Genomic DNA, 57,544 nt, shown 5'->3' with positions numbered 1-57,544 from the left:
GGAGTTCATGCTGCTAGCTAACCGGAAGGTGGCCGAGTTCGTGTTCAAGCTCAAGAATCGGAAGCCGCGCTTCACTATGGTGTACCGCGTGCACGATGCCCCCGATGAAGAGCGCCTGCAAAACTTTGCTCTCTTCGCTCAGAAGTTTGGCCACCAGCTTGACCTCACCAATCCCAAGAAGCTGAGCAACGAGCTGAACGACTTGAGCAGTGAAGTAGTGGGCCGGCCCGAGCAAAACGTCATCCAGACGCTAGCTATTCGGACCATGGCCAAGGCAACGTACACTACCGATCCGCGCGGCCACTTCGGCTTGGCTTTCGACCACTACTCCCACTTCACTTCCCCCATCCGTCGCTACCCCGATATGATGGCCCACCGCCTCTTGGAGCACTACCTAGAGGGTGGCAAGAACGTGGAGGTAGAGCCCATTGAGGAAGAGTGCAAGCACTCCTCGGAGCGGGAGAAGCTGGCCGCCAATGCCGAGCGGGCCAGTATCAAGTACAAGCAAGTGGAGTTCCTGCAGGACCGTATTGGCGACACCTTCACAGGCGTTGTTTCGGGCCTGACGGAGTGGGGACTCTACGTTGAAATCGAGGAGAACAAGTGCGAGGGCATGGTCCGCGTGGCCGACATTCCCGGCGACTTCTTCGAGCTAGACAAGGACAATTACCGCCTCGTGGGGCAGCGTACCAAGCGCATCATCCAGTTTGGTGATGAGATGCAGGTAGTAGTGAAAGCCGCCAACCTGCTCGACCGCACCATCGATTTCGAGTTGGTAGATGACCGCCCGGATTTCGTGAAGAACCGCGAACGGGAGGAGCGCAACGCGGGCCGCGAAAGCCGCCGCGGCTACCGCCCCGAGCGGAGCGGTGGTAAGCGCCGCCGGTAGTCTCTTCTATGGTTTACTGGGTAGCCCCAGCGTCTCACTTGGCGCTGGGGCTTTTCTTTTTGGCCGGCTTGGCAAGGGCAGCGCGGCCCTGCGTTCGGGAGTTGAGGTAAGCTGTACCGTATGTGGTAGGTGGAAGTTGAGCATTCTCGTCCCTCCGTTTATTTCCTCCGTACCTTTCCCATCCGAACTTTTAGCCCATTCCGTGGACCTTTCCCAACTCACTGACCGCATCAATTCTGCTTTGGCTACGCTACAGTATGGCCAGCAGCCAGTAGCTCTCTACGAGCCCATCCGCTACATCATGGCGCTGGGCGGAAAGCGCATCCGGCCGCTACTTACCCTACTCGGGGCACACATCTTTACTGATGACTTAGAGCCGGCGCTTAAGCCTGCCCTAGCGACGGAGGTATTTCACAACTTTACCCTGCTCCACGACGACCTGATGGATCAGGCACCGCTGCGTCGCGGCAAGGCTACCGTGCACGAGAAGTGGAATCCTAACGTGGCCATCCTAAGCGGCGACGTGATGCTAGTGCGGGCCTACGAGCTATTTCTGGGTGTGCAGGCGGAGTTGCTGGCGTATGTGCTAGGGCGCTTTTCTCAAACGGCCGCCGAGGTGTGCGAGGGGCAGCAATGGGACATGAATTTCGAGACCGAGACGGACGTCAGCATTCAGCAATACCTCGATATGATCAGGCTGAAGACGGCCGTACTTCTAGGATTTGCCCTGGAGCTAGGCGCGCTGCTTGGCGGTGCTTCTCGGGCCGATGCCGACCACCTGCGCCAGTTTGGAGTAGGGATTGGAGTGGCCTTTCAGCTGCGCGATGACCTCCTAGATGTGTACGGCGACGCGGCCACCTTTGGCAAGCGCGTGGGTGGCGACATTGTGAGTGACAAGAAAACCTACTTGCTGCTCATGGCGCAGGCGCAGGCCACCAACACCCAGCGCGCTGTACTGGGCCAGCACATTGGTCAGCCGGTGATTGATCCGGAAGCGAAGGTGCAGGCCATACGAGCCATCTATAATGAACTCGAAATACGCCCTCAAACCGAAGCGCTAATCAACGAATACTTCCTGGATGCCCTGCAGCACTTGGAGCGCGTGGCGGCCCCTGAATCGCGCAAAAAGCCCCTGCATCAGCTCGCACTCCAACTCCTAGAGCGGGAGCAATAAGCAACTGCCCAACGCCCCTTCTTCTAGCGTACGTCCTCCTCCTTCTTCGTCATTTCCCTACTTATGCTCAACCTTAGTCCTACTTTGGTGTTAGTGGCACTCACTTGCGGTATTTCTATGTACGCTTGGTCCAGCCAGGAGCTCATGGACAGCTGGATCTTAAATCCTAACCAGATCCGGCGCCGCAACGAGTGGTATCGGTTCATCACCTCCGGTTTTCTGCATGCTGACTTCGGCCACTTGTTATTCAACATGCTGGCGTTTTACTCCTTCAGCCAGATTGTCGAGACCATCTTCGTAAGCGTTTTCGGCCCTACCAATGGTCTGCTGTACTTCCTGCTGCTGTACCTAGGCGGCATCGTTGTATCAGATATTCCTACCTACCTGCGCCACCGCACCGACCCTGACTACCGGAGCCTGGGTGCTTCCGGTGGTGTAGCCTCGGTTGTATTTGCGGCTATCCTGTTCAACCCCACCAGCAAGATTGGTGTGTTCCCATTGCCTCCCCAGCTTGGCATTCCAGGCTTCATTTTTGGCTTCCTGTACTTGGCCTATTCTTACTACATGGGCCGCCGCCGAGGCGATAATATTAATCACGACGCTCACTTTTACGGGGCTTTGTATGGCATCGTCGTCACCCTCATCCTAATCCCCAAGGCGGGAGTCATATTCTGGGACGAAATCAGTGGTTTTTTAAATTAATTAGTTTATAATCAAGTATTTGTCTTTGTAAATAGTGACTATTCAATATCTATTTTCTGGTAGCTGCCGTAGAGAGTGCTGAAATACAACCAATCACACTCTCTCCTGCATCATGAATAAGCTCACTCCGCACCTCAGCCGCATGGCAACGATGGCGCCCATCTTGGCGCTCATGCTCATCACTTCTTCTTGTGCCCGTTTCAATGCCGATGGTAGCTTAGCTACTTGGGGCTATGTGGTACTGGCACTCGATGTACTGGCCCTGTTTGACGTATTCCGTCAGCCTTGGTCGATTGGTAAGAAAGTCCTGTGGGCTGCCATTATATTCTTCTTCCCTTTGGGTGGCTTGATCCTCTACTACCTGTTTGCTGGTCGCGGCAAAGCGTAAGGTCATCCAGTACCTCCTACAAGCAAACGAGCCCGTTGCAGCATCTGCAACGGGCTCGTTTGCTTATAACGCAAGCGTATTCAACTAGGGGTTTGCTAGAGTGCTTACAGGCCCCGCTTCCGTTTTTCCAACCGAGCTACCTGATTTAGAATAGCGCCGGTATTGGTGATTTCTGTGGCTTGCCAATGGTCGCCCCGGTCCAGCATTTTTACTTCTAGTACCATTGTAGTGTCGTATGTAGGCTGGCTGAATTCCAGGCCAACCAAAGCAGCTTCGCCTTCCTGTCGGGTATACTTCACTCCCTTAAACTGGCTCTTGGGGCTCACAACGGTACCAATGAGACCCATGAGAGAAATTCCCATAGGGCGTCTTACGTTCGCCTCCGCGGCGGCGGTCACCGAGCCAGTTTCAATGTAGCGTTCTACTTCTGTATACGCCGCCTGAGTAAGCTGAGGCTTGAGCATTCGCAGTACACCTTCCAACCCGATACTGACCGGGGCCAATGACGCCAGGGTGCTGCCTTGGTCAGCTACTTGATCTAATAGATGGCTCGTTACGCTATTCACATCAACGTAGCGCTCGAACTCTTTCATGTCGTGTAACTGTGTTGCCTTAGCAGCCTGCAATAGCGAGTATTCCGGAGTTGTGCGGAGGCTACGGTAATACAAAAAGCCACCTAAGGCCAGCGCAGCTAACACCAGGAATAAAACCATCTTTTTCATAGGGTGGTAGGGGGAGAGTAGTGGGATTTGAAAGAAGGAGAAATAGGGGCAGTCTGCCAAATGTGAACTTTGCTCTGTGCCTTATGCCCATACTCTGACGTACACATTCGCATATCAATCTTCCGGCTCTATGAGTACCAATTCCTTTCCTGCCGTGGAAGTTCACGGCCATCGTGGCTGCCGAGGCTTACACCCTGAAAACACGCTCCAAGCCTTTCGCCATGCCCTGGCTCTCGGGGTTGATGTGCTGGAAATGGATGTTGTTCTGTCGGCCGATGGGCAGGTAGTCGTCTCGCATGAACCCTGGTTTTCGCCTACTATCTGCCTAGCTCCCGACGGTAAACCGTTGCCTTCGGTCGCCGTCGCTACTCCTCTTAATCTATACACGCTACCCTACAGTACCATCCAAACCTACGACTGCGGGCTCACCCAACATCCCGGATTTCCAGAGCAAAAGTCCTCGCCCGCTTACAAACCGTTGCTGCAAGAAGTCTTGCAGGATGCCGAGTTGCGGACCCAGGAACTAGGGCGTCCGGCGGTTAAGTTCAGTATCGAACTTAAGTCCACTTCGGATGGCGACGGGGTTTTCCATCCCGCTCCAGAAGCCTTTGTATTGGCCGTTGTACAGGAGTTGGAGCGGGCCCAAGTACTCGCCCGAACTACACTATTGTGCTTCGATAAACGGGTGCTTCAGGCGGCTCGTATCTTCTATCCGGCCCTACCTCTTTGCCTGTTGGTGGAGGACGAAATACCCTTCGAAGAACACCTTCGAGAGCTTGGGTTTGTACCCGCTGTGTACGGTCCCAGCCATCATCTCGTGACGCCAGAACTGGTACAGCAACTACTCAGTTTTACCATTCAACTCGTGCCTTGGACAGTCAATGAGCTTCCCGATATGGAGCGTGTCTTAGCGTCTCGTCCTGCTGGCATCACCACAGATTACCCTGACCGATTGCTCGCGCTGCTAGGTCGTCATTCGTGATTGCCATGTACTGCCCTAGTACACACTGACAGTACAGTGTATTATTCCTTGTTCAAGCCCCAGTATGCACTCAAATGAGTATATTCTGGGGCTTTCGCGTTACGGTATTCAGTACTTATACAGGGTGTGTAACACTGATTTGTATCACGTAAAGTGTATCTATATTATGTAACATATGTGTATAAGTGTAACGGTGTAGCTGTGTTACGTTTTTTGTGTTACAGTGTAAGTGTTTACACTAAGTACGTGTGTTTTGATACATATTTTACATATTTACACTGTGTTCACGTTACGGTCTGTCTTATGTCACATCAGGGCGAAATCCTTCAGGAAGCCATCAAAAACAGCGGTATTTCCATTACACGTATCGTGGACGATTTAGGTATTACACGTCCTACTATCTACCGTAAATTCAAGGAGGAAACCTTGGATTACGGTTTTGTAAAGAAGGTGGGTGATCTTATTGGACACGACTTCTCACAAGACTTTACAACATCGGAACAGACTGCGTTGCCTTTTGTAACGCATTCTGTATCGCCTACGTCCGGCTCTGCGGTACCCTCCAAAACACTATCGTTACAACAGCCCGAACCTGACTGTACGAAACAGCTTTTAGCTCTTCAAACGAAGTACATCAGCCTTCTGGAAGCTTACAATGAACTGTTGTTAAAAGTGTATGGGCCCAGGTAACAAAAACGTTCCACGTGAAACATTTTTGTTGTATTAGGGTAGCAAAAGAGATATACACAAGCCAGCCGCCGCGCTGCAAGTCGTATGAGTAACTAGGTTAAGTAAGACACGAAAAAGCCTGCTTCAACCCCTAGAACTGGGAGCTAAAGCAGGCGCCTTTGTGAGAATCAATAAGGACTAGAAGGGGAGTGCTCAGTAGCCTATTTGGCAACGCTCATGCCGTAGTAAATGCAGCTCCTGGTCAACCGCCAAAATGGTGCGGGCATTGTCAAATTCTTGCCGGTACTGCGCATTGAATTCACGGCGCTTGATAGCCTCTAAAAAGCGCCGGGTGTCCTCCTGTGATTCGAGCAACAAGCCGGGTACTTGAGTAGGCTTACCAGCGTCATCCTTGGCGACCATGGTGAAGTAGGAAGTGTTAGTGTGCTTCACGGTTCCGGTACGAACGTCCTCGGCAATAACCTTGATGCCGACTAGTAGAGAAGTTCGACCAACGTAGTTCACAGAAGCAAGTAATGATACCAACTCGCCGACCTCAACGGGTTGGAGGAAGTTGACCCCATCCACACTCACAGTCACGCAATAGGTGCCGGCGTGTTTGGAGGCGGCGGCGTACGCAACCTTATCCATTAGGGAGAGTAGGATGCCGCCGTGAATCTTGCCGCCGAAATTCGCATAGGATGGAATCATGAGTTCGGTGAGCGTGACTCGAGAGTACGAAACCGGGCGGTAGTCGGGTAGGAGAGAAGTCATCAAAGAATAAGTGAAGAACCTAGATTGGTTGGTGGTAGTGGACAGTTCAACTGTTGCACGAAAGGGTGCCAGCTAAAAGAACCTCAACAGATGTAAATTTCAAACGAGCACGACCCAACAAGAAAAGTGAAAGCCGCTACCCAAGGCAGAACCTTGGACGGCGGCTTACAAAGGGTGTGAAGGGAAGGACTGATATAACTACCTTGAGGAGAAAGGGGGGTGTTAGAGAAAGACCACTTCCTTGATAACCTCTTCACCGACCTCAGCATTGATGATTTCTAAAACGCGAGTCTTAGCCATTACAAGCTCGTGCTTGAGTGGGGCGGAGGAGAGACGAACAAAAAGCTTGCTGTTGCTCACGTAGACTTCCTGGGTTTTTAAAGCAACTGCCTTTCCCATGACCTTCTCCCAGCTAGCTACTACCACTACTTCATTTAGCTTTCCCTGAAGCCGGTAGGCCCGTAGCAGCGACTTAATTCCGTCCTTCAGCGGAACGATGTCTGACTGACGGGAATTTTCAGACAAGGGAAGTTTCTTAAATGCCATTGCAGTAAAATAACGCGCGCGAAGTTCGCGCAGATGCCAAAGCAGCGGCACCCCTACAAAGATACTTAACTAGGGTCCTACAGCGGCTTCACAACCCCCGATTCCACTCGGAACCGGGCGATGTCATCAGATAGGGCAGAGAGAATTTGGTCGGTACGCTCCAAGTGCGTGTCGGTCAAGAATATTTGCCCGAATGTGCGGTTTGCCACGAGTTGCATGAGGCGAGTAATGCGCTTCTCATCCAAGCGGTCAAAAATGTCATCAAGCAAAAGCAGGGGTTTTTGCTGCTGACGAGTTGCAACGATTTCAAACTGTGCCAACTTAAGCGCAATGGCAAAAGACTTCTGCTGCCCTTGGGACCCGTAGCCTTTTACAGGCATGGTATCCATCAGAAACGTGACATCGTCGCGGTGGGGGCCCACAGTAGTTCGTTGAAGACTCAGGTCCTTTCGCTCCTGTAGCCGCAGTAGCTTTAAGAAGTCTGTCCCTGGAAGGTCGCTCTTATATGTGAGGGTCACCTGCTCCCGCCCATCAGCAAGTAGTTCATAGTGGCGCTGAAAGATGGGCTCAAACTCGTGCAGGAATTCTTGCCGGCGTGCCACAAGCTGCTCTCCAAGTGGAGCCAGTTGCTCGTCAAGCACAAGCAAATACTCACGGTCATAGCCACCTTGTCTATCCGTGGCAAGCTTGAGCAGGGAGTTACGTTGCTTAAGTAAATAGGAGTACTTGATGAGTAGTTCCAAATACTCATGGTCGAGCTGGGAGATAAGACTATCGAAGTACTTACGGCGCTCTTCACTGCCCTGCCGAATCAAGTCCGTGTCGTAGGGAGAGATGAGAACCACCGGATAGCGCCCGATATGGTCAGAGATGCGGTCGTAGGGCTGCTTGTCGTGTAGCACAGATTTCTTCTGACCAGCACGCAGGCTGCACTGAATTAGCTCGCCTTTGTCATCCTTTGTTGACTGAAAGCGCCCCTTTACCACAAAGAACTCTTCGCCCTGCTTAATGCTGTTTGCATCAGTAGACGTGAAAGCACTCTTAGTTAGCGAGAGGTAGTGAATAGCATCTAGTAAATTGGTTTTACCGCTGCCATTATCACCTACGAAACAGTTGATATGAGGAGAGAAGCGCAGATTGGCTTCATCGTAATTTTTAAAGAAAAGTAGGTGCAGCGTTTCGAGAGTCATGCGAGGTTCGGAATTGCAATCCTTTTACGTACTTTCGCATCCCAAACGCGAACAACCGAAAGCAAGATGGCGGAGACGAAAGTAAAGGCTGCCCCAAAGGCTTCCAATTCGGCGAAAAAATCGTCGGCCCCGAAAGCTGCAACCAAAAAGGCTGCGACCGATACGGTAAAGCAACCAGATCCGGTATTGCCCCCTTCGAACGAAGAGGCTCTAGCCGCAACCGGCGCTCCACGAGCGACGACACCCGAAACCCCTGAGTTTCCGAAGGAGACGTACTTGCAGTGGTATGAGCAAATGCAGCTCATGCGCAAGTTTGAGGAGAAGGCTGGTCAGCTCTACGGTCAACAGAAGATTAAAGGTTTCTGTCACCTCTACATTGGTCAGGAGGCATGCGTTGCCGGAGCCGTTTCGGCCCTGACCAAAGACGATAAGTGGATTACCGCTTATCGGGACCATGCTCACCCGCTAGCGCTGGGCACCTCACCAAACGCCATCATGGCTGAGCTGTTTGCGAAAGCAACCGGCTGCTCCAAGGGCAAAGGTGGCTCCATGCACATCTTCGATAAGAACGTAAACTTTATCGGTGGTCATGGTATCGTAGGTGGGCAGGTTCCCTTGGGAGCTGGAATTGCCTTTGCTGAGAAGTACAACAAAACGGGCAACCTGTGCATTTGCTACATGGGCGATGGTGCGGTTCGTCAGGGTGCGTTGCACGAAGCCTTCAACATGGCTATGCTGTGGAAGCTGCCTGTCATCTTCGTGGTAGAAAACAACGGCTACGCTATGGGTACTTCGGTACAGCGTACTTCGAACGTAACCGAACTCTACACCTTAGGTGAGAGCTACGACATGCCTTCGGAGCCCGTGAATGCGATGAACGTAGAAGACGTGCATAACGCGGTAGCTCGGGCTGCTGAGCGTGCTCGTGCTGGCGAAGGCCCAACGTTCCTAGAGTTCAAGACCTACCGCTATAAGGGCCACTCCATGAGCGACCCGGCGAAGTACCGTACCAAGGAAGAAGTAGAAGATTACCGCTCGCGCGACTCCATCGAATCCGTACGCCACACCATCCTCACGCACAACATGGCTACTGAGGAGGAGCTAACGGCCATTGATGACAAGATTAAAGTACAGGTACAAGAGTCGGTAGACTTCGCCGAAAATTCGCCTTACCCAACGGCCGACGAGCTATATAAAGACGTGTACGTACAGCAGGATTATCCTTATATCCGCGACTAGTACGGCGCGCAAGTTAAGTAGGCCTCACGCCGCCTTTTTGAGTTATCCTCATGTCCAAAATTCCCTTCACGGGCAAAAGTCCCCAGGCCCGCCAGCAGCAACAGGTGACGTCCGATCCGCTCCAACCAGTGGAGGCGTACAACCCGGAGCACCCGCTATTGGAAGACCCCGACGCACTGGCTACCCGGCTAGCAAACTCGGAAGATTTCCTGCGCCGTAACAAGAGTGTACTGTTAGGGCTACTAGCCGTGGTAGTGCTGGCTGTGGCTGGTGGCTTTGGCTACTACATATGGCGCTCTTCACAAGATGGCAAAGCGCAGGCGGCTATGTTCCAGGCAGTGGATTATTGGGAAGCCGATTCTTTGCAGCAGGCAATGAAAGGCGACGGACGGAACCTGGGCTTGGAGCGCATAGCTAGCGAGTACAGTGGAACCGACGCTGGAAACCTAGCCAACTTCTACGCGGGTGCCGCTGCTCTCAAGCAGGGTAACTTTAAGGCAGCAGTCGATTTCTTGGAAGACTTTAGCTCCGATGACTTGCTGGTGCAAGCTCGGGCTTACGCTCTGCTAGGAGACGCCCATCTGGAGCAAAACCAGAACAAGGAAGCTGCTGACTTTTACAACAAGGCAGCTAACCACAATGCCAACGAGTACTTCTCGCCTATCTATTTGCTGAAGGAGGCTACTGCCCGGGAACAAGCAAATGACTACGCGGGAGCTATCAGCGCCTACGACAAGATCCTGACGGAATATCCAGCTGCTGCTGAGGCCGCGGAAGCTCGTCAATATAAGGCACGGGCTGAGGGTTTGGCTGGCAAGTAGGTCAGCATCTACAAGCTTAGCCCAACAGTTTAAAACAAGAAGAGGCAGCCACTGGCTGCCTCTTCTTGTTTTGAGAACTACTATACGAAGGAGGCGTTCGGCCTATCTTTGTCGGCAGTACCCCAAGTGATTTTCTGCACCTAGTAAATTCTGCCTTACATGGCTACTTCGCTCAAGAACCTCAGTGACTATACGTCCGACCATTTTATTGATATCTCCGAGAAGCGCTTCGGATTGGTTGTAGCGGAGTGGAACCGCGACATTACGGATACCCTGGCCCAAGGCGCACTAGAAACGCTACTCAAGCATGGGGCCAAAGCAGAGAATGTATTTCGGAACACTGTACCCGGTAGCTTTGAGCTAACGTTGGGGGCGCAATTGCTAGCACAGCATGAGGAGATAGACGCTGTAATCTGTCTAGGCGTAGTTATCAAAGGCGACACTAAGCACGATGACTACATCTGTCATGCGGTAGCCAACGGGATAACCAACGTTGCCCTGAAATTTAACAAACCCGTCATATTCGGGGTGGTAACTACCAACAACCTCGAGCAAGCCTGGGATCGGGCAGGTGGCAAGCATGGTAATAAGGGCGTTGAAGCAGCAGTAGCTGCTATTCACATGCTCGGATTCTAACAGTAGGAGACTACGTCATTCCAAATATGGAAGCGCTTTCTGGCAGGATATTGAACCTGAACGGTTGAGCGTTAGTGGCTAATAGTTGATTCGGAGACAAAAGCGTAGCTTTGTGCCCGGAAACACCCTGTTGTAGTGGGAGTGCCACACCCTAGCTCTTCACGGGGCAAGACGGAAGTTGGTGTGGTAAACTAATTTCCTGTGCCATCTGTTGGATGGCCAACGGGTTAGGGCCTACTACTGGCTGGGATTCTAATTATCGTCAATCACCATTAATCTTCCTGCATTAACATGAGTGAAGCACCCCTACGCTATTCCAGGGAGGAGCTGGCTGAGTTTGAGCAAATCATTCAGGACAAGCTCACAGCCGCCCGTAAGGAGGTAGTGTTCATTAAAGAAACGCTAAGCCGGAAGAACGACTCTGGTACCGATAACACGGCTTCGTCGTCGAAGGTATTGGAGGATGGCGCCGACACGGCTGAGAAGGAAAGCTTGAACCAGCTGGCTTCGCGCCAGATGAAGTTTATCCAACAGCTCGAGAATGCCCTAGTACGCATCAAAAACGGCACCTATGGAGTTTGCATTGGCACCGGTAAGCTGATTCCGAAAGAACGCCTGCGTGCTGTACCCCACACGCAACATTCGATTGAGGCCAAGATGGCCCGTCGCGACTAGCGCATTACACTACTTACGCATAGCCCGGATTAGCGGCCGTAGTCTTTCATTGAAGACCGAGCCGATAGTCCGGGCACTGTTTTCTTAGACTGGTGGTTTCGCCTTTGCGGTGTACACCGTCTTTCTTTGCACTACTTATTTCACTTGTACCGTAGCGATACGGCACTTACGCTTCTTCCATATGGGCAAGAAACATTACTCGGGCGATGCGCCCAACCGTCGTCCCTCCCGCACCGCACCTGGTAGCGAAGGATCCCGCAAGTTTTCAGGCTCTAGCCGCGACGACCGGAGCACTTCCGGTGGTGCCCGTTTTGGCAGCAACCGCAGCGACGCTCCCAACGACCGGTCAGGATTTGGTCGTAGCACGGGCAGCGGATTTGGCGGCCCTAAGAAATTTGGCACTTCCAACTCTGGTGGTTCCAAGAAGTTTGGCGCTACAGGTAGCAGCTTTGGTCAGCGTCCATCGAGTGGTCGTGACTTCAACCGCAGTGGGGAAGGACGCCCCGGCGGCTTTGGGCAGCGCTCTGGTGCAGGGCGCGACTTTAGTAACGAGCGCGCTCCGCGTCGCTTCGATGACCGGCGTGACAATGACCGGAGCGGCGAAGAGGCGCGTCCAGTACGCCCCTACGAGGCTAGGAAAACGTGGCAGGGCCAGCCCTACCAGCAGGAAGGCAAGCCTACCGTACCACGCGGTGCACCTGGCGAGCGGAACCGTAAGTTCAACAAGCAGAACCCATACGAGCAGGATGCTCCGGCCCCACGTAGCAACACCTTCGCACCCCGCCCCGATGCAGGCTTTGACCGCAGCCGGGACGCAAGTGGCCCTGACCGTGAAGTGCGTAGTGCTCGGCCTTTCGACTATCGTGGTCGGCCAAGCGAGCTAGACGCCAATGAACAGCCCCCACGCCGTCAAGCAACGGAGCGCCGTGAAGGTGGCTACGGTGGAGGTAGCTTTGGTGAGAAGCGGACAGCACGCCCAAGCGGCTATAGTGCAGACCGTGACACGCGTGGTACCGGTGAAAAACGTTTTGGCGGTACCGACCGACGCGATGAGCGGCCTACGCGCTCCTTTGAGGAGCGCCCCGCCCGCAACAAGCATACGGGCCGCGACCTAGATTCCAACCAAGCTGGTAAGCGCAAGCGCGGAGACATAGCGGGCGAAGCTCCTGACTACAAAAACCTAAAGTTCTACGAAGAGGACAAAACCCGTGGCAACAAGCGTCGCCGCGAAGAAGACGACCAAGCCGGTGACCTTACTCGTCTGAACCGCTACATCGCCAATGCTGGTATCTGCTCCCGCCGGGAGGCCGATGCCCTGATTGCAGCCGGTGAGATTCGCGTGAACGGTGAGGTAGTAACGGAGATGGGTTACAAAGTGCAGCCCACGGATACGGTGCAGTACGGCAAGACCAATCTGAACCGGGAAAAGCAGGTGTATGTACTGCTGAATAAGCCAAAGGATTTCATTACTACCACCGATGACCCAGAAGGCCGTCGTACGGTGATGGAACTGGTAGCAGGAGCTTCTAAGGAGCGGATTTTCCCCGTGGGTCGCCTGGACCGAAATACGACGGGTCTGTTGCTATTCACCAACGATGGAGAGGTAGCCCAGAAGCTTTCTCACCCCTCAAATCGGAACAAAAAAATCTATCAAGTAGAGCTCGACAAGCCGCTGACGGAGGAGCACCTGCGCCAGATTGCAGAAGGCTTGGAACTGGAAGACGGTAAAGCCGAGGTAGATGATGTGGCAGTAGTAGCCGGTAATGCCCACTTTGTAGGCATTGAGATTCATACGGGGCGCAACCGCATCGTACGCCGCATTTTTGAGCACTTGGGGTACGACGTCGTAACGCTGGACCGGGTGCAGTACGCAGGTCTGACCAAGAAGGATCTGCCCCGCGGCAAGTGGCGTTTCCTGAACGAGAAGGAAGTTATTCGCCTGAAGTATTTTATGTAAGCACGCAACCACCTGCTTAGCGGGTGGCTCTTAGTGGTGAAAATCGGGAAAGCTCAGATGCTACCTAGTTGGAGGTGCGCTAAGCTTAGTGAAACCAAATGCTTCGTAGCGTTTGCGCTTTCCTGACCTCACCTTTCACTAGTTATTTCTTGCCTAGTAGTGCGCACTCTAGCCCTCGACATTGGGAATACGGCCGTGAAGTACGGTTGCTTTGCTGATGACGCACTAGTTGAATCCGCCTCGCACCAGACGCCGGACCAAATCCGGGATGCTGTGCAACGGCTGCAACCCACTCACGCAATAGTTGCTTCGGTAGCAGAGGCTACTACTGCCTGGGCCGCCGAACTGCAACCGCTTGTGCCGGGCCGGGTCTTGGAGTTCGTGCCCGCCGCTACGCCGCTACCAATTGGCAATGCTTACGCTACTCCCCAGACGCTGGGGGCCGACCGATTGGCAGCGGCAGTAGGAGCGGCCTGGCTACTACCACACCGAAACGTGGTAATAGTAGATGCTGGTACAGCTATCAAGTGCGACCTTGTGGATGCAACGGGTACGTTTCGTGGGGGGAGCATTGCACCTGGTTTGGGTATGCGCTTCCGTGCGCTACACACGTTTACGGGGCGTTTGCCGTTGCTAGAGTGGCCTGCTGCCTCCGACGAGGTAGTGCCGCTTACGGGCACCGATACTCAATCGGCTATTTGGAGTGGCGTGTTGAACGGGGCTGCGTCTGAAGTACGTGGTTTACTGGCCGACTACGCAGATCAATACCCACAGGTAGCAGTAGTGCTAGCCGGTGGTGATGCGGCCTTCTTCCATGCCCGGCTGAAAGGCTCTATCTTTGTCGTACCGGAGCTCGTGCTGATTGGGCTTCATCGAATTTTAGTACATCATGTCTCAACCTAATTTCGCCGGCCTTGCTGGTGGTCTTTCGCTACTAGGGTTGCTGGTAGCTCCGTTGGCTTACGGACAGGGCCTGGGCAACTCGCCCTATTCACGCTTAGGCCTCGGCGATGCGAACTCCAACATGGGGGGCGTCCGGCAGATGGGTATGGGTGGCATTGGCGTGGCAGCTCCGAACAGCACCAACGTGAACGAGCTGAACCCGGCCATGCTGTACTACACGTCGCGTACCACGTTTGAAGCTGGCTACAGTGCCCAGTTTAAAACGCTACGCAACAATGTAAGCTCTCAGCGTACAGGCTCCGCAAACCTAAGCTACCTAGCACTGGCCTTTCCTATTTCGCGGCGGTGGGCTGGCTCTATTGGCCTCAAACCTTACAGCTCCGTCGACTACGAATCGGTTACTGTTGACCCAGTTATTGGTGACCCAAATTCAACGGCCAACAATGAGTACAAGGGTAGCGGCGACCTAGCTGAAGCGTACACCAGCCACTCTGTGCGCATTGCTAAGGGCTTGGTTGTAGGAGCATCGGTAGGGTACGTGTTTGGTAGCATTGATCAGCAGCGCGCTACTACCGTTATTACGCCTTCTTCAACGGACGCCAATACCGTTCGGGACGTGAACATCTACCACGTGCATTACTCTGACTTTGCTTTCCGAACCGGCATCCATTACCGGGGCAAAGTGAATGACAAAGTGAATTTCAACCTGGGTGGGGTATACAGCTTCCAGTCAAATTTGAATGGGGAGCGTTCTATTTCTCAGAACCGGGAAACATTAGAGCAGTTGCAGCTTAGCTCTACCGCGCTGGAAACCGATGCGCCAGGTAAAGCTACCGTGCCAGCACTAGCTCAAGTAGGTGTTAGCTTCGATAACAACCGCAACTGGAGCTTAAGCCTTGATGGCTCGCGGCAGGAGTGGTCCAAGTTCGTCGCCTTTGGCGAAGCAGGCGGTGCTTCTGGCGTGCTCTTGAGCGATACCTACCGAGGAGGTATTGGTGGGGAGTTCACTCCTGACCCAACTGCCGTAGATAATTACTTCCGTCGCGTTACTTACCGGGCTGGCCTTAGCGTAGCACAGTTGCCTTACCGCCCCGGTGGTAACACCCTGTATGACCGGGCAGTAAGCTGGGGCTTCGCATTTCCGCTTCCCACGGCTACTCCGCTCGACGGCACAACCATTAGCTTAGGCTTCATCTATGGGCAGCGTGGCAACACAGATGTGCAGCGCCTCTCAACGGGTGTTTCGGAGCGTAACGTGAAAGAAGATTACGTGCGCATGCAATTGGGCGTCACGCTCAACAACCGCTGGTTTATCAAGCGCCGCATTGAGTAACGGACGTACTATGAATACGTATGGGCGACATCTGCTCTGGATAAGCGGGCTAGCTGTACTGCTGCTCGATAGCTGCCAGAAGCAAGCCGATGAAGTGGTCAAACCAGTCTCGTACACGGGGCCGCTGATAGAAACCGAAAACGTGCTCATGCTCGTTAGCGACTCAGCTAAGCTGCGTATCCGCCTCAAGGCGCCGCTGGAGCAGGACTTCGAAAATGGCGACCAGATTTTTCCTAAAGGGCTCAGTCTTACCTTTTTGTCGGAAGATGGTAGCAAAGTGGTCAATACCATTGAGGCCAACTACGGCAAGAAGGAAAAGGCGAAGAGCCTGTACATTGTGCGCGGCAACGTGCGGGTATCAAACGTAGAAAAGCAACAGCGGATGAATACCGAAGAAGCTTTCTACGACACAGGTAAGGCGCTGATTTATACCAAGGAAACCACCGAAGTACGGGTTACAACGCCCACCGAAGTACTGACGGGGAAAGGCTTAACGGCTAACCAAGACTTCTCCCGCTACACCATTCTGACGCCGACAGGAGTTTTTGATGTTAACTCCGCCCCGGCGCCTGCTAGTTCTCGCTAATCGCTGCTTGCCATGAAACGTTTTTGGGACCCGGGCCTCGGGCGCACTATTCTGTTCTCCCTAGCCCTCGTCACGTTTGTAATTGCCAGCTACCAAACCTTAGCGGTCGGTAAGATGGATGGGCTGTACCGCAACTACTGGCTTTTCATGCTCTCCTTTGGCTTCCTGATCAGCTACCGCTACCTCAAGCAGCGCGCCAAGGAAGCCGCGGCGGCCGCGGAAGCCGCCCAAAAAGCCGCTGCCCCCGCCCGCAAAAAAACGGGTGGCAAAAAGCGGTAGTATCTCATATTGTATAGTGTGCATACTGCTTGTGCAGTACCTGGCTCCGGACCTCCTTTCGTCCAAACTACCACTCCTGCAGTGGCAGGTTTTGGAGAAGCGAGGTCCGGTGTCATTATAGCCACCGAATACACAGAACAACAGATTCTTGCTACTGCCAAGGAGGCCACGTGGCTTACCGCACAAGCTCACTTCGCCGCGCCCTTTGAATGTCCGGGGGTTTCTGGTTATTTTGCACCTCTTTCCACTTTTTTACCTGTGCTTTTTTTCAAGTAAATGGCATTAATTAACACAATCCGAGAAAAATCGGGCTGGGCAGTCGGGGCCATTATCATCGGCCTGCTGCTCTTCATGTTGGGGGGGGACTTCCTCTACGGCCGCAATAGCCTCTTTGCTGGCAACGACCGGGTAGTGGGCGAAGTAGCCGGGGAGAAAGTGGACTATGAGACGTTCAATGCTACCCTGGAACAAGCCAAGCAGGCCTTCATTGCTCAGCAAGGCCGCCAGCCCGATGAAAATACTATGGGCTACCTGCGCGACCAGGCATGGAACCAGACGCTTTACCGCATTGCCTTCCAGAAGGAGTTTGACAAGCTAGGACTGAAAGTGTCGGACGATGAGTTGACGGATATGGTGCAGGGGAACAACATTCACCCAAGCATCCGGCAAGCCTTTACTGATCCGCAGACTGGGCAGTTCGACAAAACCAAGGTTATTGAATACCTCCGCAACCTCGACAAACTACCCCCTCAGACTCAGGAGGCCTTCCGCAACTTCGAAGCCAACCTAGGGCCTGAGCGTCTAGCTGCGAAATACAACAACCTGCTCAAACTGAGTACCTACGTAACGGCTGCCGAAGCCAAGCGCTTCGACGAAGCTCAGAATAGCAAAGCCAACGTACGGTACTTACTGGTGCCCTACTTCACCATCTCCGATTCGAGCGTGAAGGTTACGGATGAGCAGGTGCAAGCTTACATCGACAAGAACAAAGGCCGTTACAAAGTAGAGGATGGCCGCTCTATTGAATACGTGACCATTCCGGTTACGGCCTCGGTAGAAGATAGTGCTACCGTACGGAAGACGGTAGACGAACTGGCTACCCAGTTTACTACGGCTCCTAACGACTCGCTGTTTGCAAAGCTGAACTCAGATCAGCCCTATAACGCGGCCTACCTCTCGCCGGCCGATATGCCGGAGAAGCTTCGTAGCCAATTACCCTTGCAAGTAGGCAAAGTGTACGGACCTTACGCTGAAAACGGCACTTACTCACTGTTTAAAGTAACCGGCCAGAAAGCCGGCGCGCAAGCTGCCGCTCGTGCTAGCCACATCCTGATTAAGCCGGAGGGTACCACGCCCGAAGCTGATGCTGCGGCCAAAGCCAAAGCCACCGATATCCTGAACAAAATCAAAGGCGGTGCCGACTTTGCCGCTATGGCCCGCCAGTATGGTACCGACGGTACTACCACCACCGGTGGTGACCTAGGCTGGTTCCAGCAAGGCCGCATGGTACCCGAGTTTGAGAAGGCAGTATTCGGCGCTACGTCGGCCGGGTTGCTACCTGCTCCGGTAAAAACGTCATTCGGCTACCACATCATCAAAATCACCGCGCCCAAAACCACCCAGACCTACCAGGTGGCCGCTGTGCAAAAGACCATTCAGCCTACCGATGCTACCCGCGACGCAGCTTACCAGAAAGCGCAGCAGTTGAAGGGCGAAGCTACCGACCTAGAGTCGTTCCGGAAGGCAGTAGCCAAGGATAAGTCTTTGCAGAAAGTAGAAGCCAAAGGCCTCGGCCGCGGCGAGCAAGCCGTGAATAACCTGCAAGGTGCTCGTCAGTTGGTACGCTGGGCTTACGGCTTCAACCCCGAAGGCACTCCTACCCAAGTAGGAGATGTATCGGAAGTATTTGAAATTGGTGACCAGTACGTTATTGCGGTTCTGACTGGCGAGCGGACGAAAGGAGTTGCCGACGTTGCCAGCGTGAAGCCAGAAGTATCTGCCCTGGTGCGCAACGAGTTGAAAGCCGAGCAAATCATCAAGAAGCTGAGTGCCGCTAAAGGCTCATTGGAGCAAATGGCCCAAGCCTACGGCCCCAACGCCCAAGTGAAAACGGCGGACAACGTAGTGCTGGGCACTGGCCAACTCCCTGGCGTTGGCAACGAGCCCTTGGCTGTCGGCAAGGCTTTCGGGCTGAAGCCCGGTCAGAAGTCTGCCCCCTTCCAGGGTGAGCAGGGTGTACTGGTAGTAGAAGCCGTAAGTGTACAAAAGCCTACAGTACCTACCGACGTGAAATCTGTTCGCCAGCAGTTGATGGCCCAGCGCGCTGCCCGCACCGACAACCTTACGTATGAGGCCATTAAGCAGCATGCCAACGTGAAAGACGAGCGCACGAAGTTCTTCTAAACCATACTGTTCTCAAGAATTAAAAAGGGCCGTACCTTCGGGTACGGCCCTTTTTGTTTTTGGCGTTGATGCAGCGCCGCAACTTTATACCTCGACTTTTGAACGGGGGAGGCAAGGACGGCCGTTGCTCCTTCACTGGATGGTAGCAGCCTGCGGGCGCACTTCCTTACTACTTTTTTAGTTCTGCTTTTATGAAGATGCAGCTACGTTCGGTCTTGCAAAAGGGAGGTGTAGCCCTGGCCCTGGTGGGTGGGCTGCACCTCCTGATTCCTACCGCGGGGAAAGCCCAGGGCGAAGGCAACACCATTGCCCTGGCTCGGGAATATGCGCGCAAGGGGGAAAGTGAAAAAGCCGTTTACCTCTTCGGGCGGCTGCGCAACGAAGACCAAACGGCATCTGCTATTCTGCCCGACTATGTAGCTTCTTTGCAGAACCTGGCAAAGCACAAAGACGCCGAGAAGCTAGTAAAGCGCGCGCTCAAGCAACGCCCAGAGGACCCCACGCTAGGTGTGCTGCTGGGGGGCGTGTATACCAAAGCCAACGACCAGGCAGCAGCCCAAAAGCAGTATGAGCGGGTGGTAAGTCAGCTGACTACTGCCCAGGTAGTGCCCGTAGCGGCAGAGTTTCAAAAAGCAAGCTTGCCGGAGTGGGCCGTAAAAACCTACTTGCGTGGAAGAGAAGTAGCCAAAAACGACACTGAGTTTTCGCCTCAGCTAATTCAGCTCTACACCCAGAGCGGGCAGCAGGATAAGGTGATGGGTGAAACGCTACGGTTATTGCAGGACGATGAGCACCAACTGCCCTTTGTGCGCAACATGTTGCAAAACAGCCTGCAAGAAGACAAGGACTTTGAGGCGCTAGAGAAAGAGCTCATTGGCTTGGTACAGAAGAACCCTGACCGCACCGTGTACAGCGAATTACTGCTGTGGTTGCAGGTACAGCGCCGCGACTTTACGGGCGCCCTTGTCCAAGCCAAAGCCCTCGACCGTCGGGGCCGCACGGATGGGCAGCGGGTGCTGGAAGTAGCCGAAATTGCCCGCCGCAACAAGGACTACGAAAGCGCAATTCAGGGCTACGACTACTTGGTGCGCGAGTATCGGGGCAAGCCCTTCTACGCCTTGGCGCGTCAGCGCCTAGTGCAGACCCGCGAAGAGCAAGTGCGCACTACCTACCCCGTAAACGTAGCCCAACTACGGGGCCTGCTGCAGGAGTACCAGCAGGTGCTGCAAGAGCTGGGCCGCACGCCCGAAACGGCTCCCGTACTGCGGAGTATGGCGGCCTTGATGGCTTTTCAACTAGATGAGAAAGAGCCCGCCATGAAGCTGCTGCAAGAGGTAATCGACATGCCCCGTGCCAGCCTAGAGGTAGTGGACCAAGCCAAAATTGATTTGGCGGACATCTACCTGCTTCGGGCAGAGCCCTGGGAAGCAACGCTGCTGTATTCGCAGGTCGAGAAGTCGCACAAGGATACGCCGCTAGGGTACGAAGCCAAGCTGCGCAACGCTCGTCTTAGCTATTTCGCCGGCGACTTTAAACTGGCCAAGTCTCACCTTGATATTCTGAAGCAAGCTACTAGCCGTGAAATTGCCAATGATGCTATGCAGCTCAGTCTGCTCATCACCGACAATACGGCCATGGATACGGCCGGCGTAGCTCTCCATGACTATGCCGCCGTGGAGCAACTCGTATTTCAAAACAAGATTCCGGAGGCCCTACGTGGCCTTGATGCTCTGTTGCAAAAGTACCCCGGCCACGCTCTGCAAGACGATGCTTGGTACCTGAAAGCCCAGTTGCAACGCCGCACTGGCGACTACCCAGGCGCCATTGGTACGCTAGAGAAAATCACGGCCAATCCAAAGTACGACGTGCTAAGCGACGACGCTTTGTTCTTGGCCGCTAGTATTCAGGAAGAAAACCTGCAAGACCGCGACAAGGCCCAGCAGCTTTACAATCAAATGCTGGTGAAATACCCCGGCAGTATCTACGTGGCCGAGGCCCGTAAGCGGTTCCGCAAACTACGCGGCGACGCAGTAAACTAAGCCATCTGCCGATGGCTGCGCCTACTGTATTGCGTGAGTTGAAGCGTGGTCAGCGAAGCCCTGACATACACGTTCTGCCTCAACCCAAAACGGCCTGCTAGAAACGACGTGGGTTAGCGGAAGAACAAAAACATCAGTCCTAGGATGACGATAAAGGCTACGTACATCAGGCCATCGGAGAGGATGTATTGGCGGTATTCCTGAAAGAACTGACGAAGCTTTGACATTAGCAGAAGTATAGCCGGGGGTAGGGCAGTGGTTGTTGCTGTGCCCTTGCTGGTTAAGTAGAATTTGCGTCCTAAACTGTCCGTTTCAAAGCTACAACATCCGCACTAGCTGATGGAAAAAGGGAGCCGAAAACGCGGTTTTTCTTCGTACTTTTGAAGGTATAGCCCAGTATGGGTTCTGGCAGAATATGGAAAAACGATGGATTCGCAAGCCCGCGCCCGACGCTGAACAAGTACGGCATTTGGCCGACGCCTTGCGCGTCAACGAGGCTGTCATCGGCCTGCTCTGCCAGCGCAAAGTTTGCAGCTTTGAGGAAGCCCGCGCATATTTCCGGCCAGCCCTGGCTACCCTCCCCAACCCTATGCTGATGCGCGATATGGACCGCGCCGTGGACCGCCTAGTGCGGGCGCTGCATTTGGGGGAGCGAGTACTGGTATTTGGTGATTACGACGTGGATGGTACTACCTCCGTTGCCCTGGTTTTTAGTTACCTGCGCGAGTTTTTCGGCCCTTCCCGCATCGACTACTATATTCCTGACCGGTACAAGGAAGGGTATGGGGTTTCAGAAGCCGGTATTGATTTCGCGGTAGACAATAGCTACCAGCTCATTATTGCGCTCGACTGCGGAGTAAAAGCCGTGGAAAAGGTAGCTTACGCCAACCAGTGCGGCATCGATTTTATCATCTGTGACCACCACTTGCCCGGCGCCGATTTGCCGGAGGCCGTAGCCGTTCTCGACCCCAAGCGGGCCGACTGTCCTTATCCCTACAAGGAGCTTTCTGGTTGCGGAGTAGGATTCAAACTCATGCAGGCTTTCACCCAGCACCAAGGCTTACCCGAGGAACCGCTGTATGAGCTGCTAGACCTGGTGGCTGTCAGCATTGCCGCCGATATTGTGCCTATTACCGGTGAGAACCGCACATTGGCTTACCACGGCTTACGCTTGTTGAATGACCGGCAGCGCCCCCAGCGCCCCGGCCTCGATGCGCTGCGTGAGTTGGCGGGCATCCAAAACGCCGAACTGAACATCAGTAGCCTGGTCTTTGGCTTCGCGCCCCGCATCAATGCGGCGGGCCGCATGGGAGACGCCAAGCGTTCCGTGGCTATGATTTTGGCCGAAACTACGGCTGAAGCAAAAGACAAAGCTGGCGTAGTAGACAAAACCAATCAGGAGCGCCGCGGCTTTGATACCAGCATTACCAAGGAAGCCTTGGAGATGATTGAGCAAGATGCCTTGCTCCGCACGGCTAGTACTACCGTGCTCTTCAAGCAGGACTGGCACAAGGGCGTAGTAGGCATTGTAGCGTCGCGCTGCCTTGATAAGTACTACCGCCCTACCATCATTCTGACGGAAAGCAACGGGAAGGCTACTGGCTCGGCCCGTTCAGTAGTCGGGTTCGATGTGCACCAGGCCATCGAAGAGTGTTCTGACTTGCTAGACCAGTTTGGCGGCCACATGTATGCGGCAGGCCTTACGCTACCCGTGGAAAACGTGCCGGCCTTCCGCGAGAAGTTTGAGCGCATTGTAGCAGGCCGCATTTTGCCGGAGCAACTGATTCCCCCAGTTGAAATCGATCAAGTGCTGGCACTGCAGGATATTACGCCCAGCTTCTTCAACCTGCTCCATCAGATGGAACCGTTCGGGCCGGGCAATTCCAATCCTGTGTTTATGTCGGATAAGGTGTACGCTACTCCCGATTCGGCCCGGATTGTCGGCAACTCGCACTTGAAGTTGACCCTTACCCAGGACGGCCGTCATACGGTAGACGCCATTGGTTTCGGACTAGGCGAGTACCACGAGCGAATTCTGCGCGGCGAGCCATTTCAGGTGTGCTACACGGTAGAAATGAACGAATTCCGAGGAGTGAAGAACTTACAGCTTCGCGTGAAAGACATTCGCTGGGAGTAGAAGATTAGAAGACGGCGAGGGTCTTGTTAGGCACGCAGCAGCAAACGCTATCATTTATTCCTTCCGGATCCACCACGCCCAGGCAACAAGGACTACTTGCAAGGGGAGGCGCAGCCACAAAGCCCAAACTGGGAGTAGCCCCCTGCCTTCATAGGATTGGAGCATGTATACATTGGCCGGAAACACGGCTACTAGTAGCAGAATAAGGCCCCAAGAAGTCATGCGGCGCGTAGTCGGCACAAGCAGTCCCAACCCGCCGGCAATTTCAGCCATCCCGCTCACATACACTAGCAGGAGAGGGGCCGGCAGGTAAGGAGGAACGATACGCACAAACATTTCTGGGGAAAGAAAATGCACGATACCCGCGAAAGTAAACAGCCCGGCTAGCACGTAGCGGCTTATCTTTCTGTACTGAGGCATGAAGGAAGGGGAAGGAAGTAGCAGGGCCCTACGTTAGGGCTAGGTGTTTGTGTACCCTGGTAGTAGGCCATAGGTTGTCATCGTTGAGCTAGAGCAATAACCACGCGTAGGCAATGTGTACCTTGCAGCAGCGTTTAGGCTGTTGTCTAACTTATTTATATTTTCTTGATGAAAACGCGTTATCTGGCCCTTGGGCTGATATTAGCTGGCACTGCGCCGGTAGTAGCCCAGCAAGCCGGACCCGGCTATCAGATTGCTCTTGATTTGCAGCATGTGCAGAATGACCGCGTACGAGTAGTAGTAAATACGCCGCCCGTGAAGGAGGAGCAGGTTACGTACGTGATGCCCTCAGTAGTACCTGGCTCCTACTCCAAGAAAGACTACGGACGCTTCGTTACAAGCTTTAAGGCGTACGATAAGAAAGGCAAGTCACTGAAGGTGAAGAACAATGGGCCTAACTTGTTCGTCATCGACAAAGCCCAAAACTTGGCGCGCTTAGAGTACTTGGTAGACGACACTTGGGACGCCAAACAAGACGACTCGTTTATCTTCCAGCCCGGTGGTACCAATATTGATGCGGGCCGCAACTTTACCATTAACCACTACGGTTTCTACGGCTACCTCGAAGGCTACAAGATGCAGCCCTACCAGGTAAGCGTGCAGAAGCCCGCCGAACTCTACGGGGCCTCCGCCCTCAACGTACGCCGGGAGTCGGCCACCAAGGATGTTTTCACGGCCAACAGCTACGTTACCCTTGCCGATGGCCCCATCTTGTACAGCAAGCCCGATACGGCTAGCTTCAGCACGGGAGGAGCGCGCATTGGCGTGGCCGTTATGTCGGAAGGCGGTGTGGTGAAGGCTACTCAGGTAAGTGAAATGCTGCGCCCCATGGCCGAAGCCCTGACGAAGTTTTTCGGTAAGATGCCGGTGCCCCGCTACCAGTTCTTAATGTACTTTCCCAGCCTCAACTCGCCTCTGGTGAGCATGAGCGGCGGTTACGGGGCCATGGAGCACAGCTACTCTTCCCTATACTTCCTACCTGAATTTCCGGACCAGGACCGTATGCGCAGCTTGGTGCTCGAAGTAGCCTCGCATGAATTTCTGCACATGCTGGCCCCGCTCAACATCCACAGCCGCGAGATTGGCGAGTTTGACTTCCGAAACCCACAGATGTCGCAGCACTTGTGGCTCTACGAAGGCGTAACCGAGTACGTGTCGCAGCTGGTGCAGGTGCGCGGCGGCCTCATCAGCCCCGATGAGTTTCGCAGCCGCATGAAAGCCAAAATCGACAACTCTCAGCAGTACAAGGATGTGTCGTTTACGGAGATGAGCCGCCGCATTCTGGAGGCTCCTTACAAAGACATGTACCAAAACGTGTACGACAAAGGTGCCCTCATTGGGCTCCTGCTGGATATTCGGATTCGGGAGCTAAGCCAGGGCCGCCAAACCTTGCGCGACGTGTTGCTTGCGCTACGAGAAAAGTACGGGCCCGACCGCTCGTTTGAGGACAACCAGCTTATCCCTGAAATTGTGGCGCTGACCAATCCGCAGCTGCAAGCATTCTTTGATCAGTACGTAATTGGTGGCAAGCCCTTGCCGCTAGCCGAGTACTTCGGAAAAATAGGGTGGACGTATGCGCCCGTGGCTCAAACCAAAGTGAAAGCCTTCGGCAACATTGGCTTTGCGTACGACCAAGAAAAAAATCAGTTCCGGGCCGTGAAGACCAAGGCGGAGGAAAACGCATTCGGCCTGCAAGAAGGCGACGTGATAGTGGCCATAAACGGGCAGACCGTAACCATGCAAAACGCCGAGAAGCTGCTACGCCCATTGGTAGAGCCCCAGAATACCGAACCGGTACGCGTAAAATTCCGCCACGAAAACACCCCAGAGCAGGAGCGCACAGCTACCCCCCGGGAGTTCGACGTAGAAGTGAAAAACCTGGTAGAAGCAGCTCCCGCACCCACGCCGGCCCAGCAGGCATTGCGCGATGGGCTACTGAAAGGGTAGCACTTCGGTTAGTTGTCTGCGGAAGGGGGCGGCGGTACTGCTACCCCCGTTCGTGGTCCGGGTGCCTTCCCTGTGTCATGATACTAGCGCTTACCTGTCCTTATCTTTGCTACCGATGATTTTACGCGCTGAACACCTAATCAAAAAATACAAGTCACGCACCGTGGTGAACGACATGTCGCTGCATGTTGAGCAAGGCGAGATTGTGGGGTTGCTGGGTCCCAACGGCGCGGGCAAAACCACTTCGTTTTACATGACGGTGGGCATGGTTAAGCCCAATGAAGGCCGTATTTTCCTCGATGATAAGGATATTACCAAGCTGCCCATCTACCAGCGGGCCCGCCTCGGTATTGGCTATCTTGCCCAGGAAGCTTCTGTCTTTCGAGACCTGACAGTGGAGGAAAACGTGCTGTCGGTGCTGGAAATGACGGACATGCCTAAGCAGGCTCAGCTGGACAAGGTAGAAGAGCTCCTCAACGAGTTCAGCCTAACGCACGTGCGCAAAAACTTGGGCCGGGTACTAAGCGGGGGAGAGCGGCGACGCACTGAAATTGCTCGTGCCCTAGCCGTAGACCCCAAATTTGTGTTGCTAGATGAGCCCTTCGCCGGCGTAGACCCCATTGCCGTAGAGGAAATTCAGGGTATTGTGGCCAAACTCAAGCATAAAAACATAGGCATCCTCATCACCGACCACAACGTGAATGAAACCCTTAGCATCGTAGACCGGGCCTACCTGCTATTTGAGGGTAAGCTGCTTAAGGCTGGCACCGCCGAAGAGCTGGCCGCCGATGAAATGGTGCGGCGTGTATACTTGGGTAAGCATTTCGAGTTGAAGCGAAAAATTTAGCTATTAGTACGTAGCATTACTAGCTGGCAAAGAGGGCGGAACTTGGGGGCTTATAAGCTACCGCAAGCTCCGCCCTCTTTGCCGGCTGGGTATAGCCACTACGGCTATTTCCGGTAACTTTCCCGGCCTGCCACAGGTACAGAAGACCTCTTTCCGTTCCTTTTTCATCTCCCTTAGTCCTTCCTTGTGATCAGCACCGTTCTGACCTGGGCCTTGCAGCGACGTCTTGCCAGCATTGCTCACTTCCGCGACAATCCGCATGATGTACAGCAGCGCGTCCGGGCTGACTTGTTGCACACGGCGCGAGGAACAGAGTGGGGTCGTCGGTACGGATTCGCAGATGCTCCCTCGGCTCAGGAGTTTGCTCAGCGCCTACCCATTAGCAGCTACGAGGACCTGTACCCGGAGATTGAGCGCGTACTACGTGGGGAGGCCAACGTGCTGTGGCCCGGCACGGTGCAGTGGTTCGCCAAGAGCAGCGGCACCACCAACGCCCGCAGCAAGTTCATTCCTGTCACCCGCGAGTCGTTGCACGACTGCAACTACCGCGCTGGCCGCGACATGACAGCCCTGGCAACGCTGCACTACCCCGAGGTGGACATTTTAGGTGGCAAAACGCTTTCGCTGGGTGGTACCCACAGCCCCAACCCGTTTCGACCGGCTACTACGGGCTCCCGGGTCGGCGACGTATCGGCCGTAATCATGCAAAACCTGCCTGCTTGGGCGGAGTTTGTGCGTACTCCGCCACTTGAGTTAGCCCTGCTGGATGAATGGGAGGAAAAGATTGCGCGCATTGCCGACCATGTGCTGACAGCGGATGTGCGCGTGCTGGCAGGGGTGCCTACCTGGATGATTGTGCTACTGCGCCGAGTGGTGGAGCTGGCGGGAGCCACTACCATTCTGGACGTATGGCCCCGTTTGGGGCTGTTTCTGCACGGCGCCGTCGCTTTCGGGCCCTACCGGGAACTGTTTCGCCAACTCATTCCTTCCGACCAGATGCACTACTTGGAGGTGTATAATGCCTCGGAGGGCTACTTGGCGGTGCAGGACGAGCCCAACTCCGAGGACCTGCTCCTGCTGCTAGATCATGGCATCTACTACGAATTCTTGCCTGCCGACCAGTGGGAAGCCACCGAGCCCCAGGCAGTTGGCCTCGATCAGGTAGAGCTTGGCCGCACCTACGCAGTCATTATCAGTACCAATGCTGGCCTGTGGCGCTATAAGATTGGTGATACCGTGCGCTTCACCAGCTTGGCGCCTTGCCGCATCCGAATATCCGGCCGCACCAAGCACTTTCTGAATGCTTTCGGGGAAGAAGTGGTAGTAGAAAATGCCGATGCTGCCATTGCAGCCGCCTGCCAAGCTACCGGCGCTACCGTCCGCGACTTCACGGCCGCTCCCGTGTACTTTACTGCTCACGATGGGGCTTCCCGGGGCGGGCACCAGTGGATACTGGAGTTTGTGCAAGCCCCGCAGGACACGGCCCAGTTCACCGCCGTCCTCGATCATACGCTGCGCCAACTCAACTCCGATTACGACGCCAAACGCCACCGCGACCTAGCCCTTACGCCCCCTCTGCTGACGGTAGCCCCGCCGGGCACTTTCGAGCGGTGGCTAGCTCGCAAAGGCAAGTTGGGTGGGCAACACAAGGTGCCGCGCTTGAGTAACTCACGGGAGCTCGTAGAGGAAATCCTTGATGAACTAAAAAAATAGTTATACCTTCCGTAGCTGTCATCTGCTAACCCAGTATCCGATGTGCTACCATACGTGTATACGCCTTAATTTGCTCCAACAGCCTGTAATAGCGGCGGTAGTGTCCTTACTACTTGCCTCCTGCACGAGTGGTGGCTTGGTGGCTCGGCGTCCTGCAAACCGTTTAGACCCCGCGGGCCATCGGCACGGCCGCTGGCGGGAGTATTTCGATATGGCAGAAACAAAAACTGCCAATCAGGGCAAGTACAAACACGGATTGCCGGTCGGGCGCTGGCGCTACTATACCCCAACGGGTGAGCTAGACCATGTGGAGCGGTTTCACCATCGACCAGTAGGCCTTGTTTCCATGACCTATTACCATCCCAACGGTCGTCGGGCCAAGCAGGGAATGGCTCGATACCGGGCTGAGCCTGATGGAGCGCATTTTTACTGGCAAGGAGAGTGGAAACGCTACGCTGAAAACGGCCAGCAGATACCATCTGAGTATTACGTGCGTGGAATACTGCAGCGTACTACGCCTCAGTAAACAGTATACTCGTGGGCAGTGCTCCCTAGCAAAATGGCCGGCTTCGCATGTATGCAGAGCCGGCCGTTTTGCTAGGGAGCAAGGATTTTCCTACTCGTCTAAGATGCCACCCATCAGATTGCCAAGTACGCCGCCGCTTTCCTTGCGGGCATTGCCACCGGTAGGCGCCAGGGCTTGAATAAGTTTCTTCACGGGCATCGACTGTAACCACACGCGCCCGGTACCGCGAAGCGTGGCTAGGAGTAGGCCTTCGCCCCCAAAAATCATGGACTTCAAGCCGCCAGCCCGGGCAATACTGAAGTCGATACCGGGCTCGAAGGCAACTACGCAGCCAGTGTCTACGCGCAGTAGTTCGTTGTTCAGGCGCTTCTCAATGATGGTGCCGCCCGCATGAATAAAGGCTTTTCCGTCGCCCGTGAGCTTCTGCAAAATGAACCCCTCACCGGCAAAAAGTCCTGCTCCTAGCTTCTGGTTGAAGTGCAAGCTGATTTTAGTACCCCGAGCTGCCGCTAGGAAACCATCTTTCTGCACAATGAGGCCCTGGGGCAAGGTGCGCAGGTCTAGTGGGATGATAGTACCTGGGTAGGGTGCTGAAAAGGCAACTCGGCTTTTACCGTAGCTGCCCCGGTGAGTAAAATGAGTCATAAACAACGACTCACCTGTGATGAGACGCGTGCCTGCCGAAAACAGCTTGCCCATAAAACCCTGGTCGGGCTCCGAGCCGTCTCCCATTTTCGTCTCAAAGGCAATAGCCTCGTCCATGTATACCATGGCCCCAGCCTCGGCAATTACTGTCTCATTGGGGTCTAGCTCTACTTCTAATACCTGAATATCGTTGCCGAGAATCTTATAATCGACGTCGTGGGACTGCATGGGGAAGGAGGAGGAAAGAGGGTGAATAACGTCCCAAGTATAGCCAAATATGAAAAAGTAATGCCAGTACTAGCCATCGTGAAGCCTATTCGGCCCCGATGGCTAGTACTGGCATGACCAATACCACATAAGGTGATGAAGAATTATTTCTCTTCCTCTCCCAATTCTTCTTCAGTATCCTCTTCGGCCGAGGCCTTGGGCCCTTTTTTCTTGGCTTCCTTGCTAGTACGCCGCATAAAATCCTCGTCGGTTTCTTCGGGCTCTTGCGCCCCTTCTTCCAACGGGAAATCTTCCTCTTCGTCTTTCTCACCAAACTGCCCGGCACGGTCTACCAGTTTCTTATCGCGCACGTGCCGATTTAAAAATTGATTGATGTCTTCAATAGAATAGTTGGAGGTGATTTCACCCAGCGGATTCACCTTGATTTCAAAGCCCTCCAACTCTTTATGCACCCGGGCTTTCTTCTCGGGGTCGTTCTTTTTCTTTTTCGGGCTAACGGGTTTTTTGGCCATGAGCGTAGTCGGTTGCTAGTTATCAGGGCCATACATGATTAAGGCCACATCTTGCTGCATACGGCGCTACCTCCAACTAGGATTTGGCAAAAGGTTAGTAGTACTACCCTGTGCTCGATGGCAAGCCTAGTACGGCTCCCCTAGAGCGAATTGGCAACGGTGCTAAAGGACAGGGCAGGTAGTAGCACCACACAAAAAAGCGAGGTGATAGTAACTAGACTATCACCTCGCTTTTTTGTGTGGTGCTACTACAGGGCCGCTACAGCCGCTTCAATGCGCTCGGCAGTTTCCTGGGTGCCCAAGATGCTCATGATGTGCATCAGGTCGGGGCCAGCGGCGGCGCCAGTTACGGCTACGCGTAAGGCCTGCAGTACCTGCCCAATTTTGATGCCCTGGCGCTCTAGCACTTGCGTAAGCAGTGCTTTGATACCATCGGGGGTAGCGTCGGCACTGGTTGGCAGCTCCTTGGCAAACTCGGCCAGCGCACCGGCTACCTGAGCATTCCACTTCTTGCTGATTACCTGCTCATCATAGCTAGTCGGGCGCGTGAAGAACAGCTGAGCTTCCTTGGCTAGGTCGGCTGGGAAGGTAGCCCGCTCTTTCACTAGGGCCGCAATTTGCTCGGCCTTATCGGCGGGTACTTCCTGGCCTTGCTCCTGCAGGCTTTCGGTGAGGTAGCCCGCCAACTCAGTATCAGATTTTGCTCGCAGATACTGCTCGTTGTACCACCGCACCTTGTTCTGATCGAAGCGGGCTGGCGACTTGCTCACGCGCTCAATCGAGAAGGCATCAATCAACTCGGGCATGGTGAACAATTCCTGCTGAGAGCCGGGATTCCAGCCCAAGAAAGCTAGGAAGTTAATGAATGCCTCGGGCAGGTAGCCACTTTCACGGTAGCCACTGCTCACGGTTGGAGCACCAGTTTCTGCATCCTTACCGTGCCATTCCAGCGGAAATACGGGAAAGCCAAGACGGTCACCGTCGCGCTTGCTTAGTTTACCAGTGCCATCGGGCTTCAGCAAGAGCGGCAAGTGGGCAAACTGCGGCATGGTGGCTTCCCAACCCAGGTAGCGGTACAGAAGCACGTGTAAGGGAGCCGACGGCAGCCATTCCTCGCCCCGAATAACGTGGGTGATTTCCATCAAATGGTCATCCACGATGTTGGCTAGGTGATACGTCGGCATACCATCCGACTTCATCAGCACTTTGTCGTCAATGGAAGAGGAGTGTACTACCACCCAACCCCGAATCAAGTCGTTGAAGCGTACTTCCTCCTTACGAGGTACTTTCAACCGAATAACGTACGGGGCCCCACTGTCTAACAACTGCTTTACTTCCTCAGCCGGGAGGGTCAAGGAGTTGCGCATTTGCGCCCGGGTAATGCTGTTGTACTGCGGGTTTGGCACCTTAGCCGCCGTCAAGCGGGCCCGCATGGCGTCTAGCTCCTCGGGGGTGTCGAAAGCATAGTAGGCCGAGCCGCTGTCGATAAGCTGCTGAGCGTATTGCATGTACATTGGCTTTCGCTCGCTTTGGCGATAGGGGGCGTGCGGGCCTCCTACCCAAGGGCTTTCATCTAGCTCAATACCGGCCCACTCCAGGCTTTGCCGAATATAGTCCTCAGCACCTGGCACAAAGCGGTTTTGGTCGGTATCTTCAATGCGGAGCAGCATCTTACCGCCCAGCTTACGAGCAAGGAGGTAGTTATACAGCGCGGTGCGCACGCCGCCAATGTGCAGCGGCCCGGTGGGGCTGGGCGCAAAACGCACCCGTACTTCTCTTTCCATAATACAGTCAGTTCGCCGCGTTATCGGGATAGAAAAACGCGCCGCAAAGGTAGCTAATTAGCGGGGGAGGGCGAAGGATAGTTATTCTATCACCAGCCCATACTTTCCTAACAGGCCTGGCAGGCTCTGCAGGGCGAAACGCGCTTGTTTTACGTCGTTTAGTTCTGGATCTAGGACTACGCCCTGCGCCGTCAGAAAATCAGCGCCAACCAAAGAAGTCTGGCTAAAAACAGTTCCGCGCAGGTGGCACTCCTGAAATAGCGCGCCGGTGAGGTTGGCGCGGGTGAAGTCAGCCTCTTGCAACGAGCAGCCTATAAAGCGCGTGTTCGGCATCACTTTGCCCCAGAAGGAAGCGTAGTCTAGCTGACACTTGTCAAAATGGACATCGAAGAGCATGTCGCGGCAAGCCGTAAACTGCAAACCTAGCAGCTTGCAGCCATCAAATGCTACATTCTGCATGCTGGTATTGGCCACCGTAGCGCCGGCAAGGTTGCAGTTCTCAAACAAGCACTCACTAAAACGGCGCCCCGACAAATCGGCTTGGCTCAGGTCGAAACCGATAAAGTGGTATTGCTCAAACTCCTGCTGGCCTACTAATGTGGGGGGCAATACCCGCGTCAGCACGTTATCCGGTGGAAACTGATCGGGCTTGCGCAATGGCTTGGCTGCTTTACGTGGAGAGGATCGGCGCATTATTCGCGGTTTTTGAAGCTCAGCCACAGAATGAGGCCCAGCACGGTAGCGCCACCTTTGATAGCCCATGCCACGGTGGAGCCCCACGTATAGATCCAATCTAGTAGCGGAAAATGGAAGTTAGCCGGTAGTAGGAGCGGCGCAGCAATAGCTATGAGTCCCGCAGAAAACAGAAAGATACCTAGCTCTCTCATCGGTAATAGGTGATATAAGAATGCTATAGAGGTAGTGGCTGGCGAACTATACCTGCTGTTGCAGCAAGCTAGCTGCCCGAAAGCGTATAGTTCGCCACCTTGCTAGTGTTGGGCTACGGCAATACAGGAAATTTCCACTTGCACATCTTTAGGCAAGCGGCTAACCTCTACCGTTTCGCGGGCCGGAGCATAATCAGCCTCAAAGTAGCTGCCGTATATTTCGTTGATTAGGCCAAAATTGCCGAGGTCCTTTACAAAGATGCTGCACTTCACTACGTCCCGTAAGGTGAGGCCAGCAGCTTGCAGCACGGCCTGTAGGTTGCGCATTACTTGATGCGTTTCTTGCGCTACGTCGCCTTCGCCAACCAACTGACCAGAGTGAGGGTCAAGCGGGATTTGACCAGAAACGTACACGGTATCACCAGCTTGTACGGCTTGGCTATACGGCCCAATAGGGGCGGGCGCCTGGTCGGAATACACTACAGTGTTGGGCATAGAAGCAAGGTTAAAGGAAAGCAAATGAGAAAGCCAAAGTAAGAGGAAATTCTCCGGCCGTATAGTATACCCAAAATAGGAATTCCATAGAAAGAAGAAGGCCGTTCCGGGATACCAGAACGGCCTTCTTCTTTCTATGGAATCAATTATTCTACCGTTACCGACTTAGCCAAGTTACGGGGCTGGTCTACGTTGCAGCCGCGCATAACCGCAATATGGTAGGAGAGCAACTGTAATGGCACTACTGAAACCAGGGGCGTTAGTGCTTCGCTGGTAGCAGGTACCTCAATCACAAACTCTGCCATGGGCGGAATTACGGTGTCACCCTCGGTAACTACGGCAATGATGCGGCCCTTACGTGCCTTTACCTCCTGAATGTTGCTTACTACCTTCTCATACGAGCTATCCTTGGTAGCAATAACAACCACCGGCATGTTTTCGTCGATGAGTGCGATAGGACCGTGCTTCATTTCAGCAGCAGGGTAGCCCTCTGCGTGGATGTAGCTAATCTCCTTTAGCTTAAGCGCGCCTTCTAGTGCTACAGGGAAGTTGTAGCCTCGGCCCAAGTACAGGAAGTTGGAAACATCCTTGAAGATCTCAGAAATCTGCTCAATCTCTGTGTTCAGCAACAGCGCTTTCTCCACTTTGGCCGGGATGGTAGCAAGCTCCACCATCAACTCCCGCAGTCTAAGGTCGGTGAGCGTACCACGCTTATGACCCACAATCATGGCTAGAATCGTGAGCACGGTAACCTGGGCCGTGAAGGCTTTGGTAGAGGCTACGCCAATCTCGGGGCCAGCGTGCGTGTAGGCACCCGCGTCCGTAGCACGTGCAATGCTGCTACCAACTACGTTGCAGATACCAAAGATGGTAGCTCCCTTGCTCTTCGCTAACTCAATAGCGGCGAGCGTGTCAGCCGTTTCTCCAGACTGAGAAATAGCAATTACGATGTCTCGCTCTGTGATGATAGGGTTTCGGTAACGGAACTCCGAAGCGTATTCTACTTCTACCGGAATACGAGCTAGGTCTTCGAGCAAGTACTCTGCTACCAAGCCCGCATGCCACGACGTACCACAAGCCACAATAATGATGCGGTCGGCGTTCATAAACTTGCGCTCGTAGGCCCGCACACCTCCCATGTTCAGGTGGCCAGCTTCCAACTCCAAGCGGCCCCGCATAGAGTCGAGAATAGAACGAGGCTGTTCGAAGATTTCCTTGAGCATGAAATGCTCATAGCCACCTTTCTCAATGCTATCAAGTGCTAACTCCAGCTTCTGGATATACGGCGTCTGCTGTACGTCTTCCTTGGTACGAATGTCCAGCTTGCCGTCGCGGATTACTGCGATTTCGTAGTCATTTACATATACTACCTCGTTCGTATACTCGATGATGGGCGTAGCATCCGAAGCCAAGAAGAACTCGCCTTCTCCAACTCCAATCACGAGAGGAGAGCCTTTGCGGGCGGCAATAAGTTGATTTGGCTCGTCTTTGCTCAATACTACAATGGCATAAGCGCCTACTACCTCATGCAAGGCAAGACGAACGGCCTCTTCTAAAGAGCAGTGGTTCTGCTTCTGAATTTCCTCAATCAGATTACCGAAAACTTCCGTGTCGGTATCAGAATGAAACTCGTGCCCTTGCTGCTGTAAGTGCGTCTTCAGGGCCGCATAGTTTTCAATGATGCCGTTATGGATAATGGCAATGCGCTCCGATGTAGAGTAGTGGGGGTGAGCGTTTACGTCGTTCGGCTCGCCATGGGTAGCCCACCGTGTATGACCCATGCCAATATTGGCGTGCGTATCCTTATCAGAGATAAAGGCCTCTAGTTCGGCTACTTTCCCTTTTTTCTTATATACGCTAAGCTGTCCGTTGAGTAGAGCTACCCCTGCCGAGTCATAACCACGGTACTCTAGGCGACGCAGGCCTTTGATGATGATAGGGCAGGCCTCACGGTGCCCAATGTAAGCGACAATTCCGCACATATTAAGTAGGTTGTGTCAGAGCGAAAATTTCTTGGGGAAAAGCAAAATCGGGCGGCAACGGCAAAAGCCGTGCCGCCCTTTTCAGATGGGCCGTAATAGCCAGTGTTTAGCTTATTGGAGGGTAGAGTAGTAAACGCGCAACTTAATGCCTCCGTTAGAGCTTGCGTCTAGGAGCGAGCGGTTTAGGGTTAACGAGGTATTGCTACGTAATACCGGAGAAAGTAGCAGCCCGCTAGGTAAGTCGCCGTTGAGCCTATTGGTTAAATAAGCTTGGATATACTCCGTCATGTTTAGGGAGTAGTACTGCGGCTCTAGCCCGAGGGGGAATGTAGCACTAGCCGGATACCCAATGCCAGCCGGGGAAATACGGACACTGCTATTGGGCAATGTTCCTTCTGCTTGTACTAATCTCTCAGCGGTAGTAGCACCTACCGTGCGTTCCAATACCTTGTTCTGATTGTCTACTTCGTACAAGTATACATTTGGAGCATAGGGGAATAGCCCGTTGCTATACTGCCGAATGGGAATTAGTAACTCAGCTCGGTTAATTACCCGATTCGTATTCGACTTTAGAGCCGACAAACCTTGCAACTCAATACGTGTACCAAGAGCTACTCCTTCTTGCAAATACGTGTAGGGGAAGTCAGAAGTAGGCACTACCTGCGCTCCAGGAGAATTGAGGGCCGCCAAACGCGTACCGCTAAAGTCGGTGGAGAGCTGAGTAAAGAACTTTGCATCCGCTGCTGTTGCTGAAGGTGCATTGCCGAATAGGATGTTGTAGACAATGGGGCGTAGCTTCGCTCCGCTTCTCGTACGACCTTGGTAATAAAAGGCGATTCGAGTTTCGTTGGTGCGGTTGAATGCCACGACATTGTCCTGAAAACCAGCCGTAGGACCAAGTGCAAGGCCACGCAGGATAGTGTTGATCTTATCCTGATTGAAGCCGGTAGCCCTTTGCGCAGAGAACAATGCATTAGCCAGCGCTGCCGTCTGCGGAAAGTTAAGTAGCGGTATGCGCACTACCCGATCCGGTACCGTAGTAGTAATTACGGTAGTTGTAGTATCGGTAGTGGAGCTAGCAGCAGTACGGGTCTTTACCTGACGGTTTCGGTTCAAAGAACCGGCAAAGCCAGATAGCAATGCGGTGCTAGTCGGTACCGATGATTCAGAGTTGTAAGCAGTGCGCTCACCAAGAGGTTGTTGGAGCTGAAACAAGTCTAGACGGACAGGCTGGGTAGCCGTACCATATACTTGGTTAAACCCAAGATGCAGTACTACCGAATCTAGCTTTACATCCGTGAAGTTCGTTGCCAACAACGAGTCAGGAGAGCCAATTTGTGCATTCAGGAATGCCCGGGCAGTCGTAGTGCCTACGTTAGCATCCCGCACGCGCCCCACCAGAAAGTGGGAGGCTTGTGCTGTTTGCACTGGGGCCTGCCGCGAGGTTGTAGCGGGCAGGGTTATGTCTTGGTATTGCGTTGAGATAGGGGAGGTGCCCGGAAGCTCTAACCCCAAATCGTTGGCTTTCTCGCACCCTGTGGCAAGGCCAAGAAAAGCGGCAACGGATAGAGAAACCGACGTGAGTCGGATGGCACTAGCTGGCCAGTTCATTATAGAGAGCGTAGTAAGAAGTCAGCAGGTTTTCATCGGCGCCTACCTGCCCAATTTGTTTTTTCTCCGAGTACTCCGAAAATAGCGTATTCAGGTTCTCACTGAAATCTTCGTCCGACTTCACAACCGAATCAGAGTACTCCATTCCTACCTTAATAAAACCACCAAAGTCGGCTGATTTCAGAGCGGCCAGCATTTCATCGTCAATGTCCAGCATCTTCGCTTTCTCAATGATGTCGCCCTCAAACTTGTGGTCGAACTCATTGTTGTAGATGGTAAACACCGATTTAGCGTCCTTGAAGATGGGGTCTTTCTTGTACGTTGTCTTCAGGTACATCGGAATCAGGCCTGTCATCCAGTCGTTGCAATGCACGATATCCGGTGCCCAGCCTAGTTTCTTTACTGTTTCCAACACACCTTTGCAGAAGAAGATGGCGCGCTCATCGTTGTCGGCGTGGAACTTGTCGTTCTTGTCTACCAACACCGATTTACGGTGGAAGTAATCTTCGTTGTCGATAAAGTATACCTGCAATTTGGCATTTGGAATGGACGCCACTTTGATGATAAGCGGCTTCTCATCTTCGCCAACGGCAATGTTGATGCCTGACAAACGTACTACTTCATGCAGCCGGTTTTTACGCTCGTTGATGATGCCGAACCGGGGCACGAAAATGCGGATTTCCATCCCCATTTCCTGCATTCCCTGCGGCAGCCGCCGCAAAAACTCCGCTACCTTGGTCGTTTGCAGAAACGGATTGATTTCCGTGGCAGCATAGAGTATTCTCAACTTGGACATACTAGGTCAGTTGGTGTAAATGGGAGAGGGCAACACTTTGGGATGCACAAAATTAAACATTTTTGAGGGAAAATTCAACCCTACCCACCCGACTACTCGCCGAATAGGCCATTTACTTCTATGGAGATACTGAATACCGCTACTGCGTTGCAAGCCCGCACGGAAGAATGGCGGCGTGCCGGGCAGCGCATTGGACTAGTGCCCACAATGGGAGCATTGCACGAAGGGCATTTGCAACTGGTGCGTGCTGCCGCTCAAGAGTGCGAGGTGGTAGTAGTGAGTGTTTTCGTGAATCCTACCCAGTTCAACAACCCCGATGATTTTCGCTTGTACCCGCGCCTGCCAGAGGCAGATGCAGAGTTGCTAGCTCCGGCAGGATGTACAGCGTTGTTCTTGCCATCGGTAGAGGAAATGTATCCTCAATCAACGGTACTCCAGTTTAGCTTTGGTAAACTGGAGCAAGTGATGGAGGGTACTCACCGCCCGGGTCACTTCAATGGTGTAGCTACTGTAGTCAGCAAGCTATTCCACATGAGCCGCCCTCACCGAGCCTACTTCGGACAAAAAGATTTGCAGCAGGTAACCATTGTACGCCAGCTCATTGCTGACTTGTCGTTCGACTTGGAGTTGGTGGTGTTTCCAACCGTGCGCGAAGCCGATGGGCTGGCAATGTCATCACGTAACCGGCGTTTGTCAGCAGAAGCGCGGGCCGTAGCCCCCCGTTTGTATGCTGCCTTGCAACTGGCCGCCCAACGTAGTACTGCCCGAGCTGTTTCCCCAGAGGAGGCGCGGCAGGCTGCCCTAGATTATTTGGCCGCAGAACCTGCAATTGAGGTAGAATATTTGGAGGTGGCGGATGCCCGTACGCTGCAGCCTGTGACGGAATGGCAGGAAACCAAAACCGTTGCGCTGTGCTTAGCTGCCCACCTGGGCGGGGTGCGCTTGATTGATAACTTGGTAGTGACGCTTTAAAAGCCGCTCAGTGTTAAATAACAGATTCGGGCGTTAGGTCTGCGCACTGCACTGGCCTTGGTGCTGTTGCTTCTTGGTACACGTGTAGCTTCTGTATCTTTACGGCCTTTCTGCCACCCGCTTCTTACTCACATGCACATAGAAGTTCTTAAGTCTAAAATCCACCGTGTAAAGGTTACGCAGGCGGAGCTCCACTACGTAGGTAGCATCACAATTGATGAGGACCTGCTGGACGCCGCTAACATGGTGGAAAATGAGAAAGTAACCATTGTGAACATCAACAATGGAGAGCGTTTTGAAACCTATACAATCAAAGGTGAGCGGGGCTCGGGCATGATTTGCCTGAATGGACCTGCGGCTCGGCGCGTGGCTGTTGGCGACATTGTCATCATCATCTCCTACGCCCTGATTGACTTTGCCGAAGCGAAGGCGCACAAACCCACTATTATTTTCCCCGACCAGCATAATCGGCTAGGGTAATTCTCTACCTGCAAAGGCCAATCGCGAGTTACTTTAGCCCGGCTTAAGCCCGAGCCACATCCAACCACCAAGCAGAGCACGTGAAGCAGCTGTTGACTATCCTCAAATATGCCTTGCTGCTGTCCGTATCGGGGCTGCTGATGGGGTATGCCATGCAAGGCCAACCCCTAAGTGACATTGGGGCGCGGATGAAAGAGGCCGACTATTCTTGGTTGGCAATTACTATGGTACTGTCGGCGCTGGGGTACTTCAGCCGGGCCTACCGGTGGAAAATGCAGATAACCCCCACCGGACACACGCCTTCCTACTGGGACGTGTATCATGCGATGATGGTAGGCTACCTGGCGAACTTGGTACTACCGAGGATGGGCGAGGTGATTCGGTGCTCCGTGTTGCAGCGCACTAGTAAGGTGCCTGTGCAGGTAGCACTGGGTACCGTGGTAACGGAACGGGTGATAGACGTGCTGGTACTGCTAGGCTTACTAGGAACCACGCTGCTGCTCGACTTCAACCGCTTCTGGATTTTCGTCACGGATAAGATACTAGCTGGCCGCCTCGATACGCTGGAGCGTAATCGCACGCCATTGCTGATTGCCGGGGTTATTATCCTCTTACTACTGGCTGGTTTGGCATATACCCTGTTTCGCAACTTGGAGCGTCTGCGACAAAATGCTTTGTTTAACAAGGTAGTGCTACTTATTAAAGGGGTGTTATCGGGGGTATTTAGCGTCCTAAAAATGGAGAACAAATGGCTCTTTTTGCTCCATACGTTCTTCACTTGGGCAGTATACTACCTGATGGACTACTTGGCCTTCTTCTGCTTTCCGGCTACGTACGATTTGGGTATGCGGGCGGGTTTGGCCGTACTCACTTTCGGTGCCTTTGGTATGGCTGCTCCCGTAGCGGGCGGTATTGGTCCTTTCCACGTGATGGTGCAGGGCATTCTGCTGGCGTATGGTGTAAGCAAGGAAGCTGGCATTACTTACGCACTAGTTGTACACGGCTCCCAAACGCTCCTCGTCGTTTTGATGGGTGGTATCAGCTTTGTGGCCAGTATGATCAAATCGGGCAAGGTGGCCCGGCGGATAGTGCCGGCCCCTGTTCTTACCGTAGCAGCAGATGTGGACTAAAGACAAAATACGCTCCCTGGCCGAACTGCTGCCAGTGGTAGCGGAGTGGAAGTTGGCAGGCGAAAAAGTAGTGTTTACTAACGGCTGCTTTGACCTCCTACACTTAGGTCACGTCGACTACCTAGAGAAAGCTCGCCACCTCGGCGACCGGCTTATTGTAGGGCTTAATACAGATGCTTCGGTAAGCTGCTTAAAGCCTGGGCGGCCCTTGCAAGACGAAGTGTCACGGGCACGGGTCTTGGCCTCTCTTTTGTTTGTGGATGCCGTAGTTCTCTTCGGTGAGCAAACCCCTTTGACCCTGATTGAAGCCATATTACCCAACGTCCTAGTTAAGGGGGATGACTATACCATCAGTGGAATTGTAGGCCACGAAATAGTGTTACAAAACGGCGGGCAGGTCCTGACCGTACCACTCGTAGCTGGGTACAGCACCACGCGCATCGTTGAGCAAGTACTTCGTACTGCGAAGTGAAGTAGAAATGAAGTGAGGAGGGAGATGTACCCGAGTCAACGTTTCTACTCGGTTCGTTGCTTCATCACTTAACTCTCTCTACTCCACACCATGTATTACAACTCAAGTCCTATCTACCTCATTGTCATCTTGGCAATGGTAGTAAGCTGGCTGATCCAGTGGCGCCTGAAAAGCAAATTCAGCAAGTACGCCCAAATTGGTTTACAGTCTGGCCTGTCAGGTCGGCAAATTGCGGAGTTGATGCTTGCCGACCACGGCATTACCGATGTTCGGGTAATTAGCACGGAAGGTCAACTAACTGACCACTACAACCCCGCCGATAAAACTGTAAACCTAAGTGAGGCCGTGTACGAGGAGCGTAGTGCAGCCGCTGCAGCTGTGGCAGCTCACGAGTGCGGCCACGCAGTGCAACATGCCACGGCATATAGCGCGCTACAGTTCCGCTCGGCCATGGTGCCTGCGCTCAGTGCCGTTTCTAAGTTCATGCCTTGGATTCTACTAGCCGGCGTGTTCATGATCAAGACCACACTGATTCCACTGGGGTTGGGTATTGTGCTATTCTCGCTGACTACCTTGTTTTCCTTTGTAACCCTGCCTGTAGAGTTCGATGCTTCAAAGCGGGCTCTTGCCTGGATTGATAAGCGGGGTATTGTAACACCACAAGAACACGCCATGGCAAAGGACGCACTGTGGTGGGCTGCCATGACCTACGTAGTAGCAGCTATTAGCTCCCTAGCTACACTATTGTACTACGTAAGCATCTTTATGGGTAGCCGCGACCGTCGTTAATCGGCACTGCTCCTCTTAGGCACTTCAGCATACAGACTGCCGCTCCCATTCTTCGGGGCGGCAGTTTTGCGTATCTGGGCAGCCCTTGGGCGCGTACCATCAAGCCAATACAACGAACTTCCTATCCGTAATAGGATGTTGCGGAGAAAAGAAATTCGGCATGCGCACTTTTTCTGCGCGGGCTAAAACGTAATTTTGAGCGTGGCCGCCCACCGGCCAGTAGAGAATATTCCCACCACCCCACCCTTTTCACATGGATTTTCAGCTCACTGAAGAACAATTGGCTGTGCAGGCCGCCGCTCGTGATTTCGCTCAAAATGAACTTTGGGCCGGTGTTATTGAGCGTGATGAACACCAAAAATTTCCTGCCGAACAAATCAAGAAAATGGGGGAGCTAGGCTTCCTCGGTATGATGGTTAGCGCCGAATATGGCGGCGGAGGCATGGACACGGTGAGCTACGTGCTGGCTATGGAGGAAATCAGCAAGGTAGACGCCTCCTGCTCAGTTATCATGTCCGTAAACAACTCCCTTGTATGCTGGGGGCTTGAGAAATACGGCACCGAGGAGCAGAAGCAAAAGTACTTGACGCGCCTCACTACGGGAGAGATAATAGGAGCCTTTGCCCTTTCTGAGCCCGAAGCTGGATCGGACGCTACCAGCCAAAGCACTACGGCGGAAGACAAGGGCGATTATTACCTACTAAACGGCACCAAAAACTGGATTACGAACGGTACCACGGCCTCCGTATACCTAGTAGTTGCCCAAACAAACCCTGAGCTAAAGCACCGCGGCATCAACGTGCTCATCGTGGAGAAGGGGATGGAAGGCTTCCAGACGGGGCCTAAGGAAAATAAGCTCGGCATTCGTGGCTCCGACACGTGCTCTTTGCTGTTCAACGACGTGAAGGTGCCGAAAGAAAACCGCATTGGGGATGATGGCTTTGGCTTCAAATTCGCCATGCAGGTTCTAGCTGGCGGCCGTATTGGTATTGCTGCCCAAGCGCTTGGTATTGCCTCGGGTGCGTATGAATTGTCGTTGAAGTATGCCAAAGAGCGTAAGGCTTTTGGTGTTCCTATTTCGCAGCACCAAGCTATCCAGTTCAAGCTCGCGGATATGGCCACCAACATTGATGCTGCTCGCTTGCTCTGCCTACAAGCTGCTCACGACAAAGATGCGCATCAAGATTATGCTAAATCCGGTGCTATGGCCAAGCTGTTTGCTTCAAAAACTGCCATGGACACGGCCGTTGAAGCTGTACAAATTCATGGTGGGTATGGCTTTGTAAAAGAATATCATGTAGAGCGATTGATGCGTGATGCCAAAATCACGCAGATCTACGAGGGAACCTCTGAGATTCAGAAAATTGTAATCTCACGCGAAATCCTAAAGTAAGTTTAGAATAGCCTAAAATTCAGAAATATTGCATTAAACCCAGTCGAAAAACGACTGGGTTTTCGTTTTTGTGAATTTTTATATGTTATTTTGCATTACGTAAGTCGGAGGTACTATTTCCTTTGTTTATGAAGTGCACCCAAACCACCCAATAGATGGAAGATTATAATAAAGTGATAGAGTCGCTTGGTGTGCGATACATCAAGGCGAAAAATTTAGTGTTGCAGCAGCCGTTTACGGTACGCAACTCCTATGACGTTGGCAACAACCTGATTTTGTTGCACAAAGGACGGATTTCTTTTGGTGATGAGGAGCAGGTGGTAGAAGAGGGGGAGATGTTATTTATTCCCGGTGGCCGTGCTACAAAAGTTACCTATGGTGAAACTTCCTCGAAGAGTATCACCAACGACGACCTCATTAGCAATAAGGACAAGTTTTTCCATTCCAATATGGATCTTGACCTCATTGGTGATGCTGAAGAAAGCCACTCCTTTGTAAGCTTCGAAGCCAAGGTGTTCGATTCAGTGAACTTCTTTGCTTCACTGGACGTACCTGCGTTCCTCATCTCGAACAACTCCAAGCTGGCTAACCTCATCATTAAGGTGGTGGAAGAGAGCTTGCAAGAATTGCCAGGTCGGGAGCGTCTCATCACAATCTACACCGAGAACATCGTAGTAGAGATTGTGCGCTACATCCTAAAGAACAAGATGTTTGTGGAGCAGCTGGCTACCAACAGCACCTACTTCAAGGACCCTCGCCTCATTGATCTTTTCAACTACATCAAGGAGAACATCGGCGGCGACTTGTCTAACAAGGTGTTGTCGGGAGTGGCTAACGTGAGCGAGGACTATGTAGGTCAGTACTTCAAAATGCTGACCGGTATTAACCCGCAAGACTACATTGAATACCAGCGCATGGAGCGTGCTGTATTCCTGCTCCGCACTACCAAGAAAAGCATCCGCGACATTGGTAAGGAAGTAGGTTACAAGGACACAGCTTATTTCTGCCGCCGTTTCAAGATGATGTTCGGAATTCCAGCTGGCAAAATGCGCCGCCGCGAATCCGCCATGAACATCTAACTGATGCAGGACTGCTTCTAGGTAAAGAAGTAGGAAGTCATCCATACAGAGAAAGCCCCGCCTAAAGCGGGGCTTTCTCTGTATGGATGACTTCCTACGTAGCTGCTAAACTAGTCGGACAAATCAGCTGTGATACGGGAGCTGTTGAAGCTGCGAACTATCCCCGACATGTCGGCTAAGAACCCAGGGTCTTTCTCTATCTGATTGCCCACAACAACAACGTCGGCGCCAGCAGCCAGGGCAGCCTGGGCTTTTTCGGTTGTGTTGATACCGCCCCCTACAATGATAGGAACTTCTACCGCTTGGCGTACGGCCCGAATCATGGCCGCAGAAACGGGATACATGGCACCGCTACCACCATCCAAGTACATCAAACGCAAGCCTAGCTGCTCACCGGCCATAGCCGTGCATGCAGCAATGGCCGGTTTATCGTGCGGAAGCGGTGTGGTACCACTCATGTAGCTGGCAGTAGTTTGCCGGCCGGTATCTACTAGCATATAGCCCGTAGGCAGAATTTGCAGGTTACTTTGGCGTAGTAGGGGCGCTGCAATAACATGCTGTCCAATTAGGAACTCAGGGTTGCGGCCCGATATCAGCGACAGCAATAGAATGCCGTCGGCTTGGTCATCTAGGTGCAAGCTGTGGCTAGGAAACAGCAGCACCGGCACAGATGAGTGAGATTTTATTAAACGAATGAGGGCAGCCTGGCGAGAATTCATCACCAAGCTGCCACCCACAAAAAAGTAATCTACTGTATGCTGCTCACTTAGCTCAAGCAAATGCCGACAACTAGTCTCGTCCAGATGGTCGGGGTCTAGCAAGACCGCCAGCGACTTCTGGCCGTGGGCTCGGCGTTTGCTTAGAGTTTCATAGAGAGTAGTGAGGCGCATCCGCGTCGTCGTGGAAAGTAAATTCAATATCCTTGGTTTCGGGCTCCGCATGAACGGGGCCAGAAGATGCAAGGTCGGGATTTTTAAGGATTGGTAAATACTCGCTGGCTTTCTTTGCTACGTAAGCCATGAGAACAGCCGAAGCCTGCGCCACTAGCATCTTACCTGTGTCAGACTGCAGGAAAGTTTTGAAAGCAGAGGCTACCACCGACGAAGATTCCTCGGTGGCCTGGGTACCGCGGTAGCTAGCAATAGGGTACCGTCCTGTATAGCCCTGCGCAGGTGCCGGAGCAAATGGGTCGCTGTCGTTGGTATAGGCGTTGGAGAAGCCGGTAGAAGAGCCAGTGTACGCTCTAGTCTGGCCCCGGTCTTGCTGGTGATGGCCAGCCCCAAAACCAAGATCGTCCGCTACGGAGGTATCCACAGTAGTAGAAGCCAGCGGGCGCCGGGGACGACTTGCCTGGTGCAAGCGGTGACGCTCGTACTCTTTGTCGTTGCCGAGTTCAGCGTGCTTCTTCTTGCCACCAAAGGCTTTCGAGAGTAACCAAATGCCACCCAAAACGCCGGCGCCAATGGCTACATACTTGCTCACCTCCTGGGTTTTTGCTTTGATTTCTTCGACGTCACCCATCAGGGCGCGCTCATACTCCAGCTTCTGACGTTCCAGAAACTCCTTTTCGTCCTCAAACAAGGGGTTGTGCAGATCGGCCATATACTAGGTTAAGCTTGGCGTTTGTCAGATTTGTAAATAGTGTTGTTCATCAGCTTGTCTGCCAAACCTTGGAACAGCTTCTTATCAACTCCCACCACAAAAATGATGAGCAACACTAGGTAGAAAGCTGCTACGATGCCGAACCCCCAGAATGGGCTGTCCAACACATCGTTGAGAAGCAGGGCAATAAACAAGTTCAGGAAGATGAAGAAGAAAAGGCCAATGGCTGCCATGGCAACGCCGTGCAGCGTACCGACTAAGGCAACTTTCGCCTTCTCTTGCACTTCTAGGCGCACCAGGTCAATCCGGGTGTCAAGGTAGCCTTTCACATTACCAATAATATTATCGGTACGGGGCGTTTTGGTATCGTCGTCGTCGGTGGAGAAGAGGCCCATACGTGGGAGTAAATTGATGGGGAACAATATTACAGTTACAGACGTCAGAAAGCGGCGACTGCGCTAGCTTTTCAGGTAGCCCCTTCTTACGGAAAAGGCAGCGGCGTGTCTGAAAATTGACGTACTTTTACCTTATACTGCCCTATTTTGAGCCAGAACTACTATCAGGTACTGGGGGTCCCGGCTACTGCGACGGCCCAAGAGATTAAAGTAGCTTACAAACGGCTTGCTGTGCAGTATCATCCAGATAAGCACGGCGGCAATGCCCTGTATGAGGACTTATTCAAGGCTGTAGCCGCGGCCTACCATGTTTTGGGAGATGTAGGGCGCCGCGCCCAGTATGATTATCAGCTGCAACTCGCTGTCCGCCGTGCCGAAGAGCTACGTCGTCGGCAGCAGTTTCAGAATCAAACTCAACATTTATACGGGGTGCCCATGCCGCCCCCCGCACCCTTGCGTACGCGCCGGCCAGCCGCTTCCGCCGAGCGGCACTATCGGACTATACCCAAGCAGCGCCCAAAATTCACGCGTCGCGACTACTGGCTGACTTCCTTGATTGTATTTGGGCTGCTGGTATTCATGCTTTCCGTGAAGGTTACCATGGACCACGTCACGGCAGTAAGCAACTACCAAGATGGGGTAGAGGCATACTCCAGAAGTGAGTGGAGTACGGCCCATAGCTTTTTCACGGAAGCGCTGCACTTCAAGCCCACTTACCTGAAAGCCCTGCGGCGCCGTGGTGAGGTAGAGCAGTTTGTGTATCACAACTACACTGCAGCTCGGGCCGACTACTTAGCGGCCCTGCGTGAAACTACTTCCAAAACTGAGCGTGCGACCCTGTTGCTGCGCATTGGTCAATGCCATAAGGCCCTTGCCCACCCTAAGTCGGCCCAAGAGTATTTTGCCCGGGCTTTGGCTCTGGATACTACGCTGGCGCGCGCCTGGCTAGCCCAGGGCGAAAATTTATTATTCCGGCAGCGGCAGTTTAGGGCGGCTACTCGCACCTTTTCGGCAGGCCTGCGCCACACAACAGCACCCACCCTGATGGCGCGCATGCTGTTGTACCGGGGGCTGGCACACTACAAGCTACAGGATTTCGGGGCTGCTCGCGCCGACTACTGGCAGGTGTTGACAATTACGCCCCGGAGCGGTCAGGTATATTTTCTTCTGGGCCGGGTGGCGCAACAAGAAGGCGCTACCCAGGAAGCATGCGAGTTCTTTCGGCGGGCAACGGTACAAGGATATCACCTAGCGGATACTATCCGGCAGAAGCTATGTACTCCAGTAGTCCCACAGCGTCTTAAGAAGAAGTTTGCGCCTACTACATCAGCTAAAAGTGCCAGCGCACAAACGCCTCAATAGCTTCATACTCCGGTAGGCCTAGTAAATCGTAGAGTTGAGCCGTTGTGCGGTTGCGCTCCTCGGCCCGCTGCCAAAATTCCCGTTGGTCGGCTCCTGGGAACAGTGGTCGGTCTTTCTGCGACTGGTGTTTGAAGATAGCACGGCGCTTGCGCGTAAGTTCTTGGGGCGAAAGCGGCACTGCCATTTCAATCTGGTCAATGTCCCACTCTTGCCAAGCCCCGCGGTATAGCCATACCCAGCAGTGCTGTAGCCATGCTGTGTCGGTGGCTTTTAACCGGTGGATAGCTTCAAAAATTGCTGCCAGGCATACCCGGTGCGTGCCGTGCGGGTCCGATAAATCGCCGGCCGCATACACTTGCTGCGGCTGCACTTGGTTAAGTAGCTCAATGGTCAGGCGAATATCCTCTTCGCCAATAGGCTTTTTGCGTACTCGTCCAGTCTCATAGAAAGGCAAGTTGAGGAAATGTACCTGCTCGTCTGGAATGCCCGCATAGCGGCAGGCACTCTTGGCTTCACCTCGGCGAATAAGCCCTTTTATCTGTTGCACCTCGTCGGAGTCTACTTGGCCAGGCGCCTTGTTTTTTAGAAACTCCGTAACTCGCTGATACAGCGTGCTAGCTGGTTGATCGTCAAGGCGGAAAGCTTCGTCGTACTCAGCTACAAACTCAGCAAACCGAATAGCCTCATCATCAAACACCGCAATGTTGCCGGAGGTCTGGTAGGCTACGTGCACCTCATGGCCCTGATCGACAAGCCGGAGTAGAGTGCCCCCCATCGAAATTACGTCGTCGTCGGGGTGAGGAGAAAAGATCAGAATGCGCTTCGGAAATGGAGTCGCCCGCTCAGGGCGGTTGGTGTCATCTGCGTGGGGCTTACCACCCGGCCACCCCGTAATGGTACGTTGTAACTGATTAAAGACCTTGATATTGATGTTGTATGCCAAGCCAGATTGAGCGAGCAGCTCTGAAAGCCCGTGTTCGTTGTATTCTTGGTCGGTAAGTTTCAGGATAGGCTTTTGTAGGGCTCGGGCTAGGCTTATTACAGCTTTTCGTACTTGTGCATCGTTCGTCCAGTCTAGCTGAGCCCCGACTAGCCACGGGGTCTTAGTTCGGGTTAGCTCCGCGCCAGCGGCTTGGTCTAGCACCACCTGCACGTGGGCGTGCTGTTGCAAATAGGTTGCGGGAACCGAATCAGTCATGTCGCCTTCCACCATGCGTTTTACTACGGCAGCCTTGCCTTCGCCCCAGGCTAGTAGTACAATCTGCCGGGCTTCCAGAATGGTGCCTACCCCCATGGTAATAGCTCTTCGTGGCACGTTCTCCTCCCCATAGAAGTCGGAGGCTGCATCGGTGCGGGTGATGTGGTCGAGGGTAATGAGGCGGGTACGGGAGCCCAAGCCTGAACCCGGCTCATTAAAGCCAATGTGACCCGTGCGGCCAATGCCCAGTACCTGTAAGTCGATGCCGCCTACAGCCCGAATCTGCTCCTCGTAGCGCTGGCAAAACGCATTCACTTCTGCCTGAGGAATGGTCCCATCGGGAATATGGATTTGAGCAGTCGGAATATCGATGTGGTCAAACAGGTACTCGTGCATAAAGCGCACGTAACTCTGCAACGAGTCGGGCGCCATAGGGTAGTACTCATCTAGATTAAAGGTGACAACATTGCGAAAGCTCAGTCCGTCGTGCTGGTGCAAGTACACTAGTTCCTCGTATAGCCGAGTAGGAGTAGAGCCCGTAGCTAGACCTAGTACACACGGCCGACCCTCTGTTTCACACTGGCGAATCAAATCTGCTATTTGGCGGGCAACTGCAATGGCCGCTTGTTCCGAGTCGGGGTAGATAACTGTAGGCAAGCGCTCAGCGCGATGTACGTCAGTAATCATGTGGTGTGCAGCTAAAACGTTCTTATTGCGCGGTCAACCACTCCTCGGCCTCCGCTACCGTGTTGAAGTACCGAAAAGAAATTTGTTTGCCAACCACTGTGCCCACTGCCCGAACTGCTAAGCGGGTCAGGGCTTCTTCGCTTTCCACAATGGCGCAGTAACCGTAGTTCGCATCGTGGATGGCTTTGGGTACCCACACTTCTGCCAACCATTGCTGCATTTCAGCTGAAATCGGGCGTCGATGGGCGTGGTTACTCAAAATCTTGTTCAAACCTAAGCGCTGCATAGCAAGCGTCGTTTGCTCATACACTTGCTGCAAAGCAAAGGTGCTAGCAACTGCGGCAGTCCAGTTCAGTCGCACATAGCCTGCTGAACTACACACTACAGTACAGGCGGCATTAGAGAAGCAAGTGCTTTCGAAATGGAAGGAGCTCGGCATGTAAGAAAGATAGTCTTTCAAATGCAGAGTGCCATGATGGCCAAAAAGGCATAATGATTTAAAAATAAGGTGTTAGTGGTTGCGCCCAAAAAAGTGCTACTGGCTTATCAAGCCAATAGAGTGTTACAGATTTTATGGCTGAGCTTGAAATACTGTTGTATAAAGTTTACGTTTAACCCCGCTTTAGAAAAAGACAGCGCCATAGTGCTTTGTTAGCATAGTAGCCGTTGTGAAAGATATTATCATACTTGTATTAAAATTAGATTGATTTAATAATTATTGCTTGCCCAAGAGTAGATATGTTAATGATTTAATGGTGTAGTAGTATAATATTATATACTGCGTATAATTCATACTTGTGTTATAACTGTTAAGTGTGTGTGATTTAATGATTGTAGTAGATCATGTATTCTGCTTATTTAGTAACCACTCTGTTTTCAATACATTTCCTGTTATGAGTAGCTCCAAAAGACTTGAGAGCTTTGACTTGCTTCGATTATTTTTCGTGTTGCTTGCATTGATTTCACATTTTAGAATTTCGCAAGGGGCAGGCTATGAGCTTGATAAGCTTTCTTTACAAAAGAAGCTAAGCATTTTTCACCTGCCATATCATATTGCCCTTACGCGTTCTTCCATGCCCGCTTTACTCATCATATTTGGCTTTATGATTGAGTACGTATATGCTAAGGTGTGGAAAGAAAAGGGCGGAGCCGTAGTGCTTGAGAAAATGATGACTAGGACAATAGTGTGTTATCTGGCCTTTATAACTCTTGCCGGGCTGGCAATATTCACACAAGGAGGAGGCGCCCCTAAAACGTATTTAGGAACAATGTTATTTATATACAATGAAGAGGGTAAAGCTTTTCTATTCAAGTATTACACCTTCTTGATTCCGTTTGTATTTATCTTGATGTGGGTTCGGTTTCGGTATAATGTGCTCACGGAAGTGCTGTTAGTTGCGGGGCTAATTGCCATAGCAGAAATTATGAAGGGTAAATTTTCTGTACTTCCTCACCCATTTACTCACTTAGGGGAAAATATTTTTGGCGTTGGAAATAAAATAGGACCAAGCGTTATTCATTCTCTATTGCTAATAACATTCGGTGGATTAACTGCCAACTATATTAGAGTAAAGAATCGGGATGGTAGGACTTGGCTTTTGTATGCACTAGTGCTAGCTTCTATAATAGCTGTGGGTGCAGAAATGCAAAAGCTTGGGTTTGCTAAGTTTATAGTTATTATGGCATCTACTAGAACATACCGAGCCCATAATAGCTATGTGTATTTCGCTTTTGGAATTATATCATTCTTATTATTCTGGGTAGTGTCCTGGCTAATATCTAAACGGCTTGGTGACCGAGTAAAGGAGATTATAAGTTATTATGGAGGGAATACCTTTATTATATTTCTTTACGGTAATATTATTTTGTTGTTTTTTCCTAAGATCAACACAACAGGAGTTTCATACCTGTTCTGGATAGTCGTATTTCTTGCTATGTCTTTAGGTTGTGTTAACCTGTATTACTGGTTGAACCAGAAGTCGTTTCTTGTAAAAAAATATAATAAAGCCGTACGAGCAATTGCACCTAACACATTGCGTATTGCATCGAAAGTTGCTCAAATAAAAGCAAAAGAAGTCCGTACGCATCTTATAGAGGTCAACTCTACTTCAACGCTTGACAAGTAACTAGAAGGCGCAGATCATTGTATCCAGCACTACCAGGCTAGGATAGTGGACCAGCTACTACCTCCTGGCATGAGCATTTAGCGTTTCTTATAACTGCGTCCAATTAGGATAAGCTATTTATACATGGCCATCTTAATTGGACGCAGCCAGTATAGGACCGAAAGAAACTACAATCTTCAAGATAGGTTGCTACTTGCTTAAACTGCTAACGAGCAGATAGGGCAGGAATTGAACGTAGTTTCAATGGCGTTGCTAGGAAGTTTCAAGCCACAGGGTTAAGGCTCTACAGTTATTTGAACGCCTACTTCTCGCCAACGAAAGAGGAAGGTGCGCTGCTGATCCAGTGTGGCGAACCTGATTTTGAAAAATAGGCTGAAAACAAAAAGGCCCCTCATTCCAGATGAGGGGCCTTTTAGTGGTAATGGTTGGAATCGAACCAACGACACCAGCATTTTCAGTGCTGTGCTCTACCAACTGAGCTACATTACCAGCTCGTGGTTCCCCGGAGGCGTTGTGGCCGTTGGGGAGCACAAAAGTAGCAAAGCTTTCTCAACCTGCAAGCGTCAAGCAAAAAAAATATTTCGAGCGCAACATAGAAAGCTAAAAGCTGTAATTTGTTATGCATACCGAGTATATTTCGGCTTAAACTCCAAACCTACCCAAATTCCCGTGCACTTTTCCATCCAAAACATTCTCTTCCTGCTAGTAGCAGTGGCGGGCTTCGGTCTGTTCATCTGGCAGGCACGGAAGATTAGGGCCAATATTCTAGTCGGGCGCGACCGGGATATGAGCGGCCATGTAAATGAACGTCTCTGGAAGACAGTATTGGTGGCCTTCGGTCAGCAGAAGATGTTTAAGCGCCTAACGCCAGCCATCCTCCACCTGATAGTTTACGTCGGTTTCATTGTCATCAATATTGAAGTAATAGAAATCCTGATAGACGGTCTGTTTGGCACGCACCGAGTTCTGCAATTCTTGGGGCCGTTATACTCAGCCCTAACGGGTACCAACGAGATACTAGGTGCGCTGGTAGTTCTGGCCGTAGCGGCTTTCTGGTGGCGGCGTAATGTCAAAGGTATTCGTCGGTTTACGGGTCCTGAGTTGCGTGCTTGGCCCAAGCTTGATGCAAACATCATCCTCTACATAGAGGTAGCGTTGATGGCCGCTCTGTTCCTGATGAACTCCGCCGACCTGAAGCTTCATCAGCTGGAAGGGAAAGACCTACCGGGTGCTTTTCCCATCAGTCAGTTTCTAACTGGGCTATTACCCGAAAATACTACGGCCTTACACGCGCTGGAGCGAGTAGGCTGGTGGGCTCACATTGTAGGAATTTTGTGCTTCCTGAACTACCTGCCTAGCTCTAAGCACTTCCATATTATCATGGCTTTCCCCAACGTGTACTTCTCGCGGCTGATGCCACAAGGGCAGTTCTCGAATGTGGATAGCATCACGCATGAAGTGAAAGCCATGATGGATCCTACGTACGAGGTACCTACTCCACCGGCTTCTGAGGGTGCGGAGGCTGCGCCTACTGCTTTCGGAGCCAAGGATGTGAATGACTTGGCTTGGACCAACCTACTCCATGCCTATTCCTGCACTGAGTGCGGCCGCTGCACATCGGTGTGTCCTGCCAATCTCACGGGCAAGCTCCTGTCACCGCGCAAAATCATCATGGACACGCGCGACCGAATGGAGGAGAAGTATAATTCGCCACTTATCTTCAATCCTAACCTGTACGGCAAGGAAGCTAAGCACGACCCCCAGGAGCAGCTAGACAAAGAAAACCACACATTGCTGCGGGGCTACGTCACGCCGGAGGAGCTATGGGCTTGCACTACGTGTAATGCCTGCGTTGAGGCCTGCCCAGTGAATATCAACCCGCTGGAAAGCATCATTGAGATGCGTCGGTTCTTAGTACTGGAAGAATCAGCGGCACCAAATTCTCTGAACGTGATGTTCTCCAACATTGAGAACAATGGTGCTCCCTGGGCCTTCTCGCCATCGGACCGCTTCAACTGGGCCGATGATCTGTACGTGGCCGATAAGAGCGCAACGGTGGCCTAAAAAGGCCGCGTTCCTGTGCTGCCCTGGTAGCATAGTCACCGTATTCTAACCTCACTTCGACAAGTATTACCTGCTATAATGGCTGAGCAAACTGCCAAACGTCAAGTATCCGTTCCGATGATGGCCGATCTGGCGGCCCGGGGCGAAACCCCAGAAGTATTGTTTTGGGTGGGCTGCGCTGGTGCCTTTGATGACCGATATAAGCGAGTTACGCGGGCTTTCGTCCGTATTCTAGAGCACGTAGGTGTTAACTACGCTGTACTGGGCATGGAGGAAACCTGCACCGGCGACCCCGCAAAGCGGGCCGGTAATGAGTTTCTTTTCCAAATGCAGGCCATGCAGAACATTACTACCCTCAATGGCTACGGTATCAAGAAGGTAGTGACGGCGTGCCCACACTGTTTTAACACGATTAAGAACGAGTATCCCGCGCTAGGCGGAGAGTATGAGGTTATTCACCATAGCACCTTCCTGCAGCAGTTAATCAATGAAGGCCGTGTGAAAGCCGAGGGTGGAGAGTCTTTCAAAGGCCGCCGCATTACTTTCCACGATTCCTGCTACCTGGGCCGTGCAAACAATATCTACGAGGCCCCACGGGCAGTACTAGAAGTGCTAGATGCCGACCTGCTGGAAATGAAGCGCTGCAAAACCAATGGGCTTTGCTGTGGCGCTGGGGGCGCTCAGATGTGGAAAGAGCCTGAGCCCGGTAAGAAGGATGTTAATATAGAACGCGCCGAAGAGGCACTAGCGACGCTCGATGGAGATGCTGATGTCCTTCTCAACCTGCAGGGAGTAGAAAGCACGGCTCCTGTACTTCCCGCTGGCTCCAATCGGGGCGGTAGCGTCATAGCGGTGGCTTGCCCATTTTGCATGACCATGATGGCCGATGGAGTAAAGAATAAAGAGCGGGAACAAGACGTACAGGTATTCGACCTGGCTGAGTTGATTGCATCCGCTGAGGGCCTGAATGCCTAGCCTAGTGAAGAACATAGAATAGCAGCCCCGCCGGAACTTACCGACGGGGCTGTTTCTTTACAGAAAATAAGGTGACCTATTTCGGCGTTCTTACATTGCCGAAATAGCTTTCTAGTTCTCTTTCTGCTACTCTGCGCATGTATGTTCCCTTCGACCAGCTGGCCCCCACGGCTCGGCTGTGGATTTATCAAGCAAACCGACCTCTGACCCTAGATGAGGTAGAAACAGCGCAGCCGGCGCTTCGCTACTTTGCCGACCAATGGACGAGTCACGGTCGTACCTTACAAGCTTCCGCTACTATCCTGCACCAACAGTTCCTAGTAATTGGACTCGACGAAGCGGTAGCCGACGCCAGTGGCTGTTCCATCGACGCCTCGGTTCGTTTTGTGAAGGCGTTGGAAGAACAGTTGCAAGTTTCGTTGCTTGAGAAAAGTCAGTTGGCTTTTCTAATAGATGGGCAAGTAAAGTCGCTTGACCGCCGGGAATTGCGCGCTGCAGTAACTGCCGGTACGCTTCAGCCCAGCACGCTGTACTTCGATAACACCATCAACCACCATAGTCAGCTACAGTCTGCTTGGCCTGCTCCAGCGGCAGCAACGTGGCTAGCGCGCTACTTTTGAATCCTAGGCAAAAAGGCCATGCAGGTTAAAATCCTACCTAAACTTAGTATTATTAGCTTCCCATTCGTTTCCGTGAGCACACTCTATCCTTTCCACCCTAGTTTCTCTCAAGCCATGAAAAACTTTACTCTGCTATGTGCCTCCGTAGGTTCTGTTGCGCTGCTAAGCGGCTGCGCTACCTCCGGCAGCGTGAGTAAAGCCGATAAGCGTTTCGCCCGCGGCGAGTATGAAACGGCTATATCTTTATATAAGGCAGATGTAGCAAAGGGAAAGAACGTTGCTCAATCGAACTACCGCGTAGCAGAATCCTATCGATTGTCTAATCGTCTTGATCAGGCAGAAGACTACTACAAAGCTGCTATTGCAGGGGGCGTGAAGAATGCGGATGCTGGCTTCTATTATGGTCAGGCGCTGAAAGCAAACGGGAAGTTTGAGGAAGCTGCCACTCAATTAGAGAGCTACGCACAAAACGGCACAAACCGCACGCTCGCGGCTCGCGCCGAGGGGGAAGCTAAAAATGCTCGCATGGCCACTTCTATCGTAGCTATGCGTACCAACAACGAGGTGATGGCCCTTGACCAGGTCAACTCCCCGTCTGCCGATTTTAGCGCTACCCTCCAGCCCGATACCAAGGAGCTAGTGTTTGCCTCGGGCCGCGACAGTAAAATCTACGCGGGCAATGGGGAAGGCTTTAATAACCTCTACGCGGTGAAGTTCGACGATGCTCAGAAAATGACTGGCGGCGCCGTACGTAAGTTAGAGCCCATTTTTAACTCCGAAGACAAGCACGAAGCCAGCGCCACGTACTCGCCCGATGGCAAGATGATGGTGTTTGCGCGCTCTAATAATGGGTCTAAGAAAGGCTACCTCAGTGTAGACCTGTGGGTGTCTTATTATAAAAATGGAGCTTGGACCGAGCCTGAAATTCTACGAGTAGTAAATAGTAGCACTGCTGATGAGTTTTCGCCTGTGTTTTCTCCAGATGGGCAAACGCTCTATTTCACTTCTACTCGTAAAGGTGGCCTAGGAGGCAATGACATCTATAAGGCTACGATGGAAACGCCTGGTCGCTTCTCAGCTCCTGAAAACCTCGGGGAACAGATTAATACACCGGGCAACGAAAACTTCCCCACCATTGCCCCCGACGGTAGCCTGTATTTCTCGTCCGATGGGCACCCTGGCCTGGGTAAGTTAGATATCTTTAAAGTTGAGAAAGGGAAGGTCGTAAACCTCGGTGCACCCATCAATAGCAATGGCGATGACTTTGCTCCTTTCTTTACAGGGCAAAAGATGGGCGTGTTTTCTTCTAATCGTGCGGGTGGTAAGGGTTCTGATGACCTATACATGTTCCGAGAGAAGCCCATTAAGCTTGTTACATTCTATGTTGATGGAACAGTTGTAGAGCGTAATGATAAAACTAGCGAAACGCTACCTATATCAGGGGAAATCGTAACGCTCTACAACGCGAAAGGGCAGAAGCTGCAAGACGTAACCACCAGTGCAAACGGCAAATTCAGTATCAAACTCGATACAGCTGCTGCAAACTATGCACTCATTGCTGATCGGGATGGCTATTTCACGGCTCGAAACACGCTCAGCACCATTGGCCGCAAGCCTGCTCAGGACGCCCTGCCAGATCCGATGAATGACGTGCGGATACCAGTAACTCTAACTCTGAGTAAGATTGTGAAGAATAAAGCCATTGTAGTAGACAATATCTTCTACGACTATGACAAGGCTGATATTCGCTCGGATGCTGCTGTAGAGCTAGACAAACTTGTTCAGACACTGAATGATAATCCCAAAATCACAATCGAGCTCAGCTCCCACACGGATTCCCGCGGCAAGGATGCTTATAACATGGCTTTATCACAGAAGCGCGCAGAGTCAGCTGTGAGCTACATTGTGTCTAAAGGCATAGACAAGTCGCGTATCACAGCCAAAGGCTATGGAGAAAGCCGTCCAGTAATTAAAGCGGCCAAGACGGAGGAAGACTATCAAAGAAATCGTCGTACTGAATTCAAGGTGACAAGAATCGACGAATAGAGGCTTGACAGCCTATAAACACAGTGGACCTAACTCATCATGAGTTAGGTCCACTGTGTTTATAGGCTGTTGTATAAAGCAAATTAGGTATTCGTGTCAGATTGTATTAGACTAAATGCCTTGATTACCAATGGATAAAATGATTTTGAATAACATTAGATCTAAAAAAGGAGAGCTTTTACTTGTATTCTACAATACCCCTCGTACTTTTGCACTCCCGAATCGAATGGAAGCGGGCAACGAGAAGTAACAAAAAAAGTTGCGTTCTGAAGTTGGAAACAAGAAAACAACAGTAGTATCTTTGCAGCCCGCTTCGAAAGGAAGTGTTGCAAGGGCAACTGAAAAAATCTTTGGCTTTTATTAACTGCTTGCAAAAAGTCAGTAAGTTTGTAGCCCAATTGAAAGTCTTGGTAGAGAGCGGTTTTGATTAAATAGTCTGCAAAAAAGCAGCTGTTGTATTTGGAACATTGAAGATAAATTCTCTACCTTTGCAGCCCGCTTCAATCGGAAGGGGGGCAGAAAAAGAAAGAGAAAAATTTTCCTTCTTTTTCTTGCGAATAGTAAAATGCTTCGTACCTTTGCAGCCCGCTACGGCTCGAAGGAGTTGCAGCCGCCACGCTCAGCGCGGCACAGGGTTAGTTTCAACTGGAAACTAGC

General features: G+C 52.5%; 54 protein-coding genes and 1 tRNA gene (1 of these 55 cut by a window edge). 35 read left to right on the top strand and 20 right to left on the bottom strand.

All coding sequences use genetic code 11. From position 1 onward, the window contains the following. The 4 genes from rnr to CHB83_RS07445 form a co-directional block, all read left to right on the top strand. On the top strand, window positions 1-889 hold the final stretch of the coding sequence (gene rnr / locus CHB83_RS07460; RefSeq protein ID WP_089332177.1) for a ribonuclease R. The gene continues 1,610 nt to the left of window position 1, outside the view; the window shows 889 of its 2,499 coding nt (coding positions 1,611-2,499); its start codon lies off the left edge, out of view; its stop codon occupies window positions 887-889. Between the two features lie 202 nt (window positions 890-1,091). Then, window positions 1,092-2,063, top strand: a complete 972-nt coding sequence (locus CHB83_RS07455) for a polyprenyl synthetase family protein (RefSeq protein WP_089332176.1) — start codon at window positions 1,092-1,094, stop codon at window positions 2,061-2,063. A 144-nt stretch (window positions 2,064-2,207) separates the two neighbouring features. Next, window positions 2,208-2,765 carry a rhomboid family intramembrane serine protease gene (locus CHB83_RS07450; protein ID WP_317044783.1) on the top strand — a complete coding sequence of 186 codons (558 nt, stop codon included), beginning with the start codon at window positions 2,208-2,210 and terminating at the stop codon, window positions 2,763-2,765. 112 nt (window positions 2,766-2,877) lie between these two features. Continuing rightward, a complete protein-coding gene (locus tag CHB83_RS07445) occupies window positions 2,878-3,153 on the top strand; it encodes a PLD nuclease N-terminal domain-containing protein (RefSeq protein WP_052695359.1) in 276 nt (91 codons plus the stop codon). A 104-nt stretch (window positions 3,154-3,257) separates the two neighbouring features. On the opposite strand, the gene CHB83_RS07440 is transcribed toward CHB83_RS07445, so the two are convergent. Next, window positions 3,258-3,875, bottom strand: a complete 618-nt coding sequence (locus tag CHB83_RS07440; protein ID WP_089332175.1) for a DUF2939 domain-containing protein — start codon at window positions 3,873-3,875, stop codon at window positions 3,258-3,260. Between the two features lie 130 nt (window positions 3,876-4,005). Here CHB83_RS07440 and CHB83_RS07435 point away from each other — a divergent pair, with 130 nt between their 5' ends. Next, window positions 4,006-4,857, top strand: a complete 852-nt coding sequence (locus CHB83_RS07435) for a glycerophosphodiester phosphodiesterase family protein (protein ID WP_089332174.1) — start codon at window positions 4,006-4,008, stop codon at window positions 4,855-4,857. Between the two features lie 303 nt (window positions 4,858-5,160). Further along, entirely contained in the window at window positions 5,161-5,547 is a 387-nt protein-coding gene (locus tag CHB83_RS07430; RefSeq protein ID WP_089332173.1) for a helix-turn-helix domain-containing protein, read from the top strand. Window positions 5,548-5,739: 192 nt separating this feature from the next. On the opposite strand, the gene CHB83_RS07425 is transcribed toward CHB83_RS07430, so the two are convergent. The 3 genes from CHB83_RS07425 to recF all read right to left on the bottom strand — a co-directional run bounded on the left by CHB83_RS07425 (window position 5,740) and on the right by recF (window position 8,036). Beyond that, window positions 5,740-6,300, bottom strand: a complete 561-nt coding sequence (locus tag CHB83_RS07425; protein ID WP_045689361.1) for an acyl-CoA thioesterase — start codon at window positions 6,298-6,300, stop codon at window positions 5,740-5,742. Window positions 6,301-6,522: 222 nt separating this feature from the next. Next, window positions 6,523-6,897 (bottom strand): DUF721 domain-containing protein, encoded by a 375-nt coding sequence (locus tag CHB83_RS07420; protein WP_236705085.1) that lies wholly within the window; start codon window positions 6,895-6,897, stop codon window positions 6,523-6,525. A 26-nt stretch (window positions 6,898-6,923) separates the two neighbouring features. After that, window positions 6,924-8,036, bottom strand: a complete 1,113-nt coding sequence (recF, locus tag CHB83_RS07415; protein WP_089332172.1) for a DNA replication/repair protein RecF — start codon at window positions 8,034-8,036, stop codon at window positions 6,924-6,926. 66 nt (window positions 8,037-8,102) lie between these two features. Here recF and pdhA point away from each other — a divergent pair, with 66 nt between their 5' ends. The 12 genes from pdhA to recJ all read left to right on the top strand — a co-directional run bounded on the left by pdhA (window position 8,103) and on the right by recJ (window position 23,044). Further along, entirely contained in the window at window positions 8,103-9,275 is a 1,173-nt protein-coding gene (pdhA, locus tag CHB83_RS07410) for a pyruvate dehydrogenase (acetyl-transferring) E1 component subunit alpha (protein ID WP_089332171.1), read from the top strand. A 50-nt stretch (window positions 9,276-9,325) separates the two neighbouring features. Beyond that, the gene (locus CHB83_RS07405) at window positions 9,326-10,096 is read left to right on the top strand and encodes a tetratricopeptide repeat protein (RefSeq protein WP_089332170.1); all 771 of its coding nucleotides are present in this window, start codon (window positions 9,326-9,328) and stop codon (window positions 10,094-10,096) included. A gap of 159 nt (window positions 10,097-10,255) precedes the next feature. Beyond that, window positions 10,256-10,732, top strand: a complete 477-nt coding sequence (gene ribH / locus CHB83_RS07400) for a 6,7-dimethyl-8-ribityllumazine synthase (RefSeq protein WP_045689881.1) — start codon at window positions 10,256-10,258, stop codon at window positions 10,730-10,732. 291 nt (window positions 10,733-11,023) lie between these two features. Next, complete coding sequence (locus tag CHB83_RS07395) at window positions 11,024-11,407, top strand: TraR/DksA family transcriptional regulator (RefSeq protein ID WP_045689880.1); 384 nt, start codon at window positions 11,024-11,026, stop codon at window positions 11,405-11,407. Window positions 11,408-11,588: 181 nt separating this feature from the next. Beyond that, on the top strand, window positions 11,589-13,364 hold the full coding sequence (locus CHB83_RS07390; protein WP_089332169.1) for a pseudouridine synthase: 1,776 nt from the start codon (window positions 11,589-11,591) through the stop codon (window positions 13,362-13,364). Between the two features lie 159 nt (window positions 13,365-13,523). Continuing rightward, window positions 13,524-14,267 carry a type III pantothenate kinase gene (locus tag CHB83_RS07385; RefSeq protein ID WP_089332168.1) on the top strand — a complete coding sequence of 248 codons (744 nt, stop codon included), beginning with the start codon at window positions 13,524-13,526 and terminating at the stop codon, window positions 14,265-14,267. Next, on the top strand, window positions 14,254-15,600 hold the full coding sequence (locus CHB83_RS07380) for a hypothetical protein (RefSeq protein ID WP_052695461.1): 1,347 nt from the start codon (window positions 14,254-14,256) through the stop codon (window positions 15,598-15,600). The genes CHB83_RS07385 and CHB83_RS07380 overlap by 14 nt, the downstream gene beginning before the upstream one ends. A gap of 10 nt (window positions 15,601-15,610) precedes the next feature. Continuing rightward, window positions 15,611-16,186, top strand: a complete 576-nt coding sequence (lptC, locus tag CHB83_RS07375; protein ID WP_089332167.1) for an LPS export ABC transporter periplasmic protein LptC — start codon at window positions 15,611-15,613, stop codon at window positions 16,184-16,186. A 12-nt stretch (window positions 16,187-16,198) separates the two neighbouring features. After that, the gene (locus CHB83_RS07370) at window positions 16,199-16,465 is read left to right on the top strand and encodes a hypothetical protein (protein WP_089332166.1); all 267 of its coding nucleotides are present in this window, start codon (window positions 16,199-16,201) and stop codon (window positions 16,463-16,465) included. Between the two features lie 276 nt (window positions 16,466-16,741). After that, window positions 16,742-18,868, top strand: a complete 2,127-nt coding sequence (locus CHB83_RS07360; RefSeq protein ID WP_089332165.1) for a peptidylprolyl isomerase — start codon at window positions 16,742-16,744, stop codon at window positions 18,866-18,868. 191 nt (window positions 18,869-19,059) lie between these two features. Then, a complete protein-coding gene (locus tag CHB83_RS07355) occupies window positions 19,060-20,907 on the top strand; it encodes a tetratricopeptide repeat protein (protein WP_245855302.1) in 1,848 nt (615 codons plus the stop codon). 415 nt (window positions 20,908-21,322) lie between these two features. Beyond that, a complete protein-coding gene (gene recJ, locus CHB83_RS07350) occupies window positions 21,323-23,044 on the top strand; it encodes a single-stranded-DNA-specific exonuclease RecJ (RefSeq protein ID WP_045689877.1) in 1,722 nt (573 codons plus the stop codon). A gap of 54 nt (window positions 23,045-23,098) precedes the next feature. Here the strand turns inward: recJ and CHB83_RS07345 are convergent, their stop codons facing one another. Next, entirely contained in the window at window positions 23,099-23,464 is a 366-nt protein-coding gene (locus tag CHB83_RS07345; protein ID WP_089332164.1) for a DoxX family protein, read from the bottom strand. Between the two features lie 168 nt (window positions 23,465-23,632). Here CHB83_RS07345 and CHB83_RS07340 point away from each other — a divergent pair, with 168 nt between their 5' ends. The 4 genes from CHB83_RS07340 (at window position 23,633) to CHB83_RS07325 (ending at window position 28,557) form a co-directional block, all read left to right on the top strand. Next, window positions 23,633-25,471, top strand: a complete 1,839-nt coding sequence (locus CHB83_RS07340; RefSeq protein ID WP_089332163.1) for a M61 family metallopeptidase — start codon at window positions 23,633-23,635, stop codon at window positions 25,469-25,471. Between the two features lie 115 nt (window positions 25,472-25,586). Then, the gene (lptB, locus tag CHB83_RS07335) at window positions 25,587-26,318 is read left to right on the top strand and encodes an LPS export ABC transporter ATP-binding protein (protein WP_045689874.1); all 732 of its coding nucleotides are present in this window, start codon (window positions 25,587-25,589) and stop codon (window positions 26,316-26,318) included. Window positions 26,319-26,504: 186 nt separating this feature from the next. After that, window positions 26,505-28,031: a GH3 auxin-responsive promoter family protein gene (locus tag CHB83_RS07330; RefSeq protein ID WP_089332162.1), complete on the top strand. Its 1,527-nt coding sequence runs from the start codon at window positions 26,505-26,507 to the stop codon at window positions 28,029-28,031. A gap of 100 nt (window positions 28,032-28,131) precedes the next feature. Further along, the gene (locus CHB83_RS07325) at window positions 28,132-28,557 is read left to right on the top strand and encodes a toxin-antitoxin system YwqK family antitoxin (RefSeq protein ID WP_179225480.1); all 426 of its coding nucleotides are present in this window, start codon (window positions 28,132-28,134) and stop codon (window positions 28,555-28,557) included. 90 nt (window positions 28,558-28,647) lie between these two features. Here CHB83_RS07325 and CHB83_RS07320 read toward each other — a convergent pair whose 3' ends face one another. The 9 genes from CHB83_RS07320 to CHB83_RS07285 all read right to left on the bottom strand — a co-directional run bounded on the left by CHB83_RS07320 (window position 28,648) and on the right by CHB83_RS07285 (window position 37,497). Then, a complete protein-coding gene (locus CHB83_RS07320; protein ID WP_045689872.1) occupies window positions 28,648-29,430 on the bottom strand; it encodes a TIGR00266 family protein in 783 nt (260 codons plus the stop codon). Between the two features lie 143 nt (window positions 29,431-29,573). Further along, complete coding sequence (locus CHB83_RS07315; protein WP_055562664.1) at window positions 29,574-29,942, bottom strand: hypothetical protein; 369 nt, start codon at window positions 29,940-29,942, stop codon at window positions 29,574-29,576. Between the two features lie 248 nt (window positions 29,943-30,190). Then, window positions 30,191-31,726, bottom strand: a complete 1,536-nt coding sequence (gene gltX, locus CHB83_RS07310) for a glutamate--tRNA ligase (RefSeq protein ID WP_089332160.1) — start codon at window positions 31,724-31,726, stop codon at window positions 30,191-30,193. 81 nt (window positions 31,727-31,807) lie between these two features. Continuing rightward, window positions 31,808-32,419: a pentapeptide repeat-containing protein gene (locus tag CHB83_RS07305; protein WP_052695460.1), complete on the bottom strand. Its 612-nt coding sequence runs from the start codon at window positions 32,417-32,419 to the stop codon at window positions 31,808-31,810. Next, on the bottom strand, window positions 32,419-32,613 hold the full coding sequence (locus CHB83_RS23490; RefSeq protein WP_143437034.1) for a hypothetical protein: 195 nt from the start codon (window positions 32,611-32,613) through the stop codon (window positions 32,419-32,421). Before CHB83_RS23490 ends, CHB83_RS07305 begins: the two co-directional genes overlap by 1 nt. Before the next feature lie 102 nt (window positions 32,614-32,715). Beyond that, window positions 32,716-33,108, bottom strand: coding sequence for a RidA family protein (locus CHB83_RS07300; protein ID WP_045689869.1), 393 nt, complete (start codon window positions 33,106-33,108; stop codon window positions 32,716-32,718). A 146-nt stretch (window positions 33,109-33,254) separates the two neighbouring features. After that, window positions 33,255-35,090: a glutamine--fructose-6-phosphate transaminase (isomerizing) gene (gene glmS / locus CHB83_RS07295; protein ID WP_045689048.1), complete on the bottom strand. Its 1,836-nt coding sequence runs from the start codon at window positions 35,088-35,090 to the stop codon at window positions 33,255-33,257. A gap of 111 nt (window positions 35,091-35,201) precedes the next feature. Then, entirely contained in the window at window positions 35,202-36,701 is a 1,500-nt protein-coding gene (locus tag CHB83_RS07290) for a DUF4270 family protein (RefSeq protein ID WP_045689047.1), read from the bottom strand. Beyond that, window positions 36,685-37,497 carry a glycogen/starch synthase gene (locus CHB83_RS07285; RefSeq protein WP_045689046.1) on the bottom strand — a complete coding sequence of 271 codons (813 nt, stop codon included), beginning with the start codon at window positions 37,495-37,497 and terminating at the stop codon, window positions 36,685-36,687. The genes CHB83_RS07290 and CHB83_RS07285 overlap by 17 nt, the downstream gene beginning before the upstream one ends. A 120-nt stretch (window positions 37,498-37,617) precedes the next feature. On the opposite strand from CHB83_RS07285, the gene panC reads away from it, so the two are divergent. The 7 genes from panC (at window position 37,618) to CHB83_RS07250 (ending at window position 43,812) form a co-directional block, all read left to right on the top strand. Further along, window positions 37,618-38,469: a pantoate--beta-alanine ligase gene (panC, locus tag CHB83_RS07280; RefSeq protein WP_045689045.1), complete on the top strand. Its 852-nt coding sequence runs from the start codon at window positions 37,618-37,620 to the stop codon at window positions 38,467-38,469. 132 nt (window positions 38,470-38,601) lie between these two features. Further along, window positions 38,602-38,949: an aspartate 1-decarboxylase gene (panD, locus tag CHB83_RS07275; protein WP_045689044.1), complete on the top strand. Its 348-nt coding sequence runs from the start codon at window positions 38,602-38,604 to the stop codon at window positions 38,947-38,949. Between the two features lie 80 nt (window positions 38,950-39,029). Beyond that, window positions 39,030-40,079 (top strand): lysylphosphatidylglycerol synthase transmembrane domain-containing protein, encoded by a 1,050-nt coding sequence (locus CHB83_RS07270; protein ID WP_052695302.1) that lies wholly within the window; start codon window positions 39,030-39,032, stop codon window positions 40,077-40,079. Continuing rightward, window positions 40,069-40,551, top strand: a complete 483-nt coding sequence (rfaE2, locus tag CHB83_RS07265; protein ID WP_045689043.1) for a D-glycero-beta-D-manno-heptose 1-phosphate adenylyltransferase — start codon at window positions 40,069-40,071, stop codon at window positions 40,549-40,551. The genes CHB83_RS07270 and rfaE2 overlap by 11 nt, the downstream gene beginning before the upstream one ends. A gap of 90 nt (window positions 40,552-40,641) precedes the next feature. Beyond that, window positions 40,642-41,340 (top strand): zinc metallopeptidase, encoded by a 699-nt coding sequence (locus CHB83_RS07260; protein ID WP_045689042.1) that lies wholly within the window; start codon window positions 40,642-40,644, stop codon window positions 41,338-41,340. 253 nt (window positions 41,341-41,593) lie between these two features. Then, window positions 41,594-42,733, top strand: coding sequence for an acyl-CoA dehydrogenase (locus CHB83_RS07255; protein WP_089332159.1), 1,140 nt, complete (start codon window positions 41,594-41,596; stop codon window positions 42,731-42,733). 155 nt (window positions 42,734-42,888) lie between these two features. Next, window positions 42,889-43,812 carry a helix-turn-helix domain-containing protein gene (locus tag CHB83_RS07250; protein ID WP_045689040.1) on the top strand — a complete coding sequence of 308 codons (924 nt, stop codon included), beginning with the start codon at window positions 42,889-42,891 and terminating at the stop codon, window positions 43,810-43,812. Window positions 43,813-43,922: 110 nt separating this feature from the next. Here CHB83_RS07250 and CHB83_RS07245 read toward each other — a convergent pair whose 3' ends face one another. The 3 genes from CHB83_RS07245 to CHB83_RS07235 are packed head-to-tail and all read right to left on the bottom strand — an operon-like array spanning window position 43,923 to window position 45,809. Beyond that, the gene (locus tag CHB83_RS07245; protein WP_089332158.1) at window positions 43,923-44,702 is read right to left on the bottom strand and encodes a geranylgeranylglyceryl/heptaprenylglyceryl phosphate synthase; all 780 of its coding nucleotides are present in this window, start codon (window positions 44,700-44,702) and stop codon (window positions 43,923-43,925) included. Then, window positions 44,680-45,414 (bottom strand): hypothetical protein, encoded by a 735-nt coding sequence (locus CHB83_RS07240; protein ID WP_089332157.1) that lies wholly within the window; start codon window positions 45,412-45,414, stop codon window positions 44,680-44,682. The genes CHB83_RS07245 and CHB83_RS07240 overlap by 23 nt, the downstream gene beginning before the upstream one ends. 8 nt (window positions 45,415-45,422) lie before the next feature. Then, entirely contained in the window at window positions 45,423-45,809 is a 387-nt protein-coding gene (locus CHB83_RS07235) for a phage holin family protein (RefSeq protein ID WP_045689794.1), read from the bottom strand. Window positions 45,810-45,956: 147 nt separating this feature from the next. Here CHB83_RS07235 and CHB83_RS07230 point away from each other — a divergent pair, with 147 nt between their 5' ends. Beyond that, entirely contained in the window at window positions 45,957-47,171 is a 1,215-nt protein-coding gene (locus CHB83_RS07230) for a J domain-containing protein (RefSeq protein ID WP_143437032.1), read from the top strand. Here CHB83_RS07230 and nagB read toward each other — a convergent pair. Continuing rightward, complete coding sequence (nagB, locus tag CHB83_RS07225) at window positions 47,140-49,056, bottom strand: glucosamine-6-phosphate deaminase (protein WP_089332155.1); 1,917 nt, start codon at window positions 49,054-49,056, stop codon at window positions 47,140-47,142. The two genes, CHB83_RS07230 and nagB, sit on opposite strands and share 32 nt — an antisense overlap. A 22-nt stretch (window positions 49,057-49,078) precedes the next feature. Then, window positions 49,079-49,417 carry a hypothetical protein gene (locus CHB83_RS07220; RefSeq protein ID WP_179225479.1) on the bottom strand — a complete coding sequence of 113 codons (339 nt, stop codon included), beginning with the start codon at window positions 49,415-49,417 and terminating at the stop codon, window positions 49,079-49,081. A 532-nt stretch (window positions 49,418-49,949) separates the two neighbouring features. On the opposite strand from CHB83_RS07220, the gene CHB83_RS07215 reads away from it, so the two are divergent. Continuing rightward, window positions 49,950-51,182: a hypothetical protein gene (locus CHB83_RS07215; RefSeq protein ID WP_089332154.1), complete on the top strand. Its 1,233-nt coding sequence runs from the start codon at window positions 49,950-49,952 to the stop codon at window positions 51,180-51,182. Window positions 51,183-51,598: 416 nt separating this feature from the next. On the opposite strand, the gene CHB83_RS07210 is transcribed toward CHB83_RS07215, so the two are convergent. Then, window positions 51,599-51,671 (bottom strand) — tRNA-Phe (locus tag CHB83_RS07210). Window positions 51,672-51,851: 180 nt separating this feature from the next. Between CHB83_RS07210 and CHB83_RS07205 the strand changes: the two genes are divergently transcribed. The 4 genes from CHB83_RS07205 to CHB83_RS07190 all read left to right on the top strand — a co-directional run bounded on the left by CHB83_RS07205 (window position 51,852) and on the right by CHB83_RS07190 (window position 56,887). Beyond that, window positions 51,852-53,246 (top strand): (Fe-S)-binding protein, encoded by a 1,395-nt coding sequence (locus tag CHB83_RS07205; protein ID WP_143437030.1) that lies wholly within the window; start codon window positions 51,852-51,854, stop codon window positions 53,244-53,246. Between the two features lie 120 nt (window positions 53,247-53,366). Continuing rightward, window positions 53,367-54,221, top strand: a complete 855-nt coding sequence (locus CHB83_RS07200) for a (Fe-S)-binding protein (protein WP_045689802.1) — start codon at window positions 53,367-53,369, stop codon at window positions 54,219-54,221. Between the two features lie 137 nt (window positions 54,222-54,358). Beyond that, window positions 54,359-54,841 (top strand): hypothetical protein, encoded by a 483-nt coding sequence (locus CHB83_RS07195; RefSeq protein WP_089332152.1) that lies wholly within the window; start codon window positions 54,359-54,361, stop codon window positions 54,839-54,841. 114 nt (window positions 54,842-54,955) lie between these two features. After that, on the top strand, window positions 54,956-56,887 hold the full coding sequence (locus CHB83_RS07190; RefSeq protein WP_089332151.1) for an OmpA family protein: 1,932 nt from the start codon (window positions 54,956-54,958) through the stop codon (window positions 56,885-56,887). Window positions 56,888-57,544: the final 657 nt, after the last annotated feature.

Source organism: Hymenobacter mucosus (genome assembly GCF_900188255.1).
In the GTDB taxonomy this organism is placed as follows: Bacteria; Bacteroidota; Bacteroidia; order Cytophagales; family Hymenobacteraceae; genus Hymenobacter; species Hymenobacter mucosus.
This window is presented reverse-complemented; position numbering and strand designations above follow the sequence as displayed.

Excerpts from the sequence above, each read along its gene's own strand:
- CHB83_RS07450 (WP_317044783.1), top strand. The coding sequence starts at position 2,208 with ATGGACAGCTGGATCTTAAATCCTAACCAGATCCGGCGCCGCAACGAG.
- CHB83_RS07445 (WP_052695359.1), top strand. The coding sequence starts at position 2,878 with ATGAATAAGCTCACTCCGCACCTCAGCCGCATGGCAACGATGGCGCCC.
- CHB83_RS07440 (WP_089332175.1), bottom strand. The coding sequence starts at position 3,875 with ATGAAAAAGATGGTTTTATTCCTGGTGTTAGCTGCGCTGGCCTTAGGT.
- CHB83_RS07435 (WP_089332174.1), top strand. The coding sequence starts at position 4,006 with ATGAGTACCAATTCCTTTCCTGCCGTGGAAGTTCACGGCCATCGTGGC.
- CHB83_RS07430 (WP_089332173.1), top strand. The coding sequence starts at position 5,161 with ATGTCACATCAGGGCGAAATCCTTCAGGAAGCCATCAAAAACAGCGGT.
- CHB83_RS07425 (WP_045689361.1), bottom strand. The coding sequence starts at position 6,300 with ATGACTTCTCTCCTACCCGACTACCGCCCGGTTTCGTACTCTCGAGTC.
- recF (WP_089332172.1), bottom strand. The coding sequence starts at position 8,036 with ATGACTCTCGAAACGCTGCACCTACTTTTCTTTAAAAATTACGATGAA.
- pdhA (WP_089332171.1), top strand. The coding sequence starts at position 8,103 with ATGGCGGAGACGAAAGTAAAGGCTGCCCCAAAGGCTTCCAATTCGGCG.
- CHB83_RS07405 (WP_089332170.1), top strand. The coding sequence starts at position 9,326 with ATGTCCAAAATTCCCTTCACGGGCAAAAGTCCCCAGGCCCGCCAGCAG.
- ribH (WP_045689881.1), top strand. The coding sequence starts at position 10,256 with ATGGCTACTTCGCTCAAGAACCTCAGTGACTATACGTCCGACCATTTT.
- CHB83_RS07395 (WP_045689880.1), top strand. The coding sequence starts at position 11,024 with ATGAGTGAAGCACCCCTACGCTATTCCAGGGAGGAGCTGGCTGAGTTT.
- CHB83_RS07390 (WP_089332169.1), top strand. The coding sequence starts at position 11,589 with ATGGGCAAGAAACATTACTCGGGCGATGCGCCCAACCGTCGTCCCTCC.
- CHB83_RS07380 (WP_052695461.1), top strand. The coding sequence starts at position 14,254 with ATGTCTCAACCTAATTTCGCCGGCCTTGCTGGTGGTCTTTCGCTACTA.
- lptC (WP_089332167.1), top strand. The coding sequence starts at position 15,611 with ATGAATACGTATGGGCGACATCTGCTCTGGATAAGCGGGCTAGCTGTA.
- CHB83_RS07370 (WP_089332166.1), top strand. The coding sequence starts at position 16,199 with ATGAAACGTTTTTGGGACCCGGGCCTCGGGCGCACTATTCTGTTCTCC.
- CHB83_RS07360 (WP_089332165.1), top strand. The coding sequence starts at position 16,742 with ATGGCATTAATTAACACAATCCGAGAAAAATCGGGCTGGGCAGTCGGG.
- CHB83_RS07355 (WP_245855302.1), top strand. The coding sequence starts at position 19,060 with ATGAAGATGCAGCTACGTTCGGTCTTGCAAAAGGGAGGTGTAGCCCTG.
- recJ (WP_045689877.1), top strand. The coding sequence starts at position 21,323 with ATGGAAAAACGATGGATTCGCAAGCCCGCGCCCGACGCTGAACAAGTA.
- CHB83_RS07345 (WP_089332164.1), bottom strand. The coding sequence starts at position 23,464 with ATGCCTCAGTACAGAAAGATAAGCCGCTACGTGCTAGCCGGGCTGTTT.
- CHB83_RS07340 (WP_089332163.1), top strand. The coding sequence starts at position 23,633 with ATGAAAACGCGTTATCTGGCCCTTGGGCTGATATTAGCTGGCACTGCG.
- lptB (WP_045689874.1), top strand. The coding sequence starts at position 25,587 with ATGATTTTACGCGCTGAACACCTAATCAAAAAATACAAGTCACGCACC.
- CHB83_RS07320 (WP_045689872.1), bottom strand. The coding sequence starts at position 29,430 with ATGCAGTCCCACGACGTCGATTATAAGATTCTCGGCAACGATATTCAG.
- CHB83_RS07315 (WP_055562664.1), bottom strand. The coding sequence starts at position 29,942 with ATGGCCAAAAAACCCGTTAGCCCGAAAAAGAAAAAGAACGACCCCGAG.
- gltX (WP_089332160.1), bottom strand. The coding sequence starts at position 31,726 with ATGGAAAGAGAAGTACGGGTGCGTTTTGCGCCCAGCCCCACCGGGCCG.
- CHB83_RS07305 (WP_052695460.1), bottom strand. The coding sequence starts at position 32,419 with ATGCGCCGATCCTCTCCACGTAAAGCAGCCAAGCCATTGCGCAAGCCC.
- CHB83_RS23490 (WP_143437034.1), bottom strand. The coding sequence starts at position 32,613 with ATGAGAGAGCTAGGTATCTTTCTGTTTTCTGCGGGACTCATAGCTATT.
- CHB83_RS07300 (WP_045689869.1), bottom strand. The coding sequence starts at position 33,108 with ATGCCCAACACTGTAGTGTATTCCGACCAGGCGCCCGCCCCTATTGGG.
- glmS (WP_045689048.1), bottom strand. The coding sequence starts at position 35,090 with ATGTGCGGAATTGTCGCTTACATTGGGCACCGTGAGGCCTGCCCTATC.
- CHB83_RS07290 (WP_045689047.1), bottom strand. The coding sequence starts at position 36,701 with ATGAACTGGCCAGCTAGTGCCATCCGACTCACGTCGGTTTCTCTATCC.
- CHB83_RS07285 (WP_045689046.1), bottom strand. The coding sequence starts at position 37,497 with ATGTCCAAGTTGAGAATACTCTATGCTGCCACGGAAATCAATCCGTTT.
- panC (WP_045689045.1), top strand. The coding sequence starts at position 37,618 with ATGGAGATACTGAATACCGCTACTGCGTTGCAAGCCCGCACGGAAGAA.
- panD (WP_045689044.1), top strand. The coding sequence starts at position 38,602 with ATGCACATAGAAGTTCTTAAGTCTAAAATCCACCGTGTAAAGGTTACG.
- rfaE2 (WP_045689043.1), top strand. The coding sequence starts at position 40,069 with ATGTGGACTAAAGACAAAATACGCTCCCTGGCCGAACTGCTGCCAGTG.
- CHB83_RS07260 (WP_045689042.1), top strand. The coding sequence starts at position 40,642 with ATGTATTACAACTCAAGTCCTATCTACCTCATTGTCATCTTGGCAATG.
- CHB83_RS07255 (WP_089332159.1), top strand. The coding sequence starts at position 41,594 with ATGGATTTTCAGCTCACTGAAGAACAATTGGCTGTGCAGGCCGCCGCT.
- CHB83_RS07250 (WP_045689040.1), top strand. The coding sequence starts at position 42,889 with ATGGAAGATTATAATAAAGTGATAGAGTCGCTTGGTGTGCGATACATC.
- CHB83_RS07245 (WP_089332158.1), bottom strand. The coding sequence starts at position 44,702 with ATGCGCCTCACTACTCTCTATGAAACTCTAAGCAAACGCCGAGCCCAC.
- CHB83_RS07240 (WP_089332157.1), bottom strand. The coding sequence starts at position 45,414 with ATGGCCGATCTGCACAACCCCTTGTTTGAGGACGAAAAGGAGTTTCTG.
- CHB83_RS07235 (WP_045689794.1), bottom strand. The coding sequence starts at position 45,809 with ATGGGCCTCTTCTCCACCGACGACGACGATACCAAAACGCCCCGTACC.
- nagB (WP_089332155.1), bottom strand. The coding sequence starts at position 49,056 with ATGATTACTGACGTACATCGCGCTGAGCGCTTGCCTACAGTTATCTAC.
- CHB83_RS07215 (WP_089332154.1), top strand. The coding sequence starts at position 49,950 with ATGAGTAGCTCCAAAAGACTTGAGAGCTTTGACTTGCTTCGATTATTT.
- CHB83_RS07200 (WP_045689802.1), top strand. The coding sequence starts at position 53,367 with ATGGCCGATCTGGCGGCCCGGGGCGAAACCCCAGAAGTATTGTTTTGG.
- CHB83_RS07195 (WP_089332152.1), top strand. The coding sequence starts at position 54,359 with ATGTATGTTCCCTTCGACCAGCTGGCCCCCACGGCTCGGCTGTGGATT.
- CHB83_RS07190 (WP_089332151.1), top strand. The coding sequence starts at position 54,956 with ATGAAAAACTTTACTCTGCTATGTGCCTCCGTAGGTTCTGTTGCGCTG.